Origin of the sequence: Chryseobacterium camelliae (genome assembly GCF_030818575.1) — a bacterium.
GTDB classification, from domain to species: Bacteria; Bacteroidota; Bacteroidia; order Flavobacteriales; family Weeksellaceae; genus Chryseobacterium; species Chryseobacterium camelliae_A.
In genome coordinates this window covers 3,748,263-3,805,933 of sequence record NZ_JAUTAL010000001.1, presented here as the reverse complement: position 1 = coordinate 3,805,933, position 57,671 = coordinate 3,748,263, and the positions used below count along the sequence as shown (strand labels likewise).

47 protein-coding genes and 3 pseudogenes (2 of these 50 cut by a window edge) are annotated in these 57,671 nt (G+C 39.8%); 28 read left to right on the top strand and 22 right to left on the bottom strand.

Annotated features, from left to right (window positions below):
• From QE404_RS17500 to QE404_RS17490, 3 genes are all read right to left on the bottom strand, one after another.
• A protein-coding gene (locus QE404_RS17500; protein ID WP_307452681.1) for a quinone-dependent dihydroorotate dehydrogenase crosses the window boundary here: on the bottom strand, positions 1-441 show its 5' end (the start). Its footprint begins 597 nt before the window's first position; 441 of the gene's 1,038 nt are visible here — the first part of the coding sequence; the start codon lies at positions 439-441; the stop codon falls past the left edge of the window.
• 193 nt (positions 442-634) lie between these two features.
• Positions 635-1,339: a pseudouridine synthase gene (locus tag QE404_RS17495; protein WP_307452679.1), complete on the bottom strand. Its 705-nt coding sequence runs from the start codon at positions 1,337-1,339 to the stop codon at positions 635-637.
• A gap of 75 nt (positions 1,340-1,414) precedes the next feature.
• Positions 1,415-2,470 carry an alpha/beta hydrolase gene (locus QE404_RS17490; protein ID WP_307452678.1) on the bottom strand — a complete coding sequence of 352 codons (1,056 nt, stop codon included), beginning with the start codon at positions 2,468-2,470 and terminating at the stop codon, positions 1,415-1,417.
• Between the two features lie 62 nt (positions 2,471-2,532).
• Between QE404_RS17490 and QE404_RS17485 the strand changes: the two genes are divergently transcribed.
• The 4 genes from QE404_RS17485 to QE404_RS17470 all read left to right on the top strand — a co-directional run bounded on the left by QE404_RS17485 (position 2,533) and on the right by QE404_RS17470 (position 7,233).
• Positions 2,533-2,682: a hypothetical protein gene (locus QE404_RS17485; RefSeq protein ID WP_307452676.1), complete on the top strand. Its 150-nt coding sequence runs from the start codon at positions 2,533-2,535 to the stop codon at positions 2,680-2,682.
• A gap of 194 nt (positions 2,683-2,876) precedes the next feature.
• Complete coding sequence (locus QE404_RS17480) at positions 2,877-4,418, top strand: glycine--tRNA ligase (RefSeq protein WP_307452674.1); 1,542 nt, start codon at positions 2,877-2,879, stop codon at positions 4,416-4,418.
• Positions 4,419-4,497: 79 nt separating this feature from the next.
• Entirely contained in the window at positions 4,498-5,634 is a 1,137-nt protein-coding gene (locus tag QE404_RS17475) for a serine hydrolase domain-containing protein (protein ID WP_307452672.1), read from the top strand.
• Positions 5,635-5,673: 39 nt separating this feature from the next.
• Complete coding sequence (locus QE404_RS17470) at positions 5,674-7,233, top strand: helix-turn-helix domain-containing protein (protein ID WP_307452670.1); 1,560 nt, start codon at positions 5,674-5,676, stop codon at positions 7,231-7,233.
• On the opposite strand, the gene QE404_RS17465 is transcribed toward QE404_RS17470, so the two are convergent.
• The 3 genes from QE404_RS17465 to QE404_RS17455 are packed head-to-tail and all read right to left on the bottom strand — an operon-like array spanning position 7,234 to position 9,842.
• Positions 7,234-8,148: a hypothetical protein gene (locus QE404_RS17465; protein WP_307452668.1), complete on the bottom strand. Its 915-nt coding sequence runs from the start codon at positions 8,146-8,148 to the stop codon at positions 7,234-7,236.
• A 9-nt stretch (positions 8,149-8,157) separates the two neighbouring features.
• Positions 8,158-8,967, bottom strand: a complete 810-nt coding sequence (locus QE404_RS17460) for a hypothetical protein (protein WP_307452666.1) — start codon at positions 8,965-8,967, stop codon at positions 8,158-8,160.
• A gap of 11 nt (positions 8,968-8,978) precedes the next feature.
• Positions 8,979-9,842 carry a hypothetical protein gene (locus QE404_RS17455; RefSeq protein ID WP_307452664.1) on the bottom strand — a complete coding sequence of 288 codons (864 nt, stop codon included), beginning with the start codon at positions 9,840-9,842 and terminating at the stop codon, positions 8,979-8,981.
• 565 nt (positions 9,843-10,407) lie between these two features.
• On the opposite strand from QE404_RS17455, the gene QE404_RS17450 reads away from it, so the two are divergent.
• The 13 genes from QE404_RS17450 (at position 10,408) to QE404_RS17390 (ending at position 29,328) form a co-directional block, all read left to right on the top strand.
• Positions 10,408-10,911 carry a M15 family metallopeptidase gene (locus QE404_RS17450; protein WP_307452662.1) on the top strand — a complete coding sequence of 168 codons (504 nt, stop codon included), beginning with the start codon at positions 10,408-10,410 and terminating at the stop codon, positions 10,909-10,911.
• A 357-nt stretch (positions 10,912-11,268) separates the two neighbouring features.
• On the top strand, positions 11,269-12,306 hold the full coding sequence (locus QE404_RS17445) for a patatin-like phospholipase family protein (RefSeq protein WP_307452661.1): 1,038 nt from the start codon (positions 11,269-11,271) through the stop codon (positions 12,304-12,306).
• Between the two features lie 558 nt (positions 12,307-12,864).
• Complete coding sequence (locus QE404_RS17440; protein WP_307452659.1) at positions 12,865-13,473, top strand: DUF2589 domain-containing protein; 609 nt, start codon at positions 12,865-12,867, stop codon at positions 13,471-13,473.
• A 68-nt stretch (positions 13,474-13,541) separates the two neighbouring features.
• A complete protein-coding gene (locus QE404_RS17435) occupies positions 13,542-14,222 on the top strand; it encodes a hypothetical protein (RefSeq protein ID WP_307452657.1) in 681 nt (226 codons plus the stop codon).
• A complete protein-coding gene (locus QE404_RS17430) occupies positions 14,222-14,776 on the top strand; it encodes a hypothetical protein (RefSeq protein ID WP_307452655.1) in 555 nt (184 codons plus the stop codon). Before QE404_RS17435 ends, QE404_RS17430 begins: the two co-directional genes overlap by 1 nt.
• 187 nt (positions 14,777-14,963) lie before the next feature.
• Positions 14,964-15,131 (top strand): hypothetical protein, encoded by a 168-nt coding sequence (locus tag QE404_RS17425; protein ID WP_307452652.1) that lies wholly within the window; start codon positions 14,964-14,966, stop codon positions 15,129-15,131.
• Positions 15,132-15,402: 271 nt separating this feature from the next.
• Complete coding sequence (locus QE404_RS17420) at positions 15,403-20,439, top strand: pyocin knob domain-containing protein (protein WP_307454032.1); 5,037 nt, start codon at positions 15,403-15,405, stop codon at positions 20,437-20,439.
• A 176-nt stretch (positions 20,440-20,615) separates the two neighbouring features.
• Positions 20,616-24,383: a hypothetical protein gene (locus QE404_RS17415; protein WP_307452645.1), complete on the top strand. Its 3,768-nt coding sequence runs from the start codon at positions 20,616-20,618 to the stop codon at positions 24,381-24,383.
• Between the two features lie 71 nt (positions 24,384-24,454).
• Positions 24,455-26,644, top strand: coding sequence for a zincin-like metallopeptidase toxin domain-containing protein (locus tag QE404_RS17410; protein ID WP_307452643.1), 2,190 nt, complete (start codon positions 24,455-24,457; stop codon positions 26,642-26,644).
• 4 nt (positions 26,645-26,648) lie between these two features.
• A complete protein-coding gene (locus QE404_RS17405; protein WP_307452641.1) occupies positions 26,649-26,915 on the top strand; it encodes a hypothetical protein in 267 nt (88 codons plus the stop codon).
• Positions 26,916-27,292: 377 nt separating this feature from the next.
• On the top strand, positions 27,293-28,213 hold the full coding sequence (locus QE404_RS17400) for a helix-turn-helix transcriptional regulator (protein WP_307452639.1): 921 nt from the start codon (positions 27,293-27,295) through the stop codon (positions 28,211-28,213).
• A 164-nt stretch (positions 28,214-28,377) separates the two neighbouring features.
• Complete coding sequence (locus tag QE404_RS17395; RefSeq protein WP_307452636.1) at positions 28,378-28,896, top strand: energy transducer TonB; 519 nt, start codon at positions 28,378-28,380, stop codon at positions 28,894-28,896.
• Complete coding sequence (locus tag QE404_RS17390) at positions 28,897-29,328, top strand: nucleoside deaminase (protein WP_307452634.1); 432 nt, start codon at positions 28,897-28,899, stop codon at positions 29,326-29,328. It begins immediately after the preceding gene.
• Here QE404_RS17390 and QE404_RS17385 read toward each other — a convergent pair whose 3' ends face one another.
• Both QE404_RS17385 and QE404_RS17380 read right to left on the bottom strand, forming a co-directional pair.
• Positions 29,329-29,862, bottom strand: a complete 534-nt coding sequence (locus QE404_RS17385; RefSeq protein WP_307452632.1) for a GNAT family N-acetyltransferase — start codon at positions 29,860-29,862, stop codon at positions 29,329-29,331.
• A gap of 71 nt (positions 29,863-29,933) precedes the next feature.
• Positions 29,934-30,692 carry a type III pantothenate kinase gene (locus QE404_RS17380; RefSeq protein ID WP_307452631.1) on the bottom strand — a complete coding sequence of 253 codons (759 nt, stop codon included), beginning with the start codon at positions 30,690-30,692 and terminating at the stop codon, positions 29,934-29,936.
• 162 nt (positions 30,693-30,854) lie between these two features.
• On the opposite strand from QE404_RS17380, the gene QE404_RS17375 reads away from it, so the two are divergent.
• Positions 30,855-31,691, top strand: coding sequence for a M23 family metallopeptidase (locus QE404_RS17375; protein WP_307452629.1), 837 nt, complete (start codon positions 30,855-30,857; stop codon positions 31,689-31,691).
• A gap of 59 nt (positions 31,692-31,750) precedes the next feature.
• On the opposite strand, the gene QE404_RS17370 is transcribed toward QE404_RS17375, so the two are convergent.
• The 3 genes from QE404_RS17370 to QE404_RS17360 all read right to left on the bottom strand — a co-directional run bounded on the left by QE404_RS17370 (position 31,751) and on the right by QE404_RS17360 (position 35,971).
• Positions 31,751-33,592, bottom strand: coding sequence for a M1 family metallopeptidase (locus QE404_RS17370; protein ID WP_307452627.1), 1,842 nt, complete (start codon positions 33,590-33,592; stop codon positions 31,751-31,753).
• Between the two features lie 98 nt (positions 33,593-33,690).
• Entirely contained in the window at positions 33,691-34,161 is a 471-nt protein-coding gene (locus QE404_RS17365) for a DUF1572 domain-containing protein (protein WP_307452625.1), read from the bottom strand.
• Positions 34,162-34,282: 121 nt separating this feature from the next.
• Positions 34,283-35,971 carry a DUF6909 family protein gene (locus tag QE404_RS17360; RefSeq protein WP_307452623.1) on the bottom strand — a complete coding sequence of 563 codons (1,689 nt, stop codon included), beginning with the start codon at positions 35,969-35,971 and terminating at the stop codon, positions 34,283-34,285.
• 367 nt (positions 35,972-36,338) lie between these two features.
• On the opposite strand from QE404_RS17360, the gene QE404_RS17355 reads away from it, so the two are divergent.
• The gene (locus QE404_RS17355) at positions 36,339-38,534 is read left to right on the top strand and encodes a glutamine synthetase III family protein (protein WP_307452621.1); all 2,196 of its coding nucleotides are present in this window, start codon (positions 36,339-36,341) and stop codon (positions 38,532-38,534) included.
• Positions 38,535-38,872: 338 nt separating this feature from the next.
• Entirely contained in the window at positions 38,873-39,589 is a 717-nt protein-coding gene (locus QE404_RS17350; protein WP_307452619.1) for a C40 family peptidase, read from the top strand.
• A 126-nt stretch (positions 39,590-39,715) separates the two neighbouring features.
• On the opposite strand, the gene QE404_RS17345 is transcribed toward QE404_RS17350, so the two are convergent.
• The 6 genes and pseudogenes from QE404_RS17345 to QE404_RS17320 all read right to left on the bottom strand — a co-directional run bounded on the left by QE404_RS17345 (position 39,716) and on the right by QE404_RS17320 (position 46,030).
• On the bottom strand, positions 39,716-40,291 hold the full coding sequence (locus tag QE404_RS17345; protein ID WP_307452617.1) for a pentapeptide repeat-containing protein: 576 nt from the start codon (positions 40,289-40,291) through the stop codon (positions 39,716-39,718).
• Between the two features lie 69 nt (positions 40,292-40,360).
• Positions 40,361-41,591, bottom strand: a pseudogene (rodA, locus tag QE404_RS17340) (rod shape-determining protein RodA).
• The gene (locus QE404_RS17335; RefSeq protein WP_307452613.1) at positions 41,588-43,627 is read right to left on the bottom strand and encodes a peptidoglycan D,D-transpeptidase FtsI family protein; all 2,040 of its coding nucleotides are present in this window, start codon (positions 43,625-43,627) and stop codon (positions 41,588-41,590) included. The pseudogene rodA and the gene QE404_RS17335 overlap by 4 nt, the downstream one beginning before the upstream one ends.
• Positions 43,624-44,130, bottom strand: a complete 507-nt coding sequence (locus tag QE404_RS17330; protein ID WP_307452612.1) for a rod shape-determining protein MreD — start codon at positions 44,128-44,130, stop codon at positions 43,624-43,626. Before QE404_RS17330 ends, QE404_RS17335 begins: the two co-directional genes overlap by 4 nt.
• Positions 44,123-44,977 (bottom strand): rod shape-determining protein MreC, encoded by an 855-nt coding sequence (gene mreC / locus QE404_RS17325; RefSeq protein ID WP_307452609.1) that lies wholly within the window; start codon positions 44,975-44,977, stop codon positions 44,123-44,125. The genes QE404_RS17330 and mreC overlap by 8 nt, the downstream gene beginning before the upstream one ends.
• 27 nt (positions 44,978-45,004) lie before the next feature.
• Positions 45,005-46,030, bottom strand: coding sequence for a rod shape-determining protein (locus tag QE404_RS17320; RefSeq protein WP_027381028.1), 1,026 nt, complete (start codon positions 46,028-46,030; stop codon positions 45,005-45,007).
• A 245-nt stretch (positions 46,031-46,275) separates the two neighbouring features.
• On the opposite strand from QE404_RS17320, the gene hemA reads away from it, so the two are divergent.
• From hemA to hemE, 4 genes are read left to right on the top strand one after another with little or no spacing between them, the layout of a single operon-like run.
• The gene (gene hemA / locus QE404_RS17315) at positions 46,276-47,550 is read left to right on the top strand and encodes a glutamyl-tRNA reductase (protein ID WP_307452607.1); all 1,275 of its coding nucleotides are present in this window, start codon (positions 46,276-46,278) and stop codon (positions 47,548-47,550) included.
• The gene (hemC, locus tag QE404_RS17310; RefSeq protein WP_307452605.1) at positions 47,537-48,445 is read left to right on the top strand and encodes a hydroxymethylbilane synthase; all 909 of its coding nucleotides are present in this window, start codon (positions 47,537-47,539) and stop codon (positions 48,443-48,445) included. The genes hemA and hemC overlap by 14 nt, the downstream gene beginning before the upstream one ends.
• A gap of 57 nt (positions 48,446-48,502) precedes the next feature.
• Complete coding sequence (locus QE404_RS17305; protein ID WP_307452604.1) at positions 48,503-49,174, top strand: uroporphyrinogen-III synthase; 672 nt, start codon at positions 48,503-48,505, stop codon at positions 49,172-49,174.
• A 37-nt stretch (positions 49,175-49,211) separates the two neighbouring features.
• Positions 49,212-50,243 carry a uroporphyrinogen decarboxylase gene (gene hemE / locus QE404_RS17300; protein WP_307452602.1) on the top strand — a complete coding sequence of 344 codons (1,032 nt, stop codon included), beginning with the start codon at positions 49,212-49,214 and terminating at the stop codon, positions 50,241-50,243.
• Positions 50,244-50,383: 140 nt separating this feature from the next.
• On the opposite strand, the gene QE404_RS17295 is transcribed toward hemE, so the two are convergent.
• On the bottom strand, positions 50,384-50,761 hold the full coding sequence (locus QE404_RS17295; protein WP_307452601.1) for a helix-turn-helix domain-containing protein: 378 nt from the start codon (positions 50,759-50,761) through the stop codon (positions 50,384-50,386).
• A gap of 164 nt (positions 50,762-50,925) precedes the next feature.
• On the opposite strand from QE404_RS17295, the gene QE404_RS17290 reads away from it, so the two are divergent.
• From QE404_RS17290 to QE404_RS17275, 4 genes are read left to right on the top strand one after another with little or no spacing between them, the layout of a single operon-like run.
• Entirely contained in the window at positions 50,926-52,233 is a 1,308-nt protein-coding gene (locus tag QE404_RS17290; protein WP_307452599.1) for a hypothetical protein, read from the top strand.
• 8 nt (positions 52,234-52,241) lie between these two features.
• Positions 52,242-52,814 carry a DUF6705 family protein gene (locus QE404_RS17285; RefSeq protein WP_307452597.1) on the top strand — a complete coding sequence of 191 codons (573 nt, stop codon included), beginning with the start codon at positions 52,242-52,244 and terminating at the stop codon, positions 52,812-52,814.
• 39 nt (positions 52,815-52,853) lie between these two features.
• Positions 52,854-53,426 (top strand): DUF6705 family protein, encoded by a 573-nt coding sequence (locus tag QE404_RS17280; RefSeq protein WP_307452595.1) that lies wholly within the window; start codon positions 52,854-52,856, stop codon positions 53,424-53,426.
• Between the two features lie 33 nt (positions 53,427-53,459).
• Positions 53,460-54,020, top strand: a complete 561-nt coding sequence (locus tag QE404_RS17275) for a DUF6705 family protein (RefSeq protein WP_307454030.1) — start codon at positions 53,460-53,462, stop codon at positions 54,018-54,020.
• A 105-nt stretch (positions 54,021-54,125) separates the two neighbouring features.
• Here the strand turns inward: QE404_RS17275 and QE404_RS17270 are convergent.
• The 4 genes and pseudogenes from QE404_RS17270 to QE404_RS17255 all read right to left on the bottom strand — a co-directional run.
• Positions 54,126-55,347 (bottom strand): annotated as a pseudogene (locus QE404_RS17270) (cysteine desulfurase).
• A gap of 213 nt (positions 55,348-55,560) precedes the next feature.
• Complete coding sequence (locus QE404_RS17265; RefSeq protein WP_307452591.1) at positions 55,561-56,199, bottom strand: 50S ribosomal protein L25/general stress protein Ctc; 639 nt, start codon at positions 56,197-56,199, stop codon at positions 55,561-55,563.
• Between the two features lie 56 nt (positions 56,200-56,255).
• The gene (locus QE404_RS17260; protein ID WP_307452589.1) at positions 56,256-57,194 is read right to left on the bottom strand and encodes a ribose-phosphate pyrophosphokinase; all 939 of its coding nucleotides are present in this window, start codon (positions 57,192-57,194) and stop codon (positions 56,256-56,258) included.
• An 84-nt stretch (positions 57,195-57,278) separates the two neighbouring features.
• Positions 57,279-57,671: pseudogene (locus QE404_RS17255) on the bottom strand (G-D-S-L family lipolytic protein) (it continues 1,171 nt past the right edge of the window).

The following is a 57,671-nucleotide window of genomic DNA, read 5'->3' as shown; positions in this document are numbered from 1 at the left end:
TGTATCTGTATTTTTTCCGATGTTTCCGCCGATGATGATTTTGCCTTTATTGCCTTTCAGCTTTTCAATCGCAGCGTCCAGCCCGTCGTTGTTAAAACCCATCCGGTTAATGATCCCACCGTCTTCGATCAGCCTGAACAGTCTTTTCTTAGGATTTCCGGCCTGTGCCCTGGGTGTCACCGTACCGATTTCCACGAATCCGAAACCGAGATCAGCGAGTTCGTTGAAGAGGACTGCATTTTTATCAAATCCGGCTGCAAGCCCCACTGGATTTTTAAATTTCAATCCGAAAACTTCTCTTTCGAGCCGTTTGTCTGCGACAGGTTTCGGGAAGAATATCCGGGTAAGAAAACCAAAATTTTTAAGCATCGAAAAGGTAAAATGATGCACGGCTTCAGGATCAAACTTGAAAAGGATAGGACGGATCAGCGATTTGTACATGCCTTGTTTTTGGAATACAAAGATACTGATTTTTAGTTGAAGTTCAAGCTTTAGAGGAAAAGAGGAAACTGTATGAAATCAAGTGTTTCAATACAGTCTTTTTAATATAAAGTTTTTTCACAATTTGAAAATGCGGAAAATTCGTTGGTTTTGAATTTCTCAATCAATTTATCAGCCGATTGTCAGAGCCAATTTAATGATCCTGTACATATGCAGTCAGATCAAAACCGAGGATATCACCCACTTTTTTAAATTCTTCATCTATCGTAGCATATACATTTATTCTTTCATTGGTAATGGGATGAGTAAAAGCAAGCTGATAAGCATGAAGCGTCATTCTGGTCATATTAAAAGTCTGCAGCAATAATTTGTTCTGTTTGTTGCATCCGTGCTTACGGCACCCTAAGATCGGATGCAGAATATGTTTAAAATGTTTTCTCAACTGATGAAACCGTCCTGTTTCCGGAATAGCTTCCACCAGGGAATATCTGGAAGTCAGGTGTTTTAAAAAAGGTAAATCGATTTCCGAAGTCTGCAGACGGCGATAGTAAGTCATGGCATTCTGCTTCACTTCATTTTCGTTAGTCAAATCATAATCAATGGTTTCTTCTTCTTTCGTCCAGCCTCGAAGGATAGCAATGTATTTCTTTTCGACTTCCCGTGTGGCGAACTGATCACTCATTGTCCTGAGCGTTTCTTTATCTAAAGTAAACAGCAGAACGCCTGAAGTTTTCCGGTCTAAACGGTGTACCGGATATACTTTTTGCCCGATCTGTTTTTTCAGCTCCTGAATCGCATATGTATCCGCTTCTCCGGAGTAAAAAGATTTATGAACCAGCAGTCCGCTGGGTTTATTAATGGCAATGATATGTTCGTCGCGGTACAGGATTTCTAACATCCGGCAAAAATAGAGATTTCATTTTATACTGCTCATACGATAATGAGCCTGTTTAAGAAATGAGTTTCAGTCATATTATTGCTCAAACTTCAGATGGTCATTGAAAAAGGGCAGCATGCTGTTCTCAATCCTTCCGTTTTCTTTGCTTACTTCGCTTCCGTGGGTTCCGATGTACTCTTCAGCTTCATGTTTTATCTTCAGTATTTCGAGGGTTTGGCTGAAATTTCTGCAGGTGACCGGGATATGTTTGAATTCATCATTCCTCCCCCAGTCTAATTTAATCGCTGTTAACATCTTAAGATTTTCATAATGCGTGAAAAGCAGCTCTGAAGTGGAGTTCTTTCTTAGGTCCTCTACTGCCTCAGCATTTACTTTTAAGCGTTCTCCGTCAAAAGAAAAAGGCAGGTCTGCAAAAAAAGGAGGTTTAGAAGGGTTTCCGTTATATGCTCTTGCAATGGCAAAAATGATGTTCATTCTTGCATTTTGGGATTTTGAAAGATCTTTTATCTCTTTAATATCAGCTGCATTTTTATATGAATCCATTTCTGTGAGGGCAAAATACCTTGCATCTAAAACACCCGGAGAAAGAGCATATACGGATGAAAATACTTCCGGGTGAAGGATGGCATTTCTCAATGCTCCGTTTCCTCCCATTGAATGTCCCGAAATGCCGCGGCTTTCCTTATTCGGGATCGTTCTGTATTTTTTATCAATATCATTGACTAAATCTACTGAAGTAAAGTCTGACCAATTTCCCGATGATTTTGAGTTGGCATAAAAACTCCCTTTAAAAACCGTGCTTTCATCCGGCATCACAACAATAACCGGCCTGATCTTTTTCAAATGAATCGCACGGTCCAGAATATGGTTGATCTTGTCGCTGCTCACCAACAGACTGTCGCTCCAGAAGAACCCATGCAGAAAATAGATGACAGGATATCTTTTTTCCGACTGTTCGTAACCCGGCGGAAGATAAACCGAAACCCTCCGTTGCGGATTTTCCCCTGCCTTATTTTGCAGGCTTTTTGCCGTAATATAGGTTGTGACAACTTTCCCTACCGGAATGTTCTGAGCTGATAAAAACTGTATGGACAGGAGAAAAGTGATGATTAAAATACCCGCTTTTTTCATAGTATTATTTTGAATCCTGCAAATATCGTTAAATTATCTCAAAATGAGACAATAAGTATTACATGAGTCGGATTCCTGCTGGAAATCCTTCAATTCCTGATTGCCTTCTGGCCATAGCCCTGATTGCAGCGGAAATCCCGGAATGGTGCGGCGGAGCAAAGCGGAGCCGTGCCATGAGGAATTGCAGCGGAAAGCAGGTTCCCGGCTCCTGAAAATCATCTGAATTGAACAATACTGAGGCCCTATCTTTACAAAACTTCTTATCGCCTAGACGTTAATGGATACGGTGTGGGCTCAATCTGTAATTTCAAAAGGCCGGATTGCAACAGTTTTTAACTGCTTTTTTCGCAGGATTTCATGATATTGGAATCCAAATTCCTATTTTTGCAATTCAGATGTAAAATATATGGCAAAACAAGAAGATGTTTTCAGAAAAGTGATTTCTCATGCTAAGGAATATGGGTTTATTTTCCCTTCCAGTGAGATCTATGACGGTTTATCCGCTGTTTATGATTATGGACAGAACGGTGCCGAACTTAAAAACAATATCAAGCAGTACTGGTGGAAAGCCATGGTACAACTTAATGAAAATATTGTGGGGATTGATTCAGCAATCCTGATGCACCCTACAACATGGAAAGCATCGGGCCACGTAGATGCGTTCAACGATCCGTTAATTGACAATAAAGATTCTAAAAAACGTTTTCGTGCAGATGTACTGGTAGAGGATTACTGCGCCAAAATTGAAGATAAGGAAAACAAGGAAATTGAAAAAGCTGCCAAGAGATTTGGCGACGCTTTTGATAAAGACCAGTTTGTAGCTACGAATCCAAAAGTAATTGAATACAGGGCAAAAAGGGAAGCGATCCTTACAAGGCTGGCAAAATCCCTGGAAAATGAAGATCTTGCTGATGTAAAAGCACTGATTGAAGAGCTGGAAATCGCTGATCCGGATACCGGTTCTAAAAACTGGACGGAAGTGAGGCAGTTTAACCTGATGTTCGGAACCAAATTAGGGGCTTCCGCAGATTCTGCGATGGACCTGTATCTAAGGCCTGAGACCGCTCAGGGGATATTTGTTAATTTCCTGAATGTACAGAAGACTTCACGCCACAAACTTCCTTTCGGGATCGCACAGATTGGTAAAGCGTTCAGGAATGAGATCGTTGCAAGGCAGTTTATTTTCAGGATGCGTGAGTTTGAGCAGATGGAAATGCAGTTCTTCGTAGCTCCGGGCACTGAGCTTGAATTCTACGAGAAGTGGAAACAAACTCGTCTTAACTGGCACTTAGCTCTGGGCTTAGGAAATGAAAATTACCGTTTCCATGACCATGAAAAATTAGCGCATTACGCCAATGCAGCAGCTGATATTGAGTTTAACTTCCCGTTTGGCTTCAAAGAGCTGGAAGGGATCCACTCCAGAACAGATTTTGACCTGAAAGCACACGAGAAGTTCTCCGGAAGAAAGCTTCAGTTCTTTGATCCTGAAAGAAACGAAAACTATGTTCCTTATGTGGTGGAAACTTCCGTAGGCCTTGACAGGCTTTTCCTAGCTTTATTCTCTCACTGCCTGAAGGATGAAGTGCTTGAAGACGGATCGGAAAGAACCGTTCTTTCCCTGCCGCCGGCTTTAGCTCCTATAAAAGCAGCAATCCTTCCGTTGATGAAAAAAGATGGTCTGGCAGAATATGCTGAAAAAGTCTTTAATGATCTGAAGTACGATTTCAACCTCTTCTACGAGGAGAAAGATGCCATCGGCAAGCGTTACAGAAGGCAGGATGCCATTGGTACTCCTTACTGTATTACCATAGACCATGACTCATTAACAGACCATACAGTAACGATCAGGGACCGTGATACGATGGCCCAGGAAAGGGTTCCGGTCTCCGAATTGAGAAGGATCATTGATGAAAAAACCAGTTTCAGAAATTTACTATCAAAAATATAAATTCAGAGCCTTGAGAAATCAGGGCTTTTTTTGTAACGTTTTTTTGAATAGATTTGTTTAAATCCAAATCCCTAAATCTATGCTGTTATTTATACAGATCATGCTGATCGTTATTGCCGTGGCCGTAATCTTAGTTTATCTGACCGGTTATGGCTATATATTTAACGGGATTTCAAAAACCTATTTTAAAGGCAAACTGAGCGCCAATATTGACGACGGATCTTATTTCCCGTCCAACACAGTAGCAACCGCGACACCTAAGCCTTGGGAAAAAGCACCGGAATACAATACACGTCCACTGCCGGAAGATTTGATCCGTGACCTGGAAGCTTCCAGTACAGCTTCTTTTATTGTGGTAAAAAACGGAAGACTGGTTCACGAACAGTACTGGGATGCCTATCATGCCACATCTCCTACCAATTCTTTTTCCATGGCCAAGGCTGTAACCGTTATGCTACTGGGTAAAGCAATCGAGGAGCAGAAAATCCACAGTCTTGATGACAGGTTTTCAACTTTTTTCCCGGAGTTTGATCAGAAAGAGTATGGAAAGGAACTTACCCTAAAACAGCTCGCCATTATGGAATCAGGCCTGGACTGGGAGGAAAACTATAAAAACCCTTTTCTTCCCAATGCAAAAGCGTATTATGGTACAAGCCTCATCAGTGCAATATTTTCAAGGAAATTCAAAGAGCAACCCGGCAACAGGTTTGAATATCAAAGCGGTTCGACCCAGCTCCTGGGTTTTGCCGTACGAAAAGCAATTAACCAATCTTTGGCAAGCTATCTGTCTGAAAAGTTCTGGATTCCCCTGGGCATGGAACACAATGCTACTTGGAGCACAGACGAAAGCGGCATGGAAAAGACATACTGCTGCATCCATTCCAATGCACGGGATTTTGCAAAATTAGGGCAACTCTTTCTGGATAACGGAAAAGCAGGACAAAGGCAGATTTTAAATGAAGAATTTATTGAGCAGATGAGGACTCCTACCGAACATTCGGAAGGTATTTACGGTATGGGACTCTGGATCAATCATGACAACCCTGTAAAACACTATTATTTCCTGGGACTTCAGGGGCAGTATATCATTATGATTCCTGAATATAATATGGTTATCGTACGAACCGGCAGCTATCATAACCTCCCAAAAAATGACCGTGGAAGGCCCGACCAGGTAAAGTTTCTGGTCAATTCTGCTGTAGAATTATTTCAGTAATTGGATCCATAATATTTAAAAACAAATAACCTATCACAAATGTTAATTAAGAAAATTATTTTATTATTTTTTCTATCCGTTTTTTGGACTCATTCATTTTCGCAGCAGCCATTTGATTTTGAGGGACAGTATGTCCGTGCCCGGTATCTTACCAGTAAATTCCCTGACAGCTCGGATATAGTTCTGAACAATATTATTGAAGCTGCACAGAAAGACAATCAGCCGGAATACCTGGCGAAAGCTTATTACCTCAAATCCTTTAACAGCTATGTGAGATCTGATGCCGATAATGCGATCCGCTATGCCGGTATTGTACTCGAAATTTCTGAAAAGAATCATTATGCTGTAGGAAAAGCATTGTCTTATAGAATGTATGGAACACAATATGCAAAACTTGGCCTCCTGGAGCAGGCTGAAGAAAGTCTCTCTAAAGGCATTGCAGAAATCGAACACCTAAATACGGATGAAGGGCATGAATTAAGAGGCATGATTTATAATTCTTATCTGATCCTTTTGAATGAGAAAGAATATAAAAGAAAGCTTTACTATTCTGAAAAATCAATTAGTGAATACCTCCAGATCAGGAACCTGGCCAGAAGAAATGAGCTTCTGGTCTCCGCTTATAGCAATATGGGGTATAATCTTTCGGAAGTTAACAAATTCAAAGCCTCCATGCTATATCTAAAGAAAGCGCTTGGTTTAGTAGGCAGTGGTAATAATTATTTAAGATGCCATATCTTACATGATATAGGATTTGCATTTTCAAAAAACAAACAGCCTGACAGTGCCATTCACTATTATCGTAAAGCACTTGATCTGGCCAATACTTATGGTTTCAATGAAAAGAAAATAGAAATTACCGGAAATCTTGAAGAGGCCTATGCTGACAAGGCAGAGCCTGATAGCGCAAAAACCTATAAATTTCAGCATCTTAATCTTAAAGATGGGTTTTCATACAATAAAAGCATTGCCGTAGGAAAAGTTCTTGCCAGTGAGAAAAAGGAGTATTCCCAAAAACTTAATCAAAGCCGGTTGATTTCCAATTCCCTTATGGTGGCCTGTATCCTCCTGATTTGCCTGCTTGGAATTATAATTTACAGGATCCGAAAGCAGAAGAAAAAAAACATGCAGATTACGGCTGATGTTTATGAAAGAGGGATTATCCAGGTTCCTTATGAAAAGGATACTGATGAGATCGCAGAAACCAATGAGAGCACTGGGCCTCCGGAGATAAAAATGTCCCCTGAAGTCGAGGAAAATATTCTCAGAGGTTTACAGGCATTTGAAGAAAACCTGGAATTTAACAGTAGGAACGTTGCAAAATATTATCTGGCCAATAACCTGAATGTAAATAGCAAGTATCTCTCTGCAGTTATTAAAAAGCATAAAAAAGCTAACTTCAATCAATACATCAATAGCCTCAGGATCGGATATATTGTAGATCAACTTAAAAATGATCCCCAATACCGAAAATACAAAATCAACCACCTGGCCGAGATCTCAGGGTATTCATCACACAGTGCTTTTTCCCATGAGTTTAAAAAGATTGTGGGAATACATCCTTCTGCATTTATCAAGAACCTAACCCTCGTTTCCTGATTACTGCTCTGCAATAGTCAGGCTATTATAGCCATCTGCAGAGGTATTCAGTGAAAAATTGGCTGTATTGGAATTATTGAGGTTAAACCAGGTATATGGCATTAACCTTTGCCCTGCAGACATAAAGAAGGATGCTGTACAGTTGCTTCCGGCATCGAGGTTTCCGATGCTGTTTGAGGACATGGTATTGGCGCATTTGACCGTACTGATGATATTGGATGCGGCAAGACCTGTAGTATTGTCGTACAGCTGCCAGATGGCCTCTATTTGGATAGGACTTAAAGTATCTGTATTATAATTGATGGCAAGAGGTGCCATATCTGTATTGAATGATGCCACATAAACTCCGTCATGGGGTGCGGTAAAAACACCTGTTGAAGCATTAAAGGAATTGCCGGAATTATTTTCAAATGTTTTTGTCCAGCTTACCAGGTAATTACTCTGTCTGTTCTGTAAACCTGTAGTGGTATTCGCAGAAGGATTGACCAATTTAACATTATTGTTAGTTTTGGAAGCAATTACAATCACTTTATTGCTGCCTGACTGTGCGGTGAGCAATGGGATCCATTCGTTGCCATTGGAGTACTGCAAACCATTATTGTATTTTACAGCACCTTCATCTGCTGTTGCTGCTGATAATGATGTATTTCCAAAACCTACAGCTCCGTTTCCCTGATTGCGGGCGTCTACTTTTACCGCAGGAGATATGGTCCCTGCTCCCAGTCTCCCGGAGGCAGTAACGACCACATCATTCTCTTGCTGGCTGGCAGTGAAAGTATTTCCTGAAGCAGGATTGTCCTTCTGTCCATCCACATGTAAAACACCCTGCGGGTTCATTGTGTTGATTCCCATCTGTCCTGATACAGCATTACAGCCGGCAATCAGGACGATCCATAAAATATTCTTTCTCATCATTTATGTTTTTTATAATCCGAAAATGCTTAACGAGGTATTGGTTCCGTCAGCATCCAATGATTTTGTACTTCCCAGATTTTGGTTGACCGCTGTTTTAATCTGATCTCCCTGATTCAGGTTAAAAATCCCTGAACAGCCACCGGCCACTCTATTGGCAATAGTATTAGTCCCTGGATAACTTCCCACACACCTGAATATTTTGTTGGTTGCAGCGGTGGAGTTCGTCTCAATCGTGCTTTCATAGCGGGAATCATTTGAGATGCTCCCTGAGGCAAATGAGAAAGTAAATGAGACTACATAGATTCCTGATTTTGAAGCCGTAAACACACCTGTTGCCGGATTGAAGCTCCCGTTAACATCATTATTTTCAGTCCACGAAGTCATGTCTGTTTTTACTCCGTTACTGAAACTCTGCTGTGAGGAATTTTTAGCATCTACGAAATCATTGGTACTTTTATAAGCCAAAGGCACCCATGAATTGCCATCAGAATAGCTCAGATCTTTTGTTCCTGAGTTGTATCTCAATGCTCCGGCTTTGGCATCGGCAGCCGTCTGTGTGCTTGATCCGATACCTAAAGCATTTAAATTTTCACCTGATCTGAGATCAAGCCTTGTTTTAGGAGATTTCGTGCCTACTCCGAGATTTCCAGTCTGTGTAACCACTACATCATCATAATATCCCGAAGCTGTTCCTGAAGTATTTTTTTTACTGTCTACGTGCAGTACGCCCTCCGGAGAGGTATCATTAATTCCAACCTGTGCCTGTATATGGAGTGAAAAAAACAAGATTGATAACAAGGCGGTAAATTTGTGTCTCATATCATTTGTGTTTATTGTTCTATTATGGAAAGATTAATAAAACCGTAATCGGGGCTGGAAGTGGAATTATCAGTTCTTAAGCTCAGATCTCCGTTATATACAGACTGATAAATCTGTGGCTGGAAAACGTCTCCCTTATTAAGATAAACCCCTGCCACGCATGATCCTGCAATTTGAGCCTCTCTGGAAGTGTTTGAAAAAGATTTGATGCATTTTTTAACCGTGTTATTTCCGTTGACTACATACCTCGCCTCAGAAAAATATCCGGAGACAATAGGCACCCGTACAAAATCATAGGTAAATGACACCAGGTAAATACCGGTTCTCGGAGCGGTAAAAACACCTGTTGAAGGATTAAAATTATTCGCCGGATCTGAAATTTCATTCCATCCCTGGATCGCAGTAGCATTCTGATAAGGTATCCTTATGGTAAAATTAGCAGACATGATATTAGCAACCAATATAGACTTAGTAGGTGTCGAAACAAGTTCTTGCCAAACTGTTCCATCAGAATACTGCATTTTGCCTCCATTAAATGAGTTGTACCTTAATGCCCCGGCTCCTGCATCAGAGGCTGTCTGAGTGGTTTTTCCGATTCCTATAGCATTATCCGTATTGTCTGAAGAGCGTGCATCAATCTTGACTGCCGGATTTAATGTTCCTATGCCGATCTGACCGGAAGAGGTAAATACAACATCATTCGCTGCCTGTGCTGAAGTAGGTGTTCCCGAGCTCGGGTTATCTTTTGACCCGTCAATATGAAGGGAAGCCTGTGGATTTGTTGTATTAACCCCGACATTCTGAGCCCTGACATGAGTGAAAATAAGAAATCCCGAAACTACGGACACCCTGATTAAATAAATAAAAATTTTCATATCATTTGATGTTTTTAGAATACAAATGTGTTTTTATTTGTTTTGCAAAGATAGAATCAAAAATATTTCTTTCACAACACCCAGTATGACCATAAAAAACATAACCAACTGAAAACATGAATGTTAATCCACTTAATTTAACTATTCCTCACTAGCAAAATTCGGAATTTTAATAATTTAAACGAGAAATAAAGCCTAATAAGGACTCAAATCTGTCTCCTATAAAGGTGTTATTTTTAAAAAATATTTTACATTCCGGAGAAATTTTTACAATCAAAAAAAAATTTACCTGTCTATCTTTCTGTGTAAGTTTTATATTTCAGGGATTATTATTTGATCTTTTTTTAATTTTATAAAGAATTAGGGTCTTCTGAATTATTATTATTCTCATCAGGTATTTATAAATTACCGATGGCTTTTTATGCAAAAACTCATTTTAATGATAATGAATTACATAAATTGAACATTATATTAGTCAACAGATTACCAATATAATATTTTATTAAATACGTCAAGTTTTGTCGTTCCGGTCATTTATTTTTGTTATCAAACAATGTATATCATTATGGACAAAATAACTTTACAGCGAATAGATCAGCTGCACCCTGTAGTAAGGGAAGAAGTAAAACAGATCATCAAAGAATGCGACGAAGCTCTTACTGGAAGAGCTAAAATAAGAATTACCCAGGGACTCAGGTCATTTGAGGAACAGGAAAAGCTGTATGCTATCGGAAGAATTACGAAAGGCAAAAAAGTGACCAATGCCAAAGCAGGGCAAAGCATCCATAATTATGGGCTCGCAGTTGATATCTGCCTGATGATTGATGGCAAAACAGCAAGCTGGGATACTGCCAGAGATTGGGATAATGATCAGGTAGCCGATTGGTATGAGTGTGTGAAAATTTTTGCAAAACACGGCTGGGATTGGGGCGGAAACTGGAAAACCTTTAAAGATCTTCCCCATTTTGAAAAGAAAGAACTCTTAACCACAAAAGGAGTTATAAAGACGAACTGGAGAACACTGGCTAAAATGCCCAGAGATAAAAAGGGTTATGTGATACTGAGCTGATGTTGGCTATCGCATGTGATTAATTTACATCAGTTTTTTCTTTACTGGAATTGATATAAATATAAAAAATCATCATTACAATCCCCTATCGCCCAAACTATTAAAAAATGATTTTCTAATTTTTTGATCAGATTATATAATTTATTATCGCCTGATAATTTTTATAAGAAAGCATTTAAAATAAAATCTCGTTACAGAGAATTTATTTTAAACACGTCAACTTCTGTCGCTTCCCCTTCATATTTTTGTTTTACGAGAAACATACAAAGCAATACTCCCGACCAATAGATAGCCGATATCTGTTGGTTGGGTTGTCTAAAGCCATGCTATGTTTCTTCTAAAAAGTATTACAATCACATGAAAAAGACAACCATTCTTTCTTTGGACGGAGGCGGGATAAGAGGCATTATCACCTGTATTATTCTGCGTTACATAGAAGAACAGCTCCAGTATTACGATAACCCGGGTGCAAAGCTCGGAGATTATTTTGATATGGTTGCGGGAAGCAGCACGGGGGGACTGATTGCTTCTATTATTCTATGCCCTGATGAACACCGTAAAGCTAAATATTCCATCCGAAAAGGGCTGGAACTGTATGCTGAAAAAGGTGGCGACATATTTCAGGTTTCTTTTTGGGAAAGGCTGCTCAATCCATTCGGGCTCCTCAATGAAAAAATATCCCAGGAAGCACTTGAAAAAAACCTGAATGATTTTTTCGGGAATCTGGAACTTAAGGAGCTGATCAAACCCTGCCTGATTACAAGCTATGATATAGAAAACAGGAGGGCAAAACTTTTCAACTCATTCAAGGCGAATCTGAGTACAGATAATTTTTATGTTAAAGATGTATGCCGGGCGACTTCGGCGGCTCCTACATATTTTAGCCCGGTTCAGATCAAATCTATGTACGGACAGATTTTCAGTCTGATTGACGGAGGCATGTTTGCCAATAATCCTGCGCTGTGTGCCTATGCGGAAGCCAGAAAGACACCTTTTGCAGAAGTTCTTAAAAATCATCAGAAGGCTAATAATCCAAGTGTGAATGATATGCTTATCATTTCTATCGGGACAGGGATTGAGGCACGGCCTTATTCTTTCAGGAAACTGGAAAAAGCAGGTAAGATCAGCTGGGTTAATCCCATTATTGATATTTTAATGTCTGCCAATGCTGAAACGGTAGATTATCAACTGTGCCAAATGTTTCAGACACTGGGACAAAGAAACCAGAAGAACTATTACCGCCTGAACCCATCACTGAAAAATGCTTCACCTGCTATGGATGATGTGAGGAGAAGCAATATTGAAAACCTCATTCAGGCAGGATTAGCATATATTGATGATCACCGGGAAACGCTTAATCAGATCGTACAAAAATTAATTCGCAACAAAATATAATCTTTTTTGCTTATAAATAGACATAATAAGCTAATTCAATTATAATTGTTATCATACTATGAATAAAGAGGCGACACATTATATAAGCCAATATGCTTATACCTGTTTAAAATAACTTAATTCACTTATATTCCATCATAAATTATGTTACGACAGGTTTTGTCGCTTTCACAGAATATATTTGAACTGTTCAAACAATATTCATAGAATATGCAATTATTCAGGCGCTTGACAAGAATGACGATAAGAGCATCATTGCCTTCAAATAATAAACTGACTATTACATTAAAATTTTTTATAACACGTCAAGTTTTGTCGCTGCGCCTGAATATATTTGAATCAGATAAAAACAATATCCTTAAAAACTAATCATCATGAAAATATTCTATCCCGACACCCCGTCGTTCTGAAACCCAATAACCGGAATTCCGGTTCATCAGATCCTTATTATTTCAACAAACTTCAGTCAGCAAACAGACTGGACATGTACTCTCTATCCCTAATAGTAGCTAGCACAACTATATTTAACCACAATTATTAACCTTAAAAACCATTATCATGGCAAATTTAGTACAAGAATTAAACAGTTTAGATTTCAGTGTTTATATTGGCGGGCCTCTACAGGCTGCAGTAAAAGCACAGCACGATGCCTCTATTTCACAGGTCAACTTCATCAAGGAAGTGGGCTTCACACCAGCAGTACCGGCATCAGGATCAGGCTCTACAGCAGTCCCTGCTACGCCGGCTCAACTGAGGTACGTAGATTTTAATTATCAGAAATCTGTTCCCAACCCTTCCTATGATCCAACAGTATCAGGCTCAAAACCTTTCAATGAATCAAGTGTAAACCTGAAAGTTCCTTTCCTGACAATGCTGACTATTCCGGCCTTGAGAATTGATGAGATGACCATCGATTTCAACGCCAAATTAAATTCGGTGGAGACCCAGAATGTTTCCAGTGAGTTCAGTGGCAACGCCAGTTTAAGCGCAAAATTCTGGAAAGTAAAATTCAATGCTTCCGCATCGTATAAAAAGACTTCGTCCAGTACTTCAACTACCGAAAGAACGTATACTCTGGGAGTACACGTAAAAGCGGTAAATGATGAACTACCAGCCGGGCTTTCCAGGATTCTGGACATGCTGGAAGACAGCATCGCTGCCGTTTAATTTTTTTGGATGGCTGTTACGACAGCCATCCTTTTATACCATTCATATTTAATCTTAAAAACTTTATCATGCCGACATTAAACGAATACCTGGGCGGAATTGTTTCCGAAATTGCTTCTGCCCGCAAAATGGCCGATCTGCAGACGATCCAGATAGCCAGAGAATACGCAAAGGATGAGCTGCTTAAAAATTTTTCTGTTCCAAGAATGAAAATAGGAACCGTAGACCTCACCATTCCTTTTGCCCGGGCAGGAAGCCTGCCTATTCTCCAATTAAGGGATTTTGCCTATGATGAGATCACCAAAGTATTTAAAACAAATTATGATCCGAGCGACAGAGAAGCAGATCTCCAGCTGAAAAAATCGCTGATTGACCTGGAATCTGAATATGATGAAATAATTGATACATTATCACAGGAAATAAAAACTGTAAATCCCAGATACGCAAAATATTTTGGAAATATTGCCAACCGTATTGTTGAAATATGTGAATCTCTTCCCAACATTTATTGGAAGGAAACGAATATTGAAACTTTACGTGAGAGCATGCTCAATCGCACAATCTACGAAGCTAAAAAAATCATTGAAAAAACACCCGACAATGATGTTATCGTAGAAGCCTCCAAGCTGATGGAACTTGATGCGAAATGTTTGATTTACGCAAAAATGAGCATCAGTGAATCGGGAATGGAATGGTCGCGTTATGAAGACATTGACGGAAATATTGTTGAAACCTTAATCCCCGAATAATGAAAAGATCACAATTTATCTTAATGACACAGCTGAAAGAAAAGCTTCAGGAATTTCCGCATATCGTAACTTCCCTTGATAAAAAAGATCCTTATTTCATTGATAAGATCATGAATTGGCTGAAGTCCTCTGAAAACATTCTTTCTACCTACAATATTAGCGAAGTATCGGAAATTGCAGGTTTCCGGAGCAGGATTATTTCAGCCAGGCTTACCGATGGCAGAGGGATCAACATCAGGAAAAACCAGACCAAAGCAGCTGCGGGAATCCTATATGATATCCAGGATACAGTATTAAACGTTCTGCTGCCTTATGAAAGAAAGATGAACGACTGCCGGGAAATTGTCAAACAGCTTTTAGCACTGGCGGCACCAACATTTACTCCAAAATACAGTACTGACATGAACTTTGATGATTTTATACGGAATATCTGGCTGTACCTTCTGTCACATAATGAACTAAAAGTAGGAGCCATACGGCTGAAATCCATGCTCTCCGAAATAGATATTCTCATGCTTATGGGAGACGAAATAGAACTCAGTGACTTCGCTTAAAAAAATAACTCATCATTGAGTTATTTTTTTTATTGCGTCAAGTTTTGTCGCACCACGCCTATACCTTTGAATCAGAACAAAGACAAGAAAACCCTTTTGATCTGCCCATATCCATACCAACGCTTTTAAACTCAAGAACATATTGACGAACCTTAATAATTTATACCCAATCTAACAATATTATCATATGGAAACACAATACAAACATTCAGATCCTGCTTTTGATGAAGATCTCTACACCATAGACTGGAGCGATATCGAAAACACGGAAATAGATTATGAGAACTATCTCAACGACATTGAAAATTTTTTCCGGGAAGACTCTGAAACCGATATTCCTGAAGAAGAATTCTAATATTTACTACAGACCGATCTGATTCTGTTGCTCTTCTAATTTGCTTTGATTTTACCTGACTCCTGATCATCAAACAACCTTTTCAGCTTCTTTGAATTCACATTTATGAAATGATGGACAGCCACAACTATGGCTATGATCAATCTCAAACAGCTTAAAAAAAAATATCCTAAAATGAAATGTATCAGGTTCATTCAACTCTAGAAACCATGAACAGAAAGCAAACAGTGGATCGGTTCAACATCCCATACATTAATTAAAAAAAAGAAAAATGTTAAACAAAGAAGAACTAAAAAAATTATTTGAGAACGGAGACATTCCAAGACAAGAAGACTTCTGGCAGTGGCAGGAATCATACTTCCATAAGGATGACAGTATTCCTATTGAGCACATTGCCTACGATTTTACCAAAAAGGCAGATCTTGTGGATGGTAAAGTCCCGGCATCACAACTCCCGAGCTATGTGGATGATGTACTGGAGTTTGGCTCTTATGCAGAACTGCCGCAGACGGGTGAGAAAGGGAAAATTTATATCACCACGGGAGACAACAAACAGTACAGATGGAGCGGAAGTACCTATGTAGAGATTGATAATACCCAGCTAGGCGATTACATTCCTTATGAAGGTGCTGACCGTACCGTAAACCTCAACAGCCAAAACCTGCAAAATGTTAAACACTTTTATTCTCATTCCGGAATTCAGGATGGCACAATGGGACTTTCTGTTATTAATGATGCTGCCGGAGGATTCAAAAGCAATTTACTGATCAAAGTTTCCGCTTTAGCAGGCAATATGCTGACCTTTACTGTTAAGCTATACAGCTATCCTTATGAATTTTATGAATTCCAGATCAATCTGTACAGGTATCAGGAAAATCATCATGAACCTACTGTAAACTGGAAATCCGGAGAATCCACCCATATCGGGAAAATTGAATTTTATAAAGATCCTGCTTCCGGAGACTTTTACGTACTGATCTTAGGCTCCCAGCTGGGTATATTTGCTTATCCGAGGGTTGCCATTACAGATCTTCAGGCTTATTTAGGAGACCAGACTTTCAATAAGGATCATTGGAAATTGGAATGGGATGCGGACGCTTCAAGCCTCATATTACATTCAGCAACTCTTAGTGAACATTTCAAAAAAGATTCAAGGGCTGTAAGCACCCACACTGATCAGACCATTTCAGGAAGCAAAACATTCAAGAGAGACCTGAACATTACAGATGATGGTTTGGGGATCAATTTCGAAGCAGGAAACAAGATTTATAAGAAAGCCGGTTCAGGACTAACCTTTAAAAAAGGAAGCAGCGATCAGAATCCAAGAGTGGAAAATAATGATGGAACAAAGAGTTGGGAGATCATCCATGAAGGCAACCTGCAGAATATTGTTTCCGGTAATAATGGCTGGGGCGGTAATTTCAATACTATTACAGATCCTAATGTTACCCATAAATCAGGCTTTTTTGGAGCAGATCCTAATGGCAATTTACCAGAAAACTATTATACGGCATGGATTAACGTCAACTCATGGGCTGAGCATGATAATTATGGTTTTCAACTGGCCTCTCCGCTATTTGGAGAGAATATGTATTTCCGAAAATACAGGAGTACCGGATATGGCCAAAAGACCCATACGGAATGGTATAAGCTGTGGACAAGTAACAATTTTAATCCGGATGATTACTGGGTAAAAAAAGATATGGGCCTTTACAGAGCAGTAACGACCAATAAACCTTTTGGTGTCTTGGATGATAACAGTCAGACTCAAAAATTACTTGCAGGAGGACTATTGCTTTCTGATGCATATGTTGACGAATCCTTAATTCCCCATCTTGGAATATACTCAAAAGGGGATATTTACACGCCCGGACAAGTAATCAGTGATAAGTTTTCTTCTTCAAAACTAAATGGCAGCCAAATTATTAATGCAGGCAGTGCGGATCAGCTTTATATTGGAAATCCTGTAGTCGATACAGTCTATCATGAATCGGGAAACAATCATATTTTTACCAGCAAGGGGATTGTAGGCTTTACGATAGATTCCAATGGAAATATAAAGGCAAAAAATGCAGTCAATGCAGGCAATGATTCTGAGATCGGAGGAAGAATATTTGGCAAAAGGACTGTAATTGACACCTTAGGTTTGGATGAATCCAAATATTATCCGGTTACGATACAATGTAACAGCAGTTATCCTTCTACCATCAAAGTGTACAGAACTTTGGACAATTCAATGGGAGTCCCGTCTTATTCAAATCACGGTGGCGGATTCTGGTGTTATTACGAATTCGAAGTCTATGGTAATGGCTGGGGCACTACAAGTTTCAAAGCAATTTGCAATTACCAGGATGAATCATGGGTGAAAAACGATACTAAAGTAATCGGGTATGATCAAATGATATATTCTTCAAATGTGGTAATTTATGTTAAAGGAGGCTCTAAATATTGGTTTGATGTTAACAGTACATCGGTTCCAACTCTTCATACCTCATTATATACTGTGTATGGTCAGACTGTGGAACCTACAGAAACCAGAATCTGGAGCGGTGGAATCCTAATGAATGCCAACACCAATGATATTCGCAATGCCGTAAATGATCTGGGAAGCACTTTAAAGGATTATGTGACACTGGATACTCCACAGACAATAACATCGCCTAAAATTTATGCTCAGACAGCTCCAGTTACCATGCTTGGAGCAGAACAGAATCATACCAGAACCTATAATACAAGTGGATCACCCGGTGTCATTGTATCAGGATTTGAGCATACATTTTATAATAATATCTGGAGAACTGGCTTAAAAAGAGGGGGTTCAGCAGATGATGAAGGTGTTAAATATGCCTTTAATTTTTCAAAGGATAACGGTACAAATTATAATACACTGGTTCAAATTGATGCTAAATCGGGTAGTATAGAAATGGCTAATGGTGGTGCTGTGGACACTTATGGTAATCTATTTCCAAGGCCTGTGCAAAATGGAGGGTCAGACACGGGTATTTTCTGGAAGAACCCCTCTGATAGTTCACAGAAGATGGCTTCTATAGGAGCATTGACTAATGATGGAAATTTAACCCGTCTATATATGGGCTGGGGAAATGATCCCTGGACAGTTTCTACAAGTCTAGCCGTTGGCCCTGATATATTTCAGTATAAAGGAAATAATGTATGGCATGCAGCTAACCTACCTGATTACAAAAATTATGGTCTAGGTACATTAACAACACCTGAATTAAGCAATGCCAACGATAATTTACCTGCAGGGATATACAGGGTTAATAATGCTCCCAATGCTCCTTTTGCCTATGGTACTATTCTTAAAATGCCCAGGAGTGCAGATGAGTCTACAGAAATTGCAACAGAAGTTTGGGGCGCTAAGATGTGGTTCCGCGGAAAAGTAGGTGGTAATTATACTCCATGGGTGCAGGTATGGAATTCGGCTAATTTTAATCCAAATGATTATATTCTTACCTCTCACCCTATCTATGATATTACTTCAACAATGATAAGAGATTTGTCTAGTTATAAAGGATATTCGGATAACAGGATTATCTCTCCTAATGAACTATCTCCAGAAAAATTAGAATTTGGATTTGCATCATGGGGCAACGATAACAATTATCCCTGGGCTGATTATCTACATTTTGGAGGATATGGTGATGCATCAGGCGGGAATCAAAATCTACTTATGTTCAAGAAAAACGGATTTGGATTAAGGCAATACCAAGGGGGTTTCCAAAGTTCAGATGCTTATAAATCCTATGTTGATTATTGGAACACAGAAAATTTAAGTCCTGTTACATTAAACACTGATCAGACTCTTACAGCACCTAAAACATTCAAAGCGGGAGTTAATAGTACCCGATATGAATGGTTTGGATCAACAGGGACTCCTGCAGGAAAAGTGACCAAAGAATCTGCTTTTTTTAACTTAGGTGCAGATTACGGATATGGTATTTCAACAAATCAGGTAGGAGGTCTTGATATAATGGCTAACCAAGCCGGTACAGCAATAAGATTATGGGCAGGAAATGATAATGATAACCCTTTCAATGTTGTTAATTTCCATAAGGAAATTGCAAAATACTCAACAAACATATCTATTGATGAGAATAAAGAAATCAGATTAAAAGGGCCGGATGATATCGCACACTCCGTAAAACATTTTTCGGATGACACAGATGGTTTTGCTGTCTCAACAGGTTTTGCCGTTAAGCCATATAATGATTCTTCAAAAAACTTATTGCTAGTTAATAATTCCGGGACTTATGTGAATGGAAACCGCGTATGGGACAAAGGTAACTTGACACCATTTAAAACATTACAGAGAGTATCAGATTTAAACCTACTATCAGAGTCTGGTATTTACCGAGAAGAAGGACCTTCTTCTGGGTTTGACTATACGACTACACTAAATTTAAACTCTGCTGATGGCAGACAGCAATTGACGATAGCCAGAAATGGCGATGGAATGAAATTCAGAGGGTCAAATTATGGTGACGGTAATCAGGGATGGTCAGATTGGAGAACGGTTTGGACAGATCATAACTTCAACCCGGAAACCAAAGCTAACGCTGAAAATAATGCTGTAGCTATAGGATTTGATAATGGAAAAATTGAAATGCCATATATTAAGCATAATTCAGGCACTTCATATCTTTTCAGCACTCAACCTGTTACTTATCACGGGTCATCTTATAATGCCAATGATATCCACCGCTCCGGGTTCTATTCTATTGGTCATGGAATGAAGGAGACCGGAAATTATTCAGGGTCACAAGATGGAGCAAGAGCATTGATTCATTTTGAAACTGAGGATGTATATTCCGCTTCACAGATCCAAACCGAACGATACACGGGGAATATGGTCAGCAGGACTAAAACTGACGGAGGATGGAGCAATTGGGTAAGACACTGGGGTTCCAATGACTTCACTGCTGGTGATATCGCAAACTGGAACAACGCTATCAGTCAATCATCCACATCGGAAGAAATCATCCTTGAAGATGGTCAGCTCACCGTTCAGCCCGATGAATTTTCACTGAAAGGCAGCAGCTCCTACGATATTGCCAGCAGAAGAAAACTGGTCCATGTTTTATTCAGGGAAGGAACCGATCTCAACATCGGAAAAATAATGAGAAGACAGACTTTTGTCATTTTTAATTTCGAAAAATCTTCCATCAATATCAATATCGAAGGATTGAAACCTTATCAATTGGCTCCGGCAACCCAAGTTACCTTATACATCGATGATGAAGGCGAAGTTCTGATGTATAATGAGAGTAACTTTAAAAAACTGGGCTAATGCTTAAATAATTTTTATTGCGTCAAGTTCTGTCGCTGTCCGACATTACTTTTGGAAAACAAGAAAACATAATCCAACATACATTCTAAATCAATTGAATTCAACATTCAAAAAATGCTGGACAGCCAGAACTATGACCGATAATGAAATAAAAAACTTAAAAACAATAAAAAGAAATGGCAACAGATAACAACAAAAACAACATTTCACAAACACTTTTCAGATTTGTGAGCTTAAGAAATCCGCAGCTGACAGAAACTAAAAAGCAGAATTTAGGGTTCATTCTCAGACCATCTACTCTATCAAGTGCTTTTGAAAGCGCAGTAAATCCGGGAGATTCTGCCCTGGCAAAATTCCAGGCATTGGAGAGGGCTGCAAAAACCTTTTCTCCTACAGGCTATGAATCTGAACTGATCATCGAGCAAAGCATATTCGCTGAAGCGCTAAAGATCGGCCGGAAAATTTCAAAAAGAGAAACACTTTCTGCGGCTGATGAATCTACAGCAAAAAACCTTTACAGCGACAGCAGTATTCAGGATAAAATGTCGCAATTATGGGATAACCTGATCTATCAGACGGTTACAGAAAAAAACTTTTACGTAAAAGAAGCATTGGTTCAAATTTTAAAGGCGTTGCATTTCGGATATGTTTGTACATTATCCGTAACGCCGGAACTAACCAAAATAAATGGTGAAGATCTGAAAGCGAAAGCGTTGGATGCGCGTGTCGTACTGCCGATGAAATTTTTCGGGGACGGATATGAGGGGGAGAACTCTTCCGGCTCGGGATCGGCCAGCCGTAACAATGCTTTTAAGGTAGATTCCTCTGCAATTGGAGAAGCAGCGATCAACGGCACTGAACTTCCGTTATCTATCCACAACCAGCTGGCAGCAGAGGGAGATAAAATCTCAGACCTGTCTAAACTAAATTTTGAGAAACAAAGTCTTGAAAAGCTAAAAGCGGAATTGCAAGACACCCAGCAAGTTTACGTAAAACTCAGGAATAAGGCGTATGATGATGCCAATGCTAAATATAAGGAACAATATAGAAAAGAGATTGATGCCTACAATGAACAGCTTGAAAGAATAAAATCCCAGATTACGGAAGGGATGACCCAGGCAGAAATCGATAAGCTTTATGAAGGCCTTGAACCCCTGAATATTCCTTTATTCCAATTTACGTACAAAAATGAACTCAATTTTGAGGACTTTAAAAACGGGCTTTCTTTAGATTCCCTGAAGTTATTCGTTAATCTTTTTACAAAAAGAGCAGGAAACGCCTCTGCCGGCAGTTATGATGATAATTATACCGCTGTAATCTCCGAACGACAGTTACAGATTGGAAATTTCATTGTTGAAATCACTGATTTTTATGATACCTATGCAGAGGTTTTTGAAAAGCTTGATGAGCAATTATCGACGGTTGTACAATCATTACTTCAGAAGTCACCCCTCCAGGAACAGAAATACCTTAATCTTGGAAATATCTTAGTTCCTGTAAGCAATTCCCAAAGCAATCTTTCGCAGGCCGTATCAAGGACTTATTACTTAAAGGCAAGCTATAATTCAGGAATTGCGCAGACCTCCGCCTCCCTTACATTCTATTATCAGGCGGAAAGCAATTCTTACGGACTGGGTTCGGCGAAAATTTCAGCCAGCACAGATATGGGGCTTTTTGAAGAAACCTATTCCAACATCAGTATTGTTGATAATAAGGTAACCTTCCCTCCTATCCTGGTGAACCGGTTTGGAAAAGCAATCAGATCACTTAAGATCCAGATATTCTTTAATAACGGGAAACAGGCTACACTGGACTATTCCGGGGTAGTGATTGATCAGCCTTACACCGGCATCTTATATACAGAGGAAATCAAGACAGACGATTCTGAAGGTAGTGATACTCCCCAGCCGGGCGTTTTCTTTCCTAAACATTTCGGTGTAAAAAGACTGGGTATTGCCGATTATCTTAAAGTAGTACAAACCATGCACGCCTATGTTCCAGGAGAAGTTACCCATATCGAAAATATAATGGCTAAGGAATTCAAGCAGAAATCCACCCGCAAACTGAGAAGAAGTGAGATCCAGACGACCACATCCAAATCTACCGAAAGGGAAAATCTGAATGACACAACTTCAACTACCCGAAATGACATGCAGTCTGAAGTGGCCAATATCATCCAACAGGATATCAATGCGGAGGCACACTTTCAGTATGGAGCCGGTAAATCATATCAGGTCGGCGGCAGCTTTGCCTCTCACAATGCCAAAGAAAACAGCACAAGGCAGGCCGTTGCCAAATCCCAGGAAATCACGGAGAAAGCAACTGAAAGGCTCCTGACCAAAGTAGCTGAAGAAAGGATCGAGAAGATTATCGAAGAGTTTGAGGAAAACAATGCCCATGGTTTTGACAACAGGAATGGAGACAAACATGTTATCGGTGTCTACAGATGGGTCGATAAAAAAATGAAGAACCAGATCTACAACTATGGTAAACGCACCATGTTTGAGTTTATGATTCCTGAACCGGCAAAACTGCACCGTTTGGCCACCGCAGCATCGGCTACAGAAACCCTGACCGCTCCTGTTGACCCCCGGACAGCACCTGAGCCATGGACCATGGCAGATCCAAAATCAGCTTCATTAGATCAGATACAGCATTGGGCAAGTATTTATGGCGTTAAGCTTACTGAACTTATAGAAGCTACCAAAAAGTTTACAACAGGATTACAGTGGATCAAGCTCAATGGAGATACCGGATACAAGCATCTGAACATTGATATCCCTGCCAATTACCAGGCAAGTCATGTAAAAATGTGGTACGGATTCGAAAGAAACAGGAGAGGCGGAAGCACATTGAATACCAGCAATTTTGCCGGAGGAACTTCATCTTTTAACAATGGCGGGACTTCAATTGACAGCATTGCTTATTTTTCTCCTCAGAATGTTACCGGAACCTACAATTTTGTATATCAGGGAATTAATATTGATTCTGTCAACTTCAATTTTGAAGTTACCTGCAAGCTTTCAGATGCTTACATGAATGCCTGGAAGCAGGAAAACTTTGACGCAATCATTAAAGCGTACCAGGAAGCTGATGCCGCATTCCAGGAGAAGAAGAAGGAACTTGAAGCGGCTGCCAAGGAACAGGAAAAAGAAAACCAGGAGAAAATGTCCACCTTCTACCGTGATATGGAAAGGGTGATCCTTAAGCACAATTGTATCGCATTTTTACTTCAGGACTACTCTGCTCTGGGGAAAAACCTAACCAATAACGCAAAAGCTATGCAGGATTTCAGTATCATCCTGGATGAGAACCTGGATCAGTATACTGCTTTAGCCAAATTTATGGAGCAGGCCTTTGAGTGGACCATCATGCAGTACACCTTCTATCCATATTACTGGGCCAACAGAAATGAATGGCAGAATATGTATCTGTCCAACAGTGCAGACCCGCTATTCAGGAGCTTCCTTCAGGCCGGCATGGCAAGGGTTATTGTAACAGTCAACCCTGGATTTGAAGATGCGGTACAGTTCTTCCTGACCACCGGTAGAATCTGGAACGGTGGCGAAGTGCCGGTTGTCGGGGATCCGATGTATATGAGTATTGTTGATGAAATGCGTGAGCCTCTAGGACTGAAACAGGGCAAGGCTTGGATCACCACCTTACCTACCGCTCTTAACATCTTACAGAAGGATTCTGCAGGACTGGTCACAGAATCAGCATTACCATTTACAAAGGAGAACCCTGAAGAATTTGAGGTACCTGAAGATGTAGTCACCGAAACTGAATTTACAATTGTGCAGTCCCAGCTGAATTCAGGAACTGACCGTTTTGTCGATAACATCGAGCTGAACGAAGGCTTCCTTCAGCTGACTACTGACGACAGCCCTAAGGAAGTGGTAGCTCAGCTCCCTCTTGCTGAACTGAAAAAAGCGCTTCAGTAATTCTGTTTAATCATACTTAATGAGGCAGGGTGAATCACTCTGCCTTTTTTATTAATCTTTAAATTATAACAATGAAAGACAGAGAATACAAAGACGTTTTTGATTTTGGAGCAGAAGCTTTGTCGATGGACAATACATTTTCTACAACACAGTTTCCTTCATTTAAAGATGCATTTACCATTGGAGAGCATATCAGAGGTATGAGCCATGTAAGCCCGCTTGCAACGGTGAAGTTTTTCAATCAGTCTTCCGATGATCTGCTTACCAAATATTATCCGGATGCAGGTTCACCTGTTGAAGGTACCTTCACTTATGTATCTGATGTCGGAAGTAACCTTGAATCTGTTATTAAGACTACGGTAAAAGATTTTTACTACTATGGCGTACAAGACGTTAATAACTTTGCATTTAGGGTGATTATATTTTCGTCGACGGATGCTACAAAGCTCAAAGAATCCTTTGAAGTTTCCCTGCCGAAGGGAAGGGAAATACTAATGTTTGTAGAAGATAATAGTACAGATAAAATTAGCGGAATCTATGGTGCCATAAAGATTTCAAATGATGTTTTATCCTTTCTGAATAAAAGCGGAAGACTTGAATATGACCTGTACAATAATGATGAAATTTACAAAGAGATCAAAAAAGTCATCCCTGAATTAAAAGATAATCAAATAAAATCACTTTTACAGCAAGGTTATATTGAAGACATCCGTATAGATATCGCCAAAACGTATTTTAAGCTTGCTTCATTTTTTTCCAGTGGAGTTTCCTTTATTAGTCCAGGATTAGGTATTCTCACAAATGATGCTCTCAGGTTAGCAACCAGCATTCTCTTGGAGAAACTAATTCTGCAAATTGAAAAAACAAAGTTTGATGAAAACAGATGGCAGCCTAAACCTCCAAAACTTGAGAATGGTGAAACTGACCAGAACTATACCTATGATCCTTTGATATCTTCCGGAAAAGATAGTAATGGCACTGTAAATTTTACAGAAATTATAGGGCTTTTAAAAACAATACTTACAGAGCAGAATAATCTGGTAAGGTCGATTTTAAACATCAAGAAAGATTTCAGAAAAAGTACTCAACCGAAAGGTTTTCCAGAGATTTTATATAATCTGTATTTAAGTGCTTATGATACCATATATGATGTCATAACTAACTTAGAAGATATCTCTAACCTGGATATTATTAAATATAGTATCCAAACTTACAACGCACTATTATGTGGGGTATGGAATGGGCTTGTGGATGCAGTTTCAGGGATATTTGCTATGATAAAGATGATTTACGATGGAATAACTATGGGCAAAGATTTTGTCAAGAATATAGATCAATATCTACCTATTCTCCTGGAACAGTTTGATGAAGCTGTACAGGCTATAAAGGAGATCAGTTTTAGTGAAACAGCAAAATACATTTATAAGAAATTAAAAGAAATAAATCTTACATTTGATCCGATAGCCTGTTCTTATTTTACGGGATACGCGTTTGGATTTATCATTTCGCTGATCATTGAAATCATTGTCGGGATACTTATAAGCGGAGGTGTTGTAGACATCCCTATTATTATACAAAAGCTTGAAGAAGCTATTTTTGGTATCTTTCGCCTAGGATGGGGGTTTGTGAAAGGTGCCGCCCGCAAAATCAGAACTTTCAGCAAATTTGTAGTTAAGTCTATAAAGGATTTGATAAAGGGGTTTGAAGAACTTATTAAATTCTTAAAAGGCGAGAAAGGTAGTTTCAAAAAAATAATTGACGATGTTTTTGAAGCAAGTAATATTAAAAAAATTGGGCAGTATGGAGGCAAAGTCCTTTCAGAAAGTGAAGTAGAAGATTGGGCAAAACTAGTAATGAAAAAGTACGGTACCAAATTACTTAAAGTTGATAAATTTGATAATCCAGAATTACTAGCATCTTTCGATCCTAATACCAATACCATAAAATATACTGATGACGTAACAGAATATTTTATGGTTCATGAGCATTATCATGCTGAGGAAATGCATAAGATTGGTTTTAATAAATATGTAAAGGATGCTCCACTAGCAGGAGTGAAAGAGGCAGATTATATAATTAAAAACTGGCAACATATTTATAAGAGGGAGAAGTATGTATATGATAGATTAGTGAAAAATGCAAAAATCCATAAATTGAATGAACAAGAAGTTTCAACACCACCTTTTGGACATGCTTTTCAATATTTAGATTTTATAATTTTGAAATTAGAAAAAAGAAACATCCCAATCCCAAAAATTTAATATTATGGTAGATAAAAAAGTAAAACAAAAATTAGAACAATTTTTAAAAGAAAATGGTAGACAATATTATGATAATTCTATCGAGTATTTAGGTCTAAGAAAGCGTGGATCTGTAGATGGCACAGTAAAAAATTTTCATATAGTTTCCTACATGGTTTCAACTTCAAGTCAGCCTTATGATGGTGATAAATTATATTTTGCATGTTTTGCTGAGGACGATCTTCGACTAGTTGAAATAGTGGGACCACAATCTTCTGAAATATTTGATTAAGATTATAAATATTAGAACATAATAAAACCACAAACTGGTTTACTATAAAAGGTCTTCTAAAGTGAAATAAAAAAGTTAAAATAATAAATTCTTTAAAAAAATATTCGTATTACTATAATCCAATTAAAAAATTTTAAATTCAGCTTCCTCAATTTGATAAATATATAAAAATAACTCAGAAACCTCTGGACTTGTGAGTTATTTTTACAATCATTCAGAATCATACAAAACTCCATCACCAAAACTTATCCACAAAAATAAAACACGACACGTTTTGTCGCATTAAGCATATATATTTGTTTTATAAAATTAACCCATGAAGTATTCTTGTTTTGTTGAGAGACGGAGCAGGACCACTGCATCAAAAACAGACCGGAATGAAAAAAGACTTTTATTTGACACGATATGCTTTGATCATCAAGCGATTGGAGAATGCACCAGCCACTTACCTGCAGCTGGAAGATTACCTGCTGAATTCTTTTGAATTTCAGGATGCAGGCATAAAAAGTTATTCTATCCGTACGCTACAGCGTGACATCAGAGAGATTTCCGACCTGTTCAATCTTTCGATCCACAATAAAAAGAAAGGTGATAACCGGTACTATATTGAGAGTCGCCCCATTATGGAAGTGGATGAGTACAACCAGAAGCTGCTGGAATCCTTTCAGGTGAGCAATGCCCTGAACCTTCATCCGGATTTTTCTGACTTTATCTTTTTTGAAACCCGGAAACCTACCGGTGTAGAACATTTCTATGACCTGTTCTTTGCGATCCGGAACAAAAGAGTAGTAACGTTTGAACATTACAACTATAAGAATAAACTGATGACTTCCCGCAAGGTTCATCCGTTAGCTTTAAAAGAATCTAAAGACCGATGGTATCTCATCGCTATTGATACCAAGGATAAAATGCTGAAGTCTTTCGGCTTGGACCGGATTAATTACCTCGATGTACTGAAAAATAAGTTCCGGGAAAAATACAATTATAACTTCCGGGAACATTTTAAAAATGCTTTCGGGGTTATGAACCTTACCGAGCAGAAACCGCAAAGGATCCTCATCCGGTGCAGCAGGCATCAGGGCGAATACATCAAGAGCTTCCCGCTCCATCAATCGCAACAGGAAACCAAAGAAACCCCGGAATATCTGTTTTTCCAGTTTTTCCTTCATCCTACCTACGATTTCATGCAGGAAATTTTATCGTATGGTAAAGAAGTTACGGTTCTTGAACCGAAATGTTTAGTCGATGACATCCGCAACCACCTCCTGGAATCGCTGAATGGCTATTCCGAAAGCTGAAAAGATATCCCGGTTTGAATTTTTTTAAGTATATTTACTTTACAAAAATATCCCGCTTGAAATCTCTTTTTATAGTCTTGTTTTGTTGTGTAGCTTTCTGTTGTTTTTCTCAGCAGCAAGAAGAATTCAGGCGCGTCAAAGATTTCTATAATCATCACCGGGTAATGCTGAATACTGAATTCAGGAAAAAATTCGATGCAGAAACCGGTACCCTCAATAAAATAAGTATTAAAAGTGATTATCAGTTGTTCATGAGAAAAATGGACAGTATAGAGAACGTTGCTCTGATTGGTGCTTTGCTGAAAGTAAAAAACCTGGAGGATCTGGACAGGATTCAGAATAAAATCCCCAAACCCGAAAGTCACCTTAAAACATCTTCTTCAGCAGACCAGCCTGCGGATTATCCGGGAGGAATCAATGCATTACGGCAGGAAGTTGCCCATCTGTTTTATACAGGAGGAGTATATTCTGAAATAAAAACAGTCAAAGCTAATGTAGCCTTTATTGTTGAACGGGACGGGACGATCAGCAATGTTCATGCGCAGGGGGATAATTTTACATTTAACCGTCAGGCAGAGATTGCCCTGTATTCGCTATCTGAAAAGTTTATGCCCGGACACGTTAACGGCGATCCGGTACGCTTCCGGTTTCAGCTGCCTTTAACCATGAATATTGAAGACTGAATGTTCACCGACGAATATTATATGAAAATGGCTTTACATGAAGCCGAAACTGCACGGGAAAAGGATGAGGTACCGATAGGCTGCATTATTGTTTCCAATAATCGTGTGATTGCGAGATCCCATAACTTGACCGAAGCCCTGAACGATGTTACTGCCCATGCTGAAATGCAGGCCATTACGGCTGCTGCTAATTTCCTGGGTGGAAAATACCTGGTAAACTGCACGATGTATGTTACGCTGGAGCCCTGTGTAATGTGTTCGGGAGCGCTTTCCTGGGCGCAGATCTCCAAAGTGGTGATCGGGGCCAGGGATGAGCAACGCGGCTTCATCAACAAACACCTATCCCTTCATCCCAAGACAGAAATCGTTACCGGAGTCATGGAACACGAATGTTCCTCAATTGTAAAAGAATTTTTTAAATCGAAGCGTTGATTATCCTTCATTCTTGAAAATAGAATACATCGGGATATCATGATATTTACCGTCTTTCTTGAGATGCTGCTTTAATACAGCTTCAAGTTCCATCCCTATTTTCTGCATCACTTTACCTGAAGATGGATTATGAAGAAAATGAGTAGCATAGATTTTATTAAATCCCAGCTCATCAAACCCAAATTTAACCACAGCCTTTGCAGCTTCTGTAATATAGCCTTTATTCCAGAACGCTTTTGCCATCCAATATCCCAGCTCGGCTTTATCTGATCCTTCATCGTGGAGTCCTATTGCTCCGATGAACATGCCTTTTTTATCCCGAATTGCAAAAGTGAATCCTTTCTTCTGCTCAAATGCCTCTCTGGTAATTTTCAGCCATAATTCAGCATGTTCCCGCTTATATGGGTAAGGGATGTTAGAGGTATATTTGGAGAATTCCTCATCCTGCAGATGTTCAACAACCAATGGCAGATCACCTTCCTGTACCTCAGATAAAGTAAGTCGATCTGTTTCTATTCTGGGAAAATGCTGCATCTTTTTTGATTTGTAAAATAGGGTTTATTTTTAATGCTCATGAATAACCTGATGCATAACTTCGGCTGATTTTATACATCTTTCCCTAAAAAGTACAACCCTTTCAGGGTATGCAGCCGGTCCATGACATGGATCTTATCTGTAAGGGGCTTGTATATATGGGATACACCTCCTGTTGCCACGACAAAGCAATGGTCATTGACTTCATCATTAATACGGTCGATAAAACCCTCTACCATTCCCAGGAAGCCATAAACCATTCCGCTTTGCATGCAGGTTACCGTATCCAGTCCCAGAACAGACTTAGGTTTTTTCAATTCTATTTCCGGCAGCTGGGCGGTTTGGCTGATCAGGGAATTCAATGCCGTAACAATCCCGGGAGCGATAATTACGCCTAAAGTTTCCCCGTTTTCCGCGATACAGCTTGCCGTAAGGGCCGTTCCGAAATCCAGGATGATCTTTTTGCGGTCAGGATACAAATGATGTGCAGCCACCAGATTAGCATAAATATCGGTTCCCATCTGCTTGGATTTGGCCTGAACAGCGGAAGGAGTGTTCCTGTCCACAATCACAGGTACAATCCCATGGATCTTCCTGATCGCCGAGCTCATGACTTTGGTAAGCTGCGGTACCACTGAGCCTATGATCACTTTACTGACCTCCTTCGGATCCACTTTGTATGTCTGGTACAACATGAGCATCTGAACGTACAGTTCATCTGCCGTCCGGTAAGGTTTGGTGTTGATCACCCATGAAATATCACAGTTATCTCCGTTAAAAAGCCCGAAACGAATGTTGCTGTTGCCTATGTTGATTACAATTGAATTCATTGATTTTATTTCAATATTCTATTGACACTCCCGTATTTGCATACCGTTGAAAACGTCAATACCGTGTTAAAAACTATGCGCCGGTAAAAGTAATTAATTTCCAGAAAATGCCATTGCAGTTTAAGGAAAAATCATTTAGTTTAGCAAAAACGATTAGAGTTTATGATGAAAAAGCTTTTTTTAATGTTCCTGTTTGGACCTTTCTTTATTGCCTACTCCCAGAAACCCGCTAAAATGTATTTTGAGGTCCGGAAAGACTCGGTATTTTATTATGCAGACAATATTGAGACCTATCCGGTTTCCGTGGCCTTTACCGGCCAGCCGGAACTCGATAACCTACGTATGGCTGATCCTTTCAAAAGCGTTCAGGTCCTGCACCCGAATTCCGTAAAAAACAAAGTGGCGTCTTTTGTAGTCAATGACAGAAAAAAAGGCTGGAAATTAAAAAAGATGCCGGACTATTTTACACTGGCCGGAGATGCCACCATACACACCTACGATGCCGAATATGTATATGACCTTCCTTTCCGGAAAGGAAAATCGTTCAATATTTATCAGGGATATAACGGAACGTTCTCCCATCAGAATGAAAACTCCTTGGATTTTGTGATGCCTGAAGGGACGGAAATTACCGCAGCCAGGGAAGGTATTGTGATTGAAGCCGTACAGAACAATAATACCGGCTGCCCGAACATCAGCTGCGCCAATCAGGCCAATTACGTTTCCATCATGCATTCCGACGGAACTATTGCCCAATACTATCACCTGAAACAAAATGGTGTTAAAGTAAAAGCAGGAGATCCGGTAAAAAAAGGGGATCTGATCGCACTCAGCGGGAACACGGGTTGGACCAATGGCCCACACCTTCACTTCGTCTGCTTTCTCCCGGACCCTTCAAAACCGAAACAGAAAAATACTTTGAAAACGCTTTTCAGAACAGGTGACGGATCAAAATCCGAATACCTGTCAGAAAAGAAGACCTATGCCAAGCAGTACTAAATAAAAAATCCCTGGAGAAATTCTTCAGGGATTTTAATATATACCATTATAGAAGTATTTTAAGGCACTTCCACAAAATTATTCTCCATATTCACATCAGCAAGCCGCTGACTGAAATCAATTCCCAATACCGAAAGCTGATCTTTGCTGTAAGGAATCGTTAAGGTGTACTCCTTCTGTGTCCAGGGCCAGTAGGGCATTGTTTTAAAGTCTCCGTAAACATCTTTTTCTTTCCAGGTGTGAGTAAGATTTACCGGAATCTGGTAGCTCACCATCTTTCGGTCCTTTGTAATAATACTGAAGTCAACCGGCATAGGAACCTGTCCGTTATTGATCAGGGTAACGGTTGTCGATTTGGCATCATACTTTACATCCTTAATCCCGTAATCAATTGTCTTGGTGGTGTTGATCCAGTAGTTCTGGAACCATTTCAGGTCCATTCCTGAAACGTTCTGGGCAATATGTAGGAAATCCCGGTCGGAAGGATGTTTCATAGCCCACTGATCATAATATTGTTTTAAAGTTTCCGCTAAATTCTGCTCTCCCATGATGTATCCGAGCTCAACCAGATATAATTCTCCTTTGATATACGAGGCATAAGTATATGCTGTTCCGTTATCGTGGTGATCTCCCAGCCATGATGCCGGCTCTTCAATGCCTTTTTTAACAAAATTCCTGTAGGCATTTACTTTTTCGGCAAATGGGTTCGGAAGTGGCTCTTTAGGAGGAAACAGCTGATTCATTACATAGTCTTCTGCATAACTGGTAAAGCCTTCATCCATCCACGGTCGCACAGACTCATTGGTAGCAAGCATCTGCTGATACCAGGAATGTGAGCCTTCATGAGCCATCAGTCCCATCAAGCCTTCAATATCCTTAGCCTCCCCAAGGATCATGGTACACATACCATATTCCATTCCGCCGTCACCTCCCTGGATAAATGCATAAGAAGGATAAATATATTTTCCGAAGTGGGCATTCATCAGCTGATAATATTTTGTAATATAAGGCTGCGCCTGTTCCCATACTTTTGTTTTCTCATTATTCTGGTAGACCAGGAAGACTTTCGGCCCTTGTGGAACATCAAAACTTTTCACGATATAATCCCGGTCAGCCGCCCAGGCAAAGTCCAGAATATTTTTAGCCGTCCATTTCCATGTCGCTTTATTCTTTTCAGCCTTGATTTTTGCACCGGCATCATATCCTTTTACTTCAGAAGGATTTTCAAGGGTTCCCCCTGCTCCGATTACATAATCTTTATTGATCTTAATGTTGACGTCAAAATCCGAAAACGGGGCATGAAATTCTCTTCCGATATAATCGAATGTGGCCCAACCATCATAATCGTATTCCGCGATTTTCGGGTACCATTGCGTCATGGTCATATCAACACCTTCCCTGTTATTTCTTCCGCTTCTTCGGATCTGCTGTGGAATCACAGCATCCCAGTCCATGGTGAATGTGGTAGATGATTTTGGCTTAATAGGCTCCGCAAGGTAAACTTTCATGATGGTTTCCTGAACTTCAAACTTCAGGTCCTTGCCATTCTGTTTGATCCAGTGGATATTCTGAGCTCCTTCCTGGTCTTTCGGAATCGATGCCAGCCTTGAGATACCGTCTTTCTGCAATCTTGAATCTCCGTTTTTGCCCTGTCCGGCAACCCTTTGGTCCATCATGGAATTCGGTTTAAATGCATTCCAGTACAGATGGAAATAGACCACATTAAGTTCATCCGGAGAATTGTTAGTGTATTCCAGGGTCTGTTTGCCCTGATAGGTGAATTTTTCAGCATTCACATCAATATCCATTTTATATTTGACAGACTGCTGATAATAAGGTCCCTGCTGGGCCTGAAACTGAGCAATAATAAACGCAAAAAGGATTGCAACCGTCTTTTTCATTTAGAATTTTAATTTTTTCTAAAGATAAGTAATTAAAATAACACCCTTAAACAGGAAATCCTTATAGAACTTTAAATAATTGTCATTATACCTGCGTATCATGAACTATGTAATAAATTTCTAATCAGAGTTATCTGCCCTAAATGATAGTAGCAATGTTCGATCATTCCGTCGATATTCCTGAGATAAGTACCGTATTTTTCATCCACAAAGACTTCATTCATCTTAGCATCGGGCATCTGCTCCAGTAAAGCAGCGAATTTTTCAGCATCTTCCCAGAGTTTGGTTAAGAGACTATCCCATTGATCCTGAGATTCTATCGGAGAAAGATCGAAACTATACTGATCCCTGATTTCCAGATTTCCGCCTTCAAAAACATGAACCAGTCCTGCAATATAATAATCAATATGGAAGGTAAGCATTGCTATGGTATTTAGATGCCCTACTTTTGTCGTAGCCTGCTTCCAGGTCGTACCCGAAAGCTGATCCTTAAAATTCGTATTGGCAATCCATAAACCATCCAGCAGAACTTCTCTGAATCTTTTAGCAAGTTGTACAGCTGAACCCATTCTTTTTAATTTCTTTAAATATAATCAATATTGTTTATTGTATTTCAGGCATTGATGGTTCAAATAAAAAGCCTCAAACATAAAAACGTTTGAGGCTGTTATAATCAGTTTAAGCTGTCGCTTAAGCATTATTGATGGCTTTCCTGTTTCCATTGAGGATCTTATCAAGGATCCTTACGGTAATCAGGTACGTAGGTTTCACCCCGGTAAGCCCTAAACCGCCTGAAGATAGTGTACTTCCGGTTTCCAGCGGGTTATCCGAAGCATAATACGCATAGCAGACAAACAGATCCGGAGATATGTGATGCCTGATTTTTGACGCAACCTGAATGGCCTTCTGGTAGTGCGCTCCCTCCATTTCCAGCCCGATGGCTTTCCACGAGGTATTCATAAAGTAGGAAAGAATGTCACGGTTCTGTAAAGACGTTCCCAAAACGGTAATCATGGATCCCTCAAAAGCCTGCAGCTCGTCATCCTCAAAATCATCAAGGGATAATGCATTTTCAAAAGGGTAATTATCTGCCGTTCCTTCAAAGATATGCGAAGTAGGAATCATAATATCTCCTTTTCCGCCTGCAAGAATTCCTGCTTTTCCCATAATGGAGACAGATTTCACCTTCATCATATAGATTTCACCTTTATGGTCAAACGGTCTCAGCAATTCATCCATTACTTCAAAAGCCTGCTCTCCGAAAGCATAATCAAAGACCAGCACTACATCGTCACCGCCAAATTTACTATTATTGAACGGCGTATTCTTCAAATCGGTTTTGCTTAGGTCTATGATCTGTACATCGATATTGCTTCCGCTTTTATCATCGATATAAATCATTCCTTCGTCTAGTGCATACTTTGATACTTTATCGCGAAGCTCCTTTTTATTGGATATATCTTCATATAGCTTATAGTCTATATCACCATGATGCTTTTTCTTCAGGGCATTGTTGGCATAGAGCACATTCTTCACAGAATGCATATTAGCGGAAATTATATGAAGAGGGCGCATATGAAGATCATTTTCAAACAGCATTTCCTTTACCTTATTCGCCCACTTCTCTCCGAAGTAGTGGTGCCCCACCCTTTCTCTCAGGATAGAACTGAAATGGATTTCCCGCTCACGTGTCTGCTTGGCATCCTCAAGGCTTACTTTTCCAAGGTTATAGATGATTTTGAATAAACGGTCCGGATTATCATCATCCCCGAATGTATTGTATGCTCTCAGGGTTTCATCAAATGTTCTTCCTATTAATGAGGAAAGATGGATCAACGCGACTTCTTTTTCCTTCCTGCTGAATTTCTTTTCGCCTTTTACCACCTCTTCAATAATTTTAAAAGCACGGGTCGGCTTCCAGTTTTCTTCCTGGATGAATGCCAGATTCCTGATCTTATCAGCCTCTATAAATAAAAAGGTAAGGTGGGTAAGGATATCATAGATTTCGGAGCGTCCAAGCAGCACTTCAATATTCATCTGATGCTCATCTATTCTGTAGCAGTTTCTCCTTCTTTTTTTAGGGACAATAGGCTCAAAGCTCCCTTTGTCAAAGCCTTCATCTGAAGTAAGGTGAATAAATGCGCACTCCTCAATGCCTTCCGGAAGCCTGTCCAGCACATACATCAATCCGTTCAGCTCCAGCTTGCTGGCGATGTTCATGCTTCCGTAAATTTCCGGATTAATGATTTTCAACAAATTTCTGATGGTTTCCCCCGACACACCGGCAGGTTTAAAAAAACCTCTATAAAAGAGGTGTCTCATAGAAATATACAAACGTTCAATTGCTTCCGTTGTTTCTCTCGCTCTGGAATTTGTCATACTGTAAATTTCACGCAAATATACAAAATCTCCGCCTAACTTATTTTAAGTATCTTTTAATAAGCTGTTTAACATAATCATTAAATACAGATTTCATTTACGAAAATGTAATATAACAGATACCACATTTGTAAAACATAAGCTGTAATATTACCAGATCATTATATTACAGCTTATCATATATATTAAGTCTTTTTTATATCATAATATAGCTGAAAAGATGTGATATCCGAACTCCCCCCATTAATACCCCCAATATAAAAGCTTAAAATTTCATAAAATTATCAGTATACCCCTTATTTTTTGGGGCTGAAAAATTTTCAATCCATTTTTTTCGTAAATTTGCCCCATAAAAAATCAAACTCATATGTCAACTTTACGATTCAAAGCGTTAGAAACCTTACCTTTTAAAGACTTCAGAAGAGATAATTCTGTTGAGGTACCTGCCAAATTATCAGAGTTATTCTGCCAGAATGTGTTCTCGGAAGAAACCATGAGAGAATACCTGACAAAAGAAGCATTTACTTCAATCATGGATGCCATTAAAAAAGGCACAAAAATCCAGAGGCATATTGCTGACCAGGTAGCAGTAGCGATGAAAGACTGGGCCATGAGCAAAGGAGTGACCCATTATACGCACTGGTTTCAGCCTTTAACGGGAAGTACGGCAGAAAAGCATGATTCATTCTTCAGTCCTATTGAAGGGGGAAGAGCTATTGAAAGATTCAGCGGAGGCATGCTGATCCAGCAGGAGCCGGATGCATCTTCTTTCCCTAACGGAGGTATCAGAAATACCTTTGAGGCAAGAGGATATACAGCCTGGGATCCTACTTCCCCAGCATTCATCATGGGAACCACCCTTTGTATTCCTTCTATTTTCATCTCTTACACAGGAGAAACCCTGGATTATAAGGCGCCTCTTTTAAGAGCCCTAAATGCAGTAGATGAAGCGGCAACGGAAGTAATGCAGTATTTTGACAAAAATGTAACAAAAGTAACACCTACATTAGGCTGGGAGCAGGAATATTTCCTTGTTGATTCTGCCTTATATCAGTCACGTCCGGATCTTGTTCTTACAGGGAAAACCCTTTTAGGCCACTCTCCGGCCAAAGGACAGCAGCTGGATGACCATTACTTCGGATCTATTCCTACGAGAGTAATGAATTTCATGATGGAACTCGAAGTGGAATGTATGAAACTGGGAATTCCGGTAACAACAAGACACAACGAAGTAGCGCCTAACCAGTTTGAGCTGGCCCCGATGTTTGAGGAGGTGAACGTTGCGGTAGACCACAATTCTTTATTGATGGATATCATGGCTAGAATTGCACACAGACATCATTTCCATATCCTATTCCATGAAAAACCTTTTGCAGGAGTAAACGGAAGCGGAAAACATAACAACTGGTCTCTGGCTACCGATACGGGAGAAAACCTTTTAAGCCCGGGAAAAAACCCTAAAAAGAACCTGCAGTTCCTTACTTTCTTTGTAAATACAATTAAAGCAGTATACGAATATGCAGACCTTTTAAGAGCAAGTATCGCCTCTGCGAGCAACGATCACAGATTAGGTGCCAACGAAGCTCCACCGGCAATTATTTCCGTATTTATCGGAAGCCAGCTATTCAGAGTTCTTGAAGAACTTGAAAAGGTAAAAAGCGGAAAACTGTCCCCTGAAGAGAAAACAGACCTTAAACTGAATGTTGTAGGAAAAATCCCTGAAATCCTTCTGGATAATACAGACCGAAACAGGACATCGCCATTTGCATTCACGGGGAACAAATTTGAAATCAGAGCCGTAGGATCTTCTGCCAACTGCGCGGAATCCATGACGGTAATGAATACAATTGCCGCAAAACAGCTTACCGAGTTCAAAAAAGAAGTAGATGCATTAATTGAAAGCGGACTGAAAAAAGATGAAGCGATCTTCAATGTGTTAAGAGAATACATCAAACAGTGTAAAAACATTATGTTTGAAGGAGATGGGTATTCTGACGAATGGGCGGAAGAAGCTGAAAAGAGAGGGCTTAATAACCTTAAAACCACTCCGGAGGCCCTTAAAAAAGAAATGGACCAGAAATTCCTTGACCTGTATGAAGAAATAGGAGTATTTACGCACAGGGAAGTAGAAGCGAGAAACGAAATCAAATTAGAAAAATATTCAACGGTTATTGATATTGAAGCCAGAGTGTTGAGCGATATCGCCAGAAACCACATCATACCATCTGCACTGAATTACCAGAACAGGCTGATTGAAAATGTAAAAGGATTGAAGGACATTTTCGGAGATTCTGAATTCAAGCCATTGGCAAAAGAACAGATGAGTTTAATCACCAGCATTTCAGAAAATGTAGCGACCATCAAACTAGGGGTTGAAGACCTTATTAAGGCCAGAGAAGCTGCAAAAGCAATATCTGACAGCCAGGCTCAGGCTGAAGCTTACTGCAACCAGGTGAAGCCTTTATTCGATGTAATCCGTGAAGCTTCAGATGCGCTGGAAATGATGGTAGATGATGAGCTTTGGCCAATGACCAAGTATAGAGAAATGTTATTTACAAGATAACGTTTGTAAAGTTCCATATTAGTTAGCTCTCCGGAAAGTCCGGAGAGTTTTTTGTTTTATAAAAAGTGAATAAAAAAAGAGCGTTAATGATATAAAATCCTGTTGATAAAGATCCCGTATTAATTTTGTTAAAGAATCTTAATAAAAAAAACCGCATATAAGCTAAAAATAGCCTAAAGCGGTTTATTTTTCTTTAACATACTTATACAATATGTTAAAATGTGTTAAAAACAAAGTGCAAAAATACTCATATTAAAGTCCTTCTATAAGGAATACATATTTTTGTGTTGCATTTGAAAATAAATATTCCTTTTTCTAACACGGATAATCAAATATATATGAAGAAAAGAGTTTTGTTTTACTTAGTCGCTTTTGTTTCTACCGTTTCATTACAATCTTGTGTAACTAATTATGTAGTATCAAAACCAGCAACTTACAATAAAGAATACAAAACAGATGCCAAACTTGTCTCTATTGATACTAAGAAAATGGAGCTTGACAAGCAGAGACTCATTGATTCTTTTCTTGCAGAGAAGGCAGCTACTATAGCCAATGCTAAAAATTCCATCAAAAATTCTGAAATTGCCAAAGCAATCAAGCACAATAAAACAATCGACGGTATCCTTTCTGAGGCTGCGACCTATATAGGAACTCCCTACAGATATGGAGGGATGACCAGAAACGGGATCGACTGCTCTGCATTTGTACTTTCCGTATTCGGTGCCGCTGCAGGGTTGAGCTTACCAAGAGTTGCTGCTTCCCAGGCTGAAGAAGGAGAGAAAATTGAAAAAGAGAACCTTCAAAAAGGTGACCTTATTTTCTTTTCGCACGGCAGGAGAATCTCTCACGTAGGAATCGTAGAAAGTGTAGATGAAAATGGTGAAGTGAAGTTTATTCATGCTGCTACATCAAAGGGAGTCATGATTTCGTCGCTGAATGATTCGTATTGGGGTCCAAAATACAGATTCGGGAAAAGAATCATCAATGAAAACGGAGAGGCTTACAATGCTAACCTGGCGGCAACAACGCCAACCTCTAACCGTACTAACTTTTAATAACAGATTACTGATTTACATATAAAACCATCACGATCGTGATGGTTTTTCTTTTGATTAAATTACTTATAACGTTGGGATCATTTTTAACCCAACAAGATATAATACCTGACCCTGAACACTACCCTAGTTATTACGGTCAATTTCAATATCCAGAGTATCCAGCAGACCAGATATGCCGGAAAGCGAAAATCTGGCTTTTTTAAGCCTGTTTACCGCCGGATTTATGGAGTAATTCACAGCGGTCCTGAAATCGGCCTTTTCAAGGTTAGTATGGTCGAAAACCGCACCGGAAAGATCACACCCGGCAAATACTGCTCCACCCAGATTACAGTCTGAAAAATCAGCCTCCATAAGGACAGAATCTCTAAATACAGTATTCTTTAAAGATGTTTTATAAAAAACGGCATTATGAAGCAGGCAGGAATTAAAAGCCACTGATAAGGCAAACTGATTGCACTGATCAAAATGAAGCCCGAGCATCTTACATTCATTGAAAACAACATCACTGAAAACGGTCCCGGAAAGATTGGCAAGGCTTATATTGCAAAGTATGAACTGACAGTTATTAAAACGGAATCCTGAAAGGTCCGCATATTCAAAATTTACCTGCCGGAAAATGCAATAATCATATTCACCTTTCTGCAATTCTATTGCACCCGTATTTTTAAATTCCTGATCTGAAAAGTAGGATTCTTTCATGGTAAATAGGGAATTATGGTTTTTACAATCGGGAATAGCACCTAAACTACATAGTTTTACAGGCTACGTTTAAACCAGACTGTTTTTATCTGAGTAGTTCAGTTTAAAGAAGATGAATGTCATCATCGAGAAGGCAAGCAGCGAGCTTCCTCCGTAGCTGAAATAAGGGAGCGGAATACCAACCGTAGGAAAAAGCCCCATAACCATGCCTAAATTAATGGAAAAGTGCATCAGCAGTATGGAAGCAAAGCAATATCCGAAAACGCGGTTAAATGAGGATTTCTGATTCTCTGCGAGGTAATAGATTCTTCCGATATATACCATATAACAAAGAACCAGTACAGCACTCCCTATAAAGCCCCATTCTTCCCCTACCGTACAGAAAATATAATCGGTTTCCTGTTCAGGAACAAACTTTCCCTGGGTAACGGAACCCTCACGGTATCCTTTACCCCAAAGACCTCCGGAACCGATTGCCGTTTTCGAATACAGGAGGTTGTATCCTGAAGTATCCCGAAATGCTTTTTCCCCTTTGTACAAGACCTCAATCCTTTCCCTCTGATGCTTCGGCAGCTTCTCCAGAATATATGGAGAGCCAAATGCCAGTCCGCATAAGATCAGAACTGAAGCGGCAATCCCGGAAATCGAAATGACGTTCCATGACATTTTATAATAATTCATCGCAATCCAGCCTCCTATTACTGCGACGATAGCAATCGCTACGTACAATGGCGGTACTGCCAGAGAGATGAGAAAGACAAAGGCGAAAAGGAATCCGATTCCGAATAATAAGCCATTCAGCCCCTCCCGATATAACGCAATGAAAAAAGCAATGAATACCAGCATTGATCCCACATCCGGAATGGCCAGTACCACAACTGCCGGAATTCCAATGATGGCCAGTGAAGTTAAAAGTGATTTTCTATTGCTGAGGTTAAATTCAGGTCCGGATACGTAATTGGAAAGCATAAGCGCTGTTCCTATCTTGGCAAATTCTACCGGCTGCATGGTAAAGCTGCCGAATTTATACCAGTTCTTCTGCCCAAGAATCTCTTTCCCGAAAGGAAAAAGCCCAATCAGGAGGAGTACTCCTCCAATATAGATGATCCCGGACATATTTTCGAAGAACTTGCTTCTCCCGACAAAAATTTACGATGCCTACAAATATTGATATACAGAAAAAAACAAGCTGTTTTTCTCCCAGTTTCTGGTCGACACTGTAAATGTTGGCAATAGCGAATATGCACAGCAGGAAATACAGCCCGAGCCCCAATTTATCTATTCCTTCCATCCATTTCATCGTTGCGCCGGTTTTGTGTTTTTAATATTTTTGGTTTCGTCGGTAATCGCTTTCTGCAACTTGGCTTTCTGTTCTTTAATATAATTCAGGCTGTCCTGAATCTTTTTTTGCTTTACAGAATCCAGTTTTGGCTCTACATACAGGCCTTTGCGCTTAAGGTCAGAAATCCACTGCCGCTTATATTCCGGCATAAAGCTGGACGTTACCATCTTTTTGTACAGGTGCTCTCTTTTCAGGTCTCCTGTAATATATTTTTCTGCAATTACTGTACAAGCTGGTCCTGCCCATGTCGCACCAAAGCCTGCGTGTTCCATTACCGCGGCAACTACAATTTTAGGTTTGTCGGCAGGAGCGATCAGTACAAAGATCGAATTATCCTTTCCCTGTGGCACCTGTGCAGTTCCCGTTTTGGCCAGCTGGGTAAAATCATTGGATTTCAACCCGTGTGCCGTTCCCCGCAGTACTACGGCTTCCATTCCTTTTAGTACAGGATCGAAATGTTTAGGATCAACCAGCGTTCTATGTTTTTTGGTAAATCTCGGATCAGGATTTTTTTTCCCGTCAATGGCTTTTACAATATGAGGGGTATAATACCATCCTTTGTTGGCAATGGCTGACACATAGTTGGCCAGTTGAAGCGGCGTTACGAGCACATCACCCTGCCCCATTCCGTTAAAAACCGCACCGGTAGCCAACGGATCCCAGTTTTTATAATCTTTTTTTGAACCGCTTGCCTTGAGGATGGATTGCATTCTTTTTTCATAGAACTCACCGGAAGGAATTCTCCCTCTGGCTCCTACTGCGAGATCATTATTCAGAAATTCTCCTACTCCAAAACTGTTCAGGATACTTTTCCATTCATCTACCCCTTTGGATGGATTGCCTGGATATTTATTCAGGATGGCCAGATAAGCATAAGAAAAATAACAGTTGCTGGATACCTGGATGGAAGGGATCAGAGGCTCTGCACCACCATGGCCTTTAATTCTCAGCCCTCTGTAACTGAAACCTCCGCCACAGGGGAATATTGTATTTTCATCCATAACTCCCATTTGCATGGCTGCAAGTGCTGTAAGAAGCTTAAACGTCGATCCTGGAGGATAGGCAGCCTGTAATGAACGGTCAAATGTAGGCTTGTTTTCGTACAGGGTATCTTTTGAAAGAGCGTAAAGATTTTTAGACTTGTTAGGCCCTGTAAATAAGTTCGGGTCAATATCCGGTCCCGTAGCGAGGGTCAGGATTTCGCCCGTATTCGGATCAATGGCTACAATGGCTCCATGCTTATTGACCAGCATCTCTTCAGCCATACGCTGAAGATCGTAATCGATCGTAAGTGTAATATCTTTTCCCGTAACGACATCTTTATCCAGAGTCCCATTTTTATAAGACCCGATATTTCTGAGGCGGATATCTTTCTGGATGTATTTCATGCCTTTGATTCCGCGAAGTTGTTTTTCGTAGGATTTTTCGATCCCTGTTTTACCGATAAAATCTCCGGGAAGGTAATAGGTTGAATCTTTTTTAATATCCCGCTCATTTACCTCACTTGTATAGCCCAGAAGGTTCCCGGAAGTTGAAACTTCATACTGGCGCTGGGGCCTGGAAACGATGCTGAAGGCCGGATATTTAAAAATAATTTCCTGCACTCTGGCAATATCTTCCCTGCTGAGGTCCTTTATAAAAGGCATCGGGGTCAGTTTGGAATAATATTTTTCTTTTTTGATGGTGTTGATCCTGTTGATGAAATCAGTTTTACTGATCTTCATGAGGTTACAGAAGGCCACGGTATCAAAATCAGGCTTCATCAGAGCCTGGGTAAAAGAAATTTCATAGGCAGGCTGGTTACCTACCATAATCTTTCCATTCCTGTCAAAGATTACACCTCTTTGCGGAATAATGTATTCAATTTTAATGGATGTATTGGCAGCATTCAGCGCATAGCGGTCTGTAAAAAGCTGCAAATAGGCAAGCCTTGCTATAAATATAAGAGCAATAACGAGAAGGGCGGAAAAAATTTTCAAATACCGTGTATTCACACTTTCTGCTTGACTTTAAATATTAATGCATATATAACAATAAACACAAATGAAATCCCACTCGTGATCACAACATTGAATAATATTTCAAAAAAACGGCTCAGCTTAAAGAACTCGATATATTGTACCAGAAGCTGATGTAAAAATATGCTTGAAAATAAAAACAGCAAAAATTGCGCCCACAGAAGGGACTGAAAAGAAAAGAAATCGGTTGAAGTATCGGTAGAAGTCCTGAAAATCAAAGTTCTAAAGTAAGCAATCAGTGTGGTAGCGAAAGCATTGATCCCCCATGAATAAAGGAAAGCATCTATACTGAGTCCTATAAGGAAACTCAGGGCCAGAAATTGGAATTTATTCCTGAAGAAAGGATAGAACATAACGAATACAGGGTATACCACTGGGGTATACTTCCCGAAGAGCGTAATCCTGTTCAGCACAAAAATCTGTAGTGCCACAAGAAAAGCCATGATTAAAATATCCGTAAATAATGTCCTGCTAATCATTTTCTTTCTTTATTACCGCCTGCATGGTATCCTGAATTTTCTGCACCTCTGCCTTTTTCAGGTTTTTAACAATATATACTTTGCTCAGAGCCCCCATTTTTTCACTCAGTTCCACTGAAATGTCCCAGAATCCGGTTTTATTGTCTACTGAGTACCCGGCTACGGTACCAATCATTACACCTTTAGGAAAAACAGCTGATTTCCCGTCAGTAACTATAGAATCTCCGACTTTTACCGCCACATATTTCGGAATATCGGCAAGATGCATGACACGGGAATTATCTCCGTTCCATGTTAACGTCCCGAAATACCCTGAGTTTTTCAGAGCAGCATTGATCCTGATCTTATTGACGCTTAGAACGGATTGGGCCAGGGAATAACTATCGGTGGAATTGATAATGATCCCGGCAATTCCTTTAGGGGCAATGACCCCCATCTGCGGAAACACGCCATCCCTTTTTCCCCGGTTAATGGTAAAGTAATTATTTCTCCTGTTGATGCTGTTGAAAACGATTTCTCCATCAACAAAAGTATAGATCTGCCCTCCTCCCAATGTATCATGAACTTTCCTGAATACCGGGTTTTTGGCCCCTTCTTTCCCATAAAGCTGGGTCATCAGTGCCTTATTCTGCTTGACAAGATCTTCATTGATCTGTTTCAGCTTCAGATAGGAAACCCCTTCATCAATATATCCGGATACCCAGGAGTTGAATGCCGCCGTTTGCCCTGCAATCCAGGATTGCTGCATGGCGTTTTTAGAGAATATCAGAACCAGAGCAATAATCTGCAGAAATATAAAGAAGACAAAAAGAGCATTCTTCGAAAATAATCTCAGCAAAAATCCCATTCCGATAAAGAGTCGTAAAAGTTAAAATTATTTGATCAGGAAGTTGAATTTATCCATATTCTTAAGCGCAATCCCTGTTCCGCGCACCACTGCTCTCAACGGATCTTCCGCTACGAAAACAGGAAGGCCTGTCTTCTTGTGCAGCCTGTCTGCCAGGCCTCTCAGCAAAGCTCCTCCACCAGCAAGGTAAATACCTGTTTTGTAAATATCAGCGGCAAGTTCAGGCGGCGTAAGGGACAGTGTTTCCATAACGGCATCCTCAATCCTGATGATGGATTTGTCAAGGGCACGGGCAATTTCCTTATACCCAACCATAATTTCTTTTGGTTTTCCTGTAATAAGGTCTCTACCCTGTACCGGGATATCTTCAATATCCACATCCAGATCCTCAACGGCGGAACCAACTTCAATTTTGATCCTTTCCGCTGTTCTTTCCCCGATATACAGGTTGTGGTGTGTTCTCAGATAATAGGCAATATCGTTGGTAAATACGTCTCCGGCGATCTTTACAGACTTATCACAGACAATACCTCCCAAAGCCACAACGGCAATTTCAGTAGTACCTCCGCCTATGTCGATAATCATATTTCCTTCCGGTTTCTGAACGTCTATACCAACCCCGATCGCAGCAGCCATTGGCTCATAGATCAAACGGACCTCTTTGGCATTTACCTTCTGTGCAGAATCCCTTACCGCTCTTTTTTCCACTTCAGTAATTCCCGAAGGAATACAGATCACGATCCTAAGGGCGGGTTGGATAAATTTGCCTTTGATCCCGGGAATTTTTTTGATGAACTCCTTAATCATGTGCTCAGAAGCATGGAAATCAGCGATTACCCCGTCTTTCAGCGGGCGGATCGTCTTGATATCCTCATGAGTTTTCCCCTGCATGTGCTTTGCTTGCTCCCCCACTGCAATAGGCCTTCCGGTAGAACGTTCAATGGCTACAATGGACGGCTGATCTATAACAATTTTATTATTATGGATGATGAGGGTATTGGCAGTCCCCAGGTCTATCGCAATTTCTTGCGTAAACATATCGAATAAACTCATATTTTCCTTCTGATTTTTAAGAATTACAAAGATATAAATTTAAGACAAGCCATAAAATTATATGCAAGAGTAATTTGGTTAAAATTTTATTAAATTTTGGCTAATTTTTTATGCAATATTTCAATAGAATTATTCCTTGATCTAAGCAGAATACGATGAACACTGAATTTATAGTTTTTCACGATAATTATCATACACAGTTTCAGAATGGTGTTTATTAAAAAAACCGTAAATTTGCCCTGCTTATGTTACAGTATTCCAACATCCATCAAACTGCTAATTTTGCCGTGCTTTCTATAAGCTATGAAAAGGCTGATGTAGAAACGCGTGGTAAATTTGCTTTTTTTGATGAAAATATTAAAAGTTTCGTCAACCGTATTCACGATGAAAATTTAGGAGATGCTTTTGTAGTATCTACCTGTAACAGAACCGAAATTTACACCACTACTCCCAATTACCTTCTGGTAGCGGAAGAATACTGCAAGACCATCGGGGTTAATATCACGGATTTCCTTCAGTTTGCGAATATCCTGACTAAAGAGGAGGCCCTCATTCACCTTTTCAGGGTGGCCGCGGGACTGGAAAGCCAGATCATCGGGGATTTTGAAATCATAGGCCAGATAAAAAAGGCATACAACCGGTTTAAAAAAGAACGCCAAAACTCCAACCCTTACCTGGAGCGCGCTATCAATGCTGCCATCCAGATTTCTAAAAGGATCAAGAATGAAACGGGAATTTCTAACGGAGCTGCATCTGTATCCTATGCCGCCGTCCACTATATCCTGAACAGCCAGAAGAGAATCACGGAAAAAAACATCCTGCTTCTTGGTGTAGGGGAAATCGGGCAGAATACTGTAGAAAACCTGGTTAAGCATGTCTACCAGCCAAAAATAAAAATTGCCAACAGAACGCAGGAAAAAGCGGAAAAGATTTCTCAAAAATACAATATCCCGCATATTGATTACGGAGATTTTGACAAGGAGCTTAAAAACACGGATATCCTCATTGTGGCTACCGGTGCTAAGCATCCTATCGTTAACCAATCGCATTTCCCGAACGGAAAGGAAACGCTGGTTATCGATCTTTCCATCCCTCATAATGTGGAAAAGGAGGTCACTCAGAATAAGAACGTCACCCTGATTGATGTGGATGAACTTTCCAAGCAGATCCAGGAAACCATCCAGCAGAGGGAAAAGGAAATCCCAAAAGCCGAAAAAATCATCAAGGAACTGATGAAGGATTTTCTTGAATGGGAAAAGAAGAGAAAGCTGGCCCCCAACATCCACCATTTCAAAGCGGTCCTGAAAAACATGGAGCGCAATGAAATGCACAATTTCTACCGGAAAAACAAATACATCAACATCACGGATATGGAACTTTCTGATAAAATGATCCAGAAAATTACCAACCGTTTTGCAAAATACATCATTGACAATCCTCTCAAAGCGGAAGAAATCAGTAAATTAATGCACGAAATATTAGTTGAACAACCCAACAACGAATTCCATGAAAAGCATTAGAATAGGCACCAGAAATTCTGCACTGGCCCTTTGGCAGGCAAGAGAAGTGGCGAGGCACCTTCAGAACAGCAATTATTTGACTGAGATTGTCCCGATTGTTTCTTCCGGAGACAAAAACCTCAACCAGCCATTGTATGCCTTGGGGATCACCGGAGTTTTCACCCGCGACCTGGATGTAGCACTGCTGAACGATGAAATAGATATTGCCGTACACTCACTGAAAGATGTTCCAACGCAACTCCCTAACAACATTGAATTGGTAGCGCACCTGGAAAGGGATTTTCCACAGGATGTCCTGATTCGTAAAGAATCTTCCAGAAATAAAGACTTCCATGAGCTTAAACTGGCCACCAGCAGCCTCAGGAGAAGGGCATTCTGGCTGAGGAATTATCCGGGAGCGGCATTTTCAGATATCCGGGGCAATATCCAGACCCGTTTACAGAAGCTGGAAGATCAGGATTTCGATGCTACCATCCTTTCTCTTGCAGGTATCAAAAGGATGAAGATGGACATTGATTACGAAATGCTTCCGCTCATGATTCCCGCCCCTTCACAAGGCGTAATTACTATTGCAGGACACTCTGAAAAGAAAGAGATCAATGAGATTGTAAAGACAATCAACCATCATCCTACACAGATCTGTGTGGAAATCGAAAGAAATTTCCTGAGTACTCTGGAAGGAGGCTGTACGGCACCCATCGGAGCATTCGCAGAAATCCTCGGCGACCAGATCCGTTTTAAGGCCGCTCTTTGCTCACTGGATGGCAAAAACTATATTGCCACTGACGAAAGCTTTGAGTATAATAACACGGAAAACTTCGGAGAGAAGTTTGCCAATATCGTCCTTGAAAACGGAGGCAAAGAACTTATGGCTGAAATCAAGGATCATATTTAAACCCGGTCCGGATTCAAAATTCCAGTTAACGATATTGCTGACCCTTAACCTTAACGCATGAGGATCTTACTGACTAAAAATACTGACCTTGATATTGTATCCAAAGAATTGGGAGCAGATATTGAGGTGGAATGTATTGAAGTGATTAAGACCCATCCCGTATCGATTCCGTCATTCGACCTGAAAAACCATTCCCTGATTTTCACCAGTGCAAGTGGCGTAAACGCTTTCTTTATCAACGGCTTTAAGCCGAATGAGGATTTTACATCCAAAAGCTACAACAGGATTTACTGTGTAGGCGAAAAAACAAAGAAAGCTCTGAGGAAGCATGGCTTCGGGACATTTAAGGTCCTGAAAAATGCCGAAGCCCTCTCCCGTTTCATTATCAGTTGCTGCCAGCATGAAAAGTTCCTGCATTTCTGCGGAAACCTGGCTCTGGATGTCCTTGATGACAGCCTTCCCCTTCAGAATATCAAATACAAAAAGGTAATTATTTATCATACCGAAGAACTTAACCCTGTGATTAGTGAAAAATATCATGCTGCCGTTTTTTTTAGTCCGAGTGGAGTTCGTAGTTTTGCAAAGCACAACTCTTTGGATGGCGTGATGTTGTTCTCTATCGGAGAAACCACTTCCCGGGAATTGAGGAAACTGACTTCAGAACCTGTTTTTACGGCTCAGGGCAACACTCTTGTTTCCGTTCTGGAACTGATTAAGAATCACATCTGAAAGTTGGGTACCTTTAAGACTATAGCAAAGATCAATTATGATTAAAAACGATTTATATTTAAAAGCGCTTCGCGGGGAAACCGTGGAAAGGCCTCCTGTATGGATGATGAGGCAGGCCGGAAGGTATTTGCCGGAATTCATCGCTTTGCGCGATCAGTATGACTTTTTCACCCGGTGCCAGACTCCGGAGCTGGCTGCGGAAATCACCGTTCAGCCTATCCGCAGGTTTCCTTTGGATGCCGCCATCCTGTTCTCGGATATCCTGGTGGTTCCCCAGGCAATGGGCATTGACTTCAAAATGAAAGAATCTGTAGGTCCGTGGCTGGAAGATCCGATCCGTACCGCAGAACAGGTTCGTAATATTGAAGTTCCTGATGTAAATGATACATTAGGGTACGTTTTTGATGCAATTGAACTTACGCTTCGCAAACTGGACAATGAAATCCCATTGATTGGTTTTGCCGGCTCCCCTTGGACCATCTTATGCTATTGCGTGGAAGGAAAAGGAAGTAAGGCATTTGACATTGCCAAATCATTCTGCTTCCAGCAGCCTGAAGCTGCCCACCTGTTACTCCAGAAAATCACGGATACTACGATTGCTTACCTGAAAAGGAAAGTAGAGAAAGGCGTTTCCGCAGTACAGGTGTTCGATTCATGGGGCGGCATGCTTTCCCCGGCAGATTATCAGGAATTTTCATGGCAGTATATCAACCAGATCGTTGAAGCCCTGAGCCCGCTTACCCATGTGGTGGTCTTCGGGAAAGGATGCTGGTTTGCACTGGAGGATATGACACAATCCAAAGCTTCAGCCTTGGGAGTAGACTGGACAATCACGCCGGAAAATGCCAGGAAGCTGACGAATAACTCAATCACTCTTCAGGGGAACTTTGATCCTGCAAGGCTGCACTCAAGCCCTGAGACCATCAGGAAAATGGTTCATGAAATGATCAGCCGTTTCGGAAAAGACCGTTACATCGCCAACTTAGGGCATGGAATCTTACCGAATATCCCTGTTGAAAATGCGGAAGCATTTATCAGGGCAGTGGTAGAGTGGAAACCGAATGTATAATACCACACAGATTAAGATAATAAGAAGCCCTTTCATTAGTAGTAAAAGGGCTTCTATATAATAAGTACATATTTCTGAAAATTTTCTATTTCATATCATTAGATTTACTTTTCCAGAATACTTTGATCACGCGTTTTTTATTATTTACTGCTTTCTGATTTGCCTTTCCAGTAGTCTACCTGATCTTTGAGCTCCTGTATACGCTCCTCATATTGTTCAACCAGCTTTTCTGAAAGAAAAGAATTGATAGTAGTTATGGTACCTACATTTTGAAAAGCAAATCCTCCTAATTGATCCAGACTGCTGAAATTATTGGTTTCATCTGTCAGAAAACTTTCCGGTTTCACTTCCAGAATTTCACTCAGGCGTTCGATATGGGCTGCCCACGAATGGCTTTCTCCGTTTTCTATGCGAGCATAGGCAGATTGGGAAATATGGAGCCGGTCTGCCATATCCTCCTGGGAGAAGCCTTTGGCTTTCCTTAACTTTCTTATTTTCTCGGCAACAGAATTTGTCATGGAATCTTGTATTAATGAACAAATATAAAAATATTTTTCTTATCTCGTTTACCCGCATTCAGGGTAAACTTATGCAAAAACAGATTTTTATGCTGTACCTTTTTTTCACACTTTTGTAGAGTAAGAAAAATTATTTATATTTAACCTATTAAAAACTAATGCTTATGATGAGAAAATTAATTTCTTGGCTGTCTTTCATGATGGCCTTTTGCCTCCTGCTGCTTTCCTGTGTCCATGATGAGATGTATACTGCTTCTGATCCGGCTTCTAAGGAATACCATTCCAAAAGTGTTTTCAAAGAAGATGAAAAATACATTAAAAATGTAATGCAGATCTATTTTGAACATGAAGCTGAGATTAAAAAAGGAAATGCTGTACCTTTATGGGATTATGCCATGACCATGGGGAATTTTGATGAAAGCTTTTTAATTGTTCCTTTGGCAGAAGGAGGAAAAGTTGCTGCCTGCCTGCAGGTTCCCAGAAATGGGGATCACGTCAGGTTCCTGGAGGATCATGATCTGGAACATATTAAATTCTTCCAGAGGTATATTACTTCTAAAGAAAGAAAAGCTGTAAAATCAGAGCCTTACAGTTCAGCTGAAAGTAAAGGAATGGCGGAGTGCAAGATTTCTGCGGTATCCATGTGGTATCCTGCAGATGAATACGGATCTAATGCCGGGCACTGGGAAACCAATTATATTGTTACCTGTCCTCCTGAGTCCACCGATGGAGACGGAAACGGAGGCGGAGAACAGCCTACCTACCCTTATCCGGGAGGAGGCGGAAGCACAAGCCCGCAGAATCCTAAAAATCCTTGTGAAAAGCTTAAGAAACAAACAACAAATGCTACATTTAAAGATAATATTGTTACCCTCGAAAGTAAAACCGGTGACAACCATGAAAGTGGGTACAGGATCAATAAAAATCCGGACGGCTCTTTACAGAACCAATTGCTTGAAAATAAGCCCGGCACCCAGGAAGTAAATTTAAAGGCATTTTCAAATACAATTACGCTAATGCACTCTCATTATGATGGCCTCTATCCTATATTTTCTCCGGGCGACATCCTATTATTCAATCAATGGATCGTCTGGGCCCAGAACTGGAATTCAGTAGCAACCAACAATCCTAAGATTCCCTTAAATGATCTTACTTTTACGTTAGTTACCAGTAATGGCAATTATTCTTTTAACTTTGATGGAACTGATGTTACAGCTCTACCCAATTATACGGCAGAAGAATTTAAAAATCTAAATGTTAAATATGGTAGTATGTTAAGCGATGCTGTAAGTGTAGGCAATGTAAGCGGAAACGTATCTTATGATATGGAAAAACTGGAAGCGGGATTTCTAAAATTCATGTCTGATAAAATGAATATGACCGGATTAAAATTATATAAAACAACCACAAGCGGTAACTCTGAATTATCCCTAAAAAATGGAAATAGAAAGGAAACCGATTGCCCTAATTAAAATAAATTATGAAACAAATACTATTATTATTGATTATGATTTTTGCAGTTCCATTTAAAGGACAGGTATACCCTCTGAATAACAAAAATAAATCAGATGCTCCAAATGGCTCTTATTTTAAAGATTTAGATGGAGAACTGGATAAATATATTGGTTTATGGAAAGGCAATTGGAATGGTAAAACAGTATACCTAGATTTAAGAAAGTATAAATATAAATTAGGAGATGATTCTAATTACATTTATCAGGATAAGATTTTGGGAGAAAGAAAAATTATTGCCGCTGATGGAACTGTAGAGATAGATAGAATTTCTAACTTTGATAATACTAATTCGGAATTTATAGGAATGGAAATGAGTTTAAAAAATGGAAACTGGAAGCGAATCTATTTTTATCCCAAAAATATGTGTAATAAAATTGCTACTCTGGACATTACAAATTTCACCAATAATCAAATGACATTACATTTTGAGTATGAACCGAGTTTTGTAGATCCCAATTGCCAATATAATGCCTATGTTGATCAATATGGTGATTTTCCTGTTAATTTTCCTAAAGATATAGTCCTTACTAAACAATAGATTATTTAAAAATATTTGATAATAATATTGATTAAAGTCATGAAACAAATACTATTATTATTGATTATGATTTTTGCAGTTCAATTTAAAGGACAGGTATATCCCCTGAATAACAAAAATAAATCAGATGCTCCAAATGGCTCTTATTTTAAAGATTTAGATGGAGAACTGGATAAATATATTGGTTTATGGAAAGGCAATTGGAATGGTAAAACGGTATACCTAGATTTAAGAAAGTATAAATATAAATTAGGAGATGATTCTAATTACATTTATCAGGATAAGATTTTGGGAGAAAGAAAAATTATTGCCGCTGATGGAACTGTTGAAATTGATAGGATTTCAAACTTTAGCAATACAGATTCGGAATTTAGAGGCCTGGGAATAAGTCTTAAAAATACAAACTGGAAAAGATTATATTTTTATCCACAAAATATGTGTATGAAGAAGGCAAATCTAGATATTATAAACTTTACTAATAATCAAATGACTTTACATTTTGAGTATGAACCGAGTTTTGTAGATCCCAATTGCCAATATAATGCCTATGTTGATCAACATGGTGATTTCCCTGTTAATTTTCCTAAGGACATTGTTTTGACTAAGCAATAGTATTATGCTCCTAAAATGGCGGTTTATCTGGTCATGAAAAATATATTTTTATTTATGCTATTTAGTACTTCGATTTTCTGTAAGGCTCAAACAATATCTCTAGATGAATTATCTCAATGTGAAAATAAGCCTGACTGCCCCGATTATGTATACCTTAAGGATATTAATAATAGATTAGATAAGTTTGTAGGGATCTGGAAAGGAACTTATACAGATGGCAGAACTTATGAATTTCACTTTACTAAAAAGCAGAATGATTATACGTTTGGAAAATATTGGGATCTATTAAAAGGAAGACTATTAGTAAAAAATTCTAATAATCAAGAGTTAGTAAATACTCTTAACTTTTCAGACGAAAATGTTAGATTCAGTGGATTTATTTTTGATAAGAGCTTGAAAAAATATCAGATGTATTATTCAGGTAATGCAGCCTGCAATGATAAAGGCTATGTATACCTTTCTTTCCCTGATTCTAATAATTTAAATCAAATGAAACTTGTTTTTATGCAGGACATGGATATTGTCTCTAAATGTCCGGATGGATACAAAACAGTGATTCCCGATGCCAAAGGAATTATTTTAACTAGGCAATAGGACAAACCCTATGATACTGAGAAGCCAGTTCAAAAGAGCTGGCTTCTATTGTATACTTGAGATCTTTATTTAAATCTTATCCGTTTAATTAAGGTTTTATTAGTTCTAAGCCAGCATCCTGTGCGCCTTTTTCACCCCTTCTACCAGCAGATCAATTTCTTCAAATGTATTGTATACAGCAAAGCTGGCCCTTACGGTTCCGGCAATGTTAAAGAAGCTCATAATAGGCTGGGTACAATGATGTCCCGTCCGTACGGCAACACCCATTTTATCGAGGATCATTCCCACATCAGAGGATATCCCGACACCCTCCAGATTAAATGAAACGACCCCGGTTCTAACTGCTTTTTCAGCATATACTTTGATATAGTCAAGCTCCAAAAGCTTTCTCTGGGCGTATTCCAGCAAAGCATTTTCGTGCTGTTGAATATTTTCCTGCCCCACCTGCTCGATAAAGTCTATCGCTGCACCCAGAGCGATATTCCCGCCGACGTTAGGCGTTCCTGCCTCATACTTGAATGGAAGCCCCGCATAGGTGGTTCTTTCAAAAGAACAGGTTGCAATCATTTCACCACCGCCGTGGAAGGGCGGAAGTGATTCAAGGATCTGCTGCTTTCCGTACAGAATTCCCGTGCCCATAGGCGCATACATCTTATGTCCGGAAAAAACGTAAAAATCACAGTCCAGCTTCTGAACATCAAGCGTAAAGTGCGGAGCAGCCTGCGCGCCATCAATAACGATATAGGCACTGGTATTTTTTCTTGCTTTGGCTATGATTTCCTCTACAGGATTCACTACGCCCAAAGCATTGGAAACATGGTTAACGGAAACTACTTTTGTCCTTTCATTGAAAAGTGTATCCAGCTCACCAATCTGAAGCACTCCGTTTTCATCCATCGGGATCACGCGGAGTTTAGCACCCTGTCCTCTCACACAGCAGCTGCCATGGAACAATGTTCGAATGGTGCTCAAGATAAGAGATAACTATTTCATCATCTTCCTTCAGCTTTTGGGTAAGTATATAAGAGATCAGGTTGATGCCTTCCGTAGTTCCTTTGGTAAAAATAACTTCAAAATCATGTTTGGCGTTGATGAATTTCTGTATTTTTCTCCTGGACAGCTCCATCTCTTCCGTAGCCAGCTGGCTCAGGGTATGGATACCCCGATGCACATTGGCATTAAGCTCTGTATAATAGGTATTCCAGACTTGAAGAACTGAATCCGGCTTCTGTGAAGTCGCTGCATTATCCAGATAAACCAGAGGTTTACCGTTCACTTCCCGGTTAAGTATGGAAAACTGATTTCTTATTTCCTGAATGTCAAGCATTATTACAATTTTATATTACGTCCTTATTTAGAACACTTCAAATTTACGGCTTTTTTTCTGAAAGGGAGAATGAGGCAGGAGGCTGATTGTTGTCAGTTGATAGAAAGATTCGATGGCCGGAAGCAAAATCACCTATCTGCTTTCACGTTTACCTCCAACGAAAAAAACCTGCCAACGAATTGACAGGTCCTATATTATATCATAAGATATTTCTTATTCTGCTGCAGTTTCTTCAGCTGCAGGAGCTTCTCCTTCTACTCCTTCTTCTTCATCCTCGTCATCCTGAGCTGCTGCTCCTCCCTTCATTGCATTTCTAGACATCTTAACAGCTACTACTACTGCATTATCTGGGTGCATGAAAGAATATCCTTCAGTCTTGATCCCTCCGATGTATAGTTTGTTACCGATTCTTAGCGGAGTTACGTCCACAACGATCTCATCAGGTAAGTTAGCTGGAATAGCTTTTACTTTCAGTTTTCTGAAAGACTGACGTAAAACACCACCGGCAACTACCCCTTTTGAACGTCCTGTGATTCTTACAGGAACTTCCATAATTACAGGCTTATCTTCTGCCAACTGATAGAAATCAGCGTGAAGGATTTTGTCTGTAATCGGGTGAAACTGAATATCCTGAAGAACAGCCGGAATTGTTTGACCATCAACCTCAATAGATACCGTGTGTGCTTCAGGAGTATATACCAAACCTTTGAACGCTTTCTCTTCAGCAGAGAAGTTCAATGGCTCACCACCTCCATAAACAACACAAGGAACTAATTCAGCATCACGTAAAGCTTTTGTAGACTTTTTGCCCACGCTTTCTCTTTTTGTACCTTGAATTGTAATAGATTTCATTTATAAAAATTTAAAAAATTGTTTCAAAAATTATTTTGCAAACCTGTAATAATCAATTAGATAATAAATTTACTACTGATTGATCTGTGCTCATGCACCATCTTCATTACGTCTGCGAATAATGCGGCGCAAGATAGCACTTTTATTTTAGATGACAAATTATTTTTCACAGGAATTGAGTCAGTTACAATAACTTCCATCAGTTTGGAATTCTCAATATTGTCATAAGCCTTTCCTGAAAGAACACCGTGGGTAGCCATCGCTCTTACGCTTTTTGCTCCTTTTTCAATCAGAATATCTGCAGCTTTGCACAGGGTACCTGCAGTGTCGATCATATCATCGATAAGGATCACATTTTTTCCTTCCACATCACCGATAAGGAACATTTCCTCAACAACATTCGCCTTTTTTCTTTCTTTGTAAGCAATCACCACGTCAGCACCCAAATGGCCGGCGTAGTTTTTAGCCCTTTTTGCTCCTCCCATATCCGGAGAGGCAATGGTAAGGTTTTCAATATTCATGTTTCTGATGTAATCCACGAAGATCGTAGAAGCATAGAGATGGTCAACAGGAATTTCAAAGAACCCCTGGATCTGGTCTGCGTGAAGGTCCATGGTCATGATGCGGGTAGCTCCGGCAGCAGTAAGAAGATTAGCCACCAGCTTTGCCCCGATCGGCGCTCTCGGCTTATCTTTACGGTCCTGTCTTGCCAGCCCGAAATAAGGGATTACTACTGTAATATTTTTTGCAGATGCTCTTTTTGCAGCGTCAATCATCAGCAAAAGCTCAAGAAGGTTATCTGCAGGCGGGAAGGTAGATCCAATCAGGAAAACTCTGCCCCCTCTTACGGAATCATCCAGAACAGGCTCAAATTCCCCGTCACTGAACTCCTGAAAGTTGATTTTACCAAGGCGCTGCCCGTAATGTTCGGCAATTTTCTCTGCCAGGTCCTTGCTTGTTCTTGTACTAAATAGATAAGTTAACTGATCAGCCATTTTTACTTTTTAAAAGATTTTGCAAATTTAAAAAAAAACCACAAGAATTACTCTTGTGGCTTCTAAGTTTTTAAGAACTCAATATTATGGGAACTTAACGCCCGAATATTTATTAGGATCTACCTGCGGTAAGGTTGATTTATACTTTGAATTAATTGCTTTGATAAATTCATTGGCGATAAAAGCATATCCTCTGCCGGTAAGGTGGACACCATCCAGAGAGAAAGCTCCCCCGCTCACGAATTTAGGCCGTATACTTCACACCATCATAAGTGATGCCTGATTTCCCGTTAAGCTCAAGCATTTTAGCATTTGAATCTACAAAAGCCAGCCCGTAAGTATCGGCAAGTGTCCTGATAGAACTATTATACGCATCTATGGTCGTTTTTACATAACCTGCTTCTGTTTTTGTTAAAACATGCTGGTTCTGCAGCGGATAAGAAATTCCATAGATATTTATCGGAGAAGGCACTCCCG

Coding starts and splice junctions, on each gene's coding strand:
- QE404_RS17390 (WP_307452634.1), top strand. CDS start 28,897: ATGTTCACCGACGAATATTATATGAAAATGGCTTTACATGAAGCCGAA.
- QE404_RS17480 (WP_307452674.1), top strand. CDS start 2,877: ATGGCAAAACAAGAAGATGTTTTCAGAAAAGTGATTTCTCATGCTAAG.
- QE404_RS17365 (WP_307452625.1), bottom strand. CDS start 34,161: ATGGGTTCAGCTGTACAACTTGCTAAAAGATTCAGAGAAGTTCTGCTG.
- mreC (WP_307452609.1), bottom strand. CDS start 44,977: ATGGGATTTTTGCTGAGATTATTTTCGAAGAATGCTCTTTTTGTCTTC.
- QE404_RS17355 (WP_307452621.1), top strand. CDS start 36,339: ATGTCAACTTTACGATTCAAAGCGTTAGAAACCTTACCTTTTAAAGAC.
- QE404_RS17375 (WP_307452629.1), top strand. CDS start 30,855: ATGATGAAAAAGCTTTTTTTAATGTTCCTGTTTGGACCTTTCTTTATT.
- QE404_RS17285 (WP_307452597.1), top strand. CDS start 52,242: ATGAAACAAATACTATTATTATTGATTATGATTTTTGCAGTTCCATTT.
- hemC (WP_307452605.1), top strand. CDS start 47,537: ATGAAAAGCATTAGAATAGGCACCAGAAATTCTGCACTGGCCCTTTGG.
- QE404_RS17460 (WP_307452666.1), bottom strand. CDS start 8,967: ATGAGACACAAATTTACCGCCTTGTTATCAATCTTGTTTTTTTCACTC.
- QE404_RS17330 (WP_307452612.1), bottom strand. CDS start 44,130: ATGATTAGCAGGACATTATTTACGGATATTTTAATCATGGCTTTTCTT.
- QE404_RS17295 (WP_307452601.1), bottom strand. CDS start 50,761: ATGACAAATTCTGTTGCCGAGAAAATAAGAAAGTTAAGGAAAGCCAAA.
- QE404_RS17320 (WP_027381028.1), bottom strand. CDS start 46,030: ATGAGTTTATTCGATATGTTTACGCAAGAAATTGCGATAGACCTGGGG.
- QE404_RS17350 (WP_307452619.1), top strand. CDS start 38,873: ATGAAGAAAAGAGTTTTGTTTTACTTAGTCGCTTTTGTTTCTACCGTT.
- QE404_RS17435 (WP_307452657.1), top strand. CDS start 13,542: ATGCCGACATTAAACGAATACCTGGGCGGAATTGTTTCCGAAATTGCT.
- QE404_RS17290 (WP_307452599.1), top strand. CDS start 50,926: ATGATGAGAAAATTAATTTCTTGGCTGTCTTTCATGATGGCCTTTTGC.
- QE404_RS17260 (WP_307452589.1), bottom strand. CDS start 57,194: ATGGCTGATCAGTTAACTTATCTATTTAGTACAAGAACAAGCAAGGAC.
- QE404_RS17275 (WP_307454030.1), top strand. CDS start 53,460: ATGAAAAATATATTTTTATTTATGCTATTTAGTACTTCGATTTTCTGT.
- hemE (WP_307452602.1), top strand. CDS start 49,212: ATGATTAAAAACGATTTATATTTAAAAGCGCTTCGCGGGGAAACCGTG.
- QE404_RS17380 (WP_307452631.1), bottom strand. CDS start 30,692: ATGAATTCAATTGTAATCAACATAGGCAACAGCAACATTCGTTTCGGG.
- QE404_RS17395 (WP_307452636.1), top strand. CDS start 28,378: ATGCTGAATACTGAATTCAGGAAAAAATTCGATGCAGAAACCGGTACC.
- QE404_RS17465 (WP_307452668.1), bottom strand. CDS start 8,148: ATGATGAGAAAGAATATTTTATGGATCGTCCTGATTGCCGGCTGTAAT.
- QE404_RS17385 (WP_307452632.1), bottom strand. CDS start 29,862: ATGCAGCATTTTCCCAGAATAGAAACAGATCGACTTACTTTATCTGAG.
- QE404_RS17420 (WP_307454032.1), top strand. CDS start 15,403: ATGTTAAACAAAGAAGAACTAAAAAAATTATTTGAGAACGGAGACATT.
- QE404_RS17425 (WP_307452652.1), top strand. CDS start 14,964: ATGGAAACACAATACAAACATTCAGATCCTGCTTTTGATGAAGATCTC.
- QE404_RS17370 (WP_307452627.1), bottom strand. CDS start 33,592: ATGAAAAAGACGGTTGCAATCCTTTTTGCGTTTATTATTGCTCAGTTT.
- QE404_RS17490 (WP_307452678.1), bottom strand. CDS start 2,470: ATGAAAAAAGCGGGTATTTTAATCATCACTTTTCTCCTGTCCATACAG.
- QE404_RS17405 (WP_307452641.1), top strand. CDS start 26,649: ATGGTAGATAAAAAAGTAAAACAAAAATTAGAACAATTTTTAAAAGAA.
- hemA (WP_307452607.1), top strand. CDS start 46,276: ATGTTACAGTATTCCAACATCCATCAAACTGCTAATTTTGCCGTGCTT.
- QE404_RS17400 (WP_307452639.1), top strand. CDS start 27,293: ATGAAAAAAGACTTTTATTTGACACGATATGCTTTGATCATCAAGCGA.
- QE404_RS17485 (WP_307452676.1), top strand. CDS start 2,533: ATGAGTCGGATTCCTGCTGGAAATCCTTCAATTCCTGATTGCCTTCTG.
- QE404_RS17455 (WP_307452664.1), bottom strand. CDS start 9,842: ATGAAAATTTTTATTTATTTAATCAGGGTGTCCGTAGTTTCGGGATTT.
- QE404_RS17495 (WP_307452679.1), bottom strand. CDS start 1,339: ATGTTAGAAATCCTGTACCGCGACGAACATATCATTGCCATTAATAAA.
- QE404_RS17450 (WP_307452662.1), top strand. CDS start 10,408: ATGGACAAAATAACTTTACAGCGAATAGATCAGCTGCACCCTGTAGTA.
- QE404_RS17475 (WP_307452672.1), top strand. CDS start 4,498: ATGCTGTTATTTATACAGATCATGCTGATCGTTATTGCCGTGGCCGTA.
- QE404_RS17410 (WP_307452643.1), top strand. CDS start 24,455: ATGAAAGACAGAGAATACAAAGACGTTTTTGATTTTGGAGCAGAAGCT.
- QE404_RS17470 (WP_307452670.1), top strand. CDS start 5,674: ATGTTAATTAAGAAAATTATTTTATTATTTTTTCTATCCGTTTTTTGG.
- QE404_RS17445 (WP_307452661.1), top strand. CDS start 11,269: ATGAAAAAGACAACCATTCTTTCTTTGGACGGAGGCGGGATAAGAGGC.
- QE404_RS17345 (WP_307452617.1), bottom strand. CDS start 40,291: ATGAAAGAATCCTACTTTTCAGATCAGGAATTTAAAAATACGGGTGCA.
- QE404_RS17440 (WP_307452659.1), top strand. CDS start 12,865: ATGGCAAATTTAGTACAAGAATTAAACAGTTTAGATTTCAGTGTTTAT.
- QE404_RS17265 (WP_307452591.1), bottom strand. CDS start 56,199: ATGAAATCTATTACAATTCAAGGTACAAAAAGAGAAAGCGTGGGCAAA.
- QE404_RS17305 (WP_307452604.1), top strand. CDS start 48,503: ATGAGGATCTTACTGACTAAAAATACTGACCTTGATATTGTATCCAAA.
- QE404_RS17415 (WP_307452645.1), top strand. CDS start 20,616: ATGGCAACAGATAACAACAAAAACAACATTTCACAAACACTTTTCAGA.
- QE404_RS17360 (WP_307452623.1), bottom strand. CDS start 35,971: ATGACAAATTCCAGAGCGAGAGAAACAACGGAAGCAATTGAACGTTTG.
- QE404_RS17430 (WP_307452655.1), top strand. CDS start 14,222: ATGAAAAGATCACAATTTATCTTAATGACACAGCTGAAAGAAAAGCTT.
- QE404_RS17280 (WP_307452595.1), top strand. CDS start 52,854: ATGAAACAAATACTATTATTATTGATTATGATTTTTGCAGTTCAATTT.